This window comes from Vibrio sp. nBUS_14, assembly GCF_051201655.1.
Taxonomy (GTDB): Bacteria; Pseudomonadota; Gammaproteobacteria; order Enterobacterales; family Vibrionaceae; genus Vibrio.
Genome location: NZ_CP179207.1, coordinates 576,715 through 634,385 on the forward strand (window position 1 = coordinate 576,715; position 57,671 = coordinate 634,385).

At 44.4% G+C, this 57,671-nt stretch carries 50 protein-coding genes and 1 pseudogene (1 of these 51 running past the window's edge); 28 read left to right on the plus strand and 23 right to left on the minus strand.

Annotated elements, in window-relative coordinates; translation table 11 throughout:
* On the plus strand, window positions 1–355 hold the 3' end of the coding sequence (locus ACMAZD_RS20170; protein WP_435250331.1) for an MFS transporter. Its footprint begins 839 nt before the window's first position; only the last 355 of its 1,194 coding nucleotides appear in the window; its start codon lies beyond the left edge, outside the window; the stop codon is at window positions 353–355.
* A 125-nt stretch (window positions 356–480) separates the two neighbouring features.
* Here ACMAZD_RS20170 and luxN read toward each other — a convergent pair whose 3' ends face one another.
* Window positions 481–3,123, minus strand: a complete 2,643-nt coding sequence (luxN, locus tag ACMAZD_RS20175; protein ID WP_435250566.1) for a quorum-sensing autoinducer 1 sensor kinase/phosphatase LuxN — start codon at window positions 3,121–3,123, stop codon at window positions 481–483.
* Between the two features lie 12 nt (window positions 3,124–3,135).
* Window positions 3,136–4,314 carry an acyl-homoserine-lactone synthase gene (locus ACMAZD_RS20180; protein ID WP_435250332.1) on the minus strand — a complete coding sequence of 393 codons (1,179 nt, stop codon included), beginning with the start codon at window positions 4,312–4,314 and terminating at the stop codon, window positions 3,136–3,138.
* A 678-nt stretch (window positions 4,315–4,992) separates the two neighbouring features.
* Between ACMAZD_RS20180 and ACMAZD_RS20185 the strand changes: the two genes are divergently transcribed.
* Window positions 4,993–5,394, plus strand: a complete 402-nt coding sequence (locus tag ACMAZD_RS20185) for a cystatin family protein (protein ID WP_435250333.1) — start codon at window positions 4,993–4,995, stop codon at window positions 5,392–5,394.
* Window positions 5,395–5,494: 100 nt separating this feature from the next.
* Here the strand turns inward: ACMAZD_RS20185 and ACMAZD_RS20190 are convergent, their stop codons facing one another.
* Window positions 5,495–6,073, minus strand: coding sequence for a hypothetical protein (locus ACMAZD_RS20190; protein WP_435250334.1), 579 nt, complete (start codon window positions 6,071–6,073; stop codon window positions 5,495–5,497).
* Window positions 6,074–6,294: 221 nt separating this feature from the next.
* The gene (locus ACMAZD_RS20195) at window positions 6,295–7,893 is read right to left on the minus strand and encodes an isocitrate lyase (protein WP_435250335.1); all 1,599 of its coding nucleotides are present in this window, start codon (window positions 7,891–7,893) and stop codon (window positions 6,295–6,297) included.
* Between the two features lie 141 nt (window positions 7,894–8,034).
* Between ACMAZD_RS20195 and ACMAZD_RS20200 the strand changes: the two genes are divergently transcribed.
* The gene (locus ACMAZD_RS20200) at window positions 8,035–8,988 is read left to right on the plus strand and encodes a LysR family transcriptional regulator (RefSeq protein WP_435250336.1); all 954 of its coding nucleotides are present in this window, start codon (window positions 8,035–8,037) and stop codon (window positions 8,986–8,988) included.
* 155 nt (window positions 8,989–9,143) lie between these two features.
* Window positions 9,144–11,330: a malate synthase G gene (locus ACMAZD_RS20205; RefSeq protein WP_435250337.1), complete on the plus strand. Its 2,187-nt coding sequence runs from the start codon at window positions 9,144–9,146 to the stop codon at window positions 11,328–11,330.
* Window positions 11,331–11,524: 194 nt separating this feature from the next.
* Here the strand turns inward: ACMAZD_RS20205 and ACMAZD_RS20210 are convergent, their stop codons facing one another.
* Window positions 11,525–12,952 (minus strand): NAD-dependent succinate-semialdehyde dehydrogenase, encoded by a 1,428-nt coding sequence (locus ACMAZD_RS20210; protein WP_435250338.1) that lies wholly within the window; start codon window positions 12,950–12,952, stop codon window positions 11,525–11,527.
* Window positions 12,953–13,099: 147 nt separating this feature from the next.
* Window positions 13,100–13,882, minus strand: coding sequence for an IclR family transcriptional regulator (locus ACMAZD_RS20215; RefSeq protein ID WP_435250339.1), 783 nt, complete (start codon window positions 13,880–13,882; stop codon window positions 13,100–13,102).
* A gap of 153 nt (window positions 13,883–14,035) precedes the next feature.
* Here ACMAZD_RS20215 and pta point away from each other — a divergent pair, with 153 nt between their 5' ends.
* Both pta and ACMAZD_RS20225 read left to right on the plus strand, forming a co-directional pair.
* A complete protein-coding gene (gene pta / locus ACMAZD_RS20220) occupies window positions 14,036–15,109 on the plus strand; it encodes a phosphate acetyltransferase (protein ID WP_435250340.1) in 1,074 nt (357 codons plus the stop codon).
* An 84-nt stretch (window positions 15,110–15,193) separates the two neighbouring features.
* Window positions 15,194–15,961 carry a TSUP family transporter gene (locus ACMAZD_RS20225; protein WP_435250341.1) on the plus strand — a complete coding sequence of 256 codons (768 nt, stop codon included), beginning with the start codon at window positions 15,194–15,196 and terminating at the stop codon, window positions 15,959–15,961.
* A 100-nt stretch (window positions 15,962–16,061) separates the two neighbouring features.
* Here ACMAZD_RS20225 and ACMAZD_RS20230 read toward each other — a convergent pair whose 3' ends face one another.
* Window positions 16,062–17,780, minus strand: coding sequence for a cobaltochelatase CobT-related protein (locus ACMAZD_RS20230; RefSeq protein WP_435250342.1), 1,719 nt, complete (start codon window positions 17,778–17,780; stop codon window positions 16,062–16,064).
* 3 nt (window positions 17,781–17,783) lie between these two features.
* Window positions 17,784–18,767 (minus strand): AAA family ATPase, encoded by a 984-nt coding sequence (locus ACMAZD_RS20235; protein ID WP_435250343.1) that lies wholly within the window; start codon window positions 18,765–18,767, stop codon window positions 17,784–17,786.
* A 262-nt stretch (window positions 18,768–19,029) separates the two neighbouring features.
* Here ACMAZD_RS20235 and xsc point away from each other — a divergent pair, with 262 nt between their 5' ends.
* The 10 genes from xsc (at window position 19,030) to ACMAZD_RS20285 (ending at window position 31,328) form a co-directional block, all read left to right on the plus strand.
* Window positions 19,030–20,841 carry a sulfoacetaldehyde acetyltransferase gene (gene xsc / locus ACMAZD_RS20240; protein ID WP_004731917.1) on the plus strand — a complete coding sequence of 604 codons (1,812 nt, stop codon included), beginning with the start codon at window positions 19,030–19,032 and terminating at the stop codon, window positions 20,839–20,841.
* 382 nt (window positions 20,842–21,223) lie between these two features.
* A complete protein-coding gene (locus ACMAZD_RS20245) occupies window positions 21,224–22,039 on the plus strand; it encodes an FRG domain-containing protein (RefSeq protein WP_435250344.1) in 816 nt (271 codons plus the stop codon).
* Window positions 22,040–22,304: 265 nt separating this feature from the next.
* Complete coding sequence (locus ACMAZD_RS20250; RefSeq protein WP_102313822.1) at window positions 22,305–22,742, plus strand: nuclear transport factor 2 family protein; 438 nt, start codon at window positions 22,305–22,307, stop codon at window positions 22,740–22,742.
* A gap of 47 nt (window positions 22,743–22,789) precedes the next feature.
* Window positions 22,790–24,256 (plus strand): NAD(P)/FAD-dependent oxidoreductase, encoded by a 1,467-nt coding sequence (locus ACMAZD_RS20255; RefSeq protein WP_435250345.1) that lies wholly within the window; start codon window positions 22,790–22,792, stop codon window positions 24,254–24,256.
* Window positions 24,257–24,373: 117 nt separating this feature from the next.
* Window positions 24,374–25,375 carry a TRAP transporter substrate-binding protein gene (locus tag ACMAZD_RS20260; protein ID WP_286299249.1) on the plus strand — a complete coding sequence of 334 codons (1,002 nt, stop codon included), beginning with the start codon at window positions 24,374–24,376 and terminating at the stop codon, window positions 25,373–25,375.
* Between the two features lie 164 nt (window positions 25,376–25,539).
* Complete coding sequence (locus ACMAZD_RS20265; protein WP_102414182.1) at window positions 25,540–26,082, plus strand: TRAP transporter small permease; 543 nt, start codon at window positions 25,540–25,542, stop codon at window positions 26,080–26,082.
* 37 nt (window positions 26,083–26,119) lie between these two features.
* Window positions 26,120–27,460 (plus strand): TRAP transporter large permease, encoded by a 1,341-nt coding sequence (locus ACMAZD_RS20270; protein ID WP_435250346.1) that lies wholly within the window; start codon window positions 26,120–26,122, stop codon window positions 27,458–27,460.
* 11 nt (window positions 27,461–27,471) lie between these two features.
* Complete coding sequence (locus tag ACMAZD_RS20275; protein WP_435250347.1) at window positions 27,472–28,392, plus strand: cache domain-containing protein; 921 nt, start codon at window positions 27,472–27,474, stop codon at window positions 28,390–28,392.
* 235 nt (window positions 28,393–28,627) lie between these two features.
* Entirely contained in the window at window positions 28,628–29,200 is a 573-nt protein-coding gene (locus ACMAZD_RS20280; protein ID WP_435250348.1) for a hypothetical protein, read from the plus strand.
* 520 nt (window positions 29,201–29,720) lie between these two features.
* Window positions 29,721–31,328, plus strand: coding sequence for a BCCT family transporter (locus ACMAZD_RS20285; RefSeq protein ID WP_435250349.1), 1,608 nt, complete (start codon window positions 29,721–29,723; stop codon window positions 31,326–31,328).
* Window positions 31,329–31,526: 198 nt separating this feature from the next.
* Here ACMAZD_RS20285 and ACMAZD_RS20290 read toward each other — a convergent pair whose 3' ends face one another.
* Window positions 31,527–32,453, minus strand: a complete 927-nt coding sequence (locus tag ACMAZD_RS20290) for a M14 family metallopeptidase (RefSeq protein WP_435250350.1) — start codon at window positions 32,451–32,453, stop codon at window positions 31,527–31,529.
* Between the two features lie 175 nt (window positions 32,454–32,628).
* On the opposite strand from ACMAZD_RS20290, the gene ACMAZD_RS20295 reads away from it, so the two are divergent.
* Window positions 32,629–33,534 (plus strand): DUF808 domain-containing protein, encoded by a 906-nt coding sequence (locus ACMAZD_RS20295; RefSeq protein ID WP_435250351.1) that lies wholly within the window; start codon window positions 32,629–32,631, stop codon window positions 33,532–33,534.
* A 152-nt stretch (window positions 33,535–33,686) separates the two neighbouring features.
* On the opposite strand, the gene pyrC is transcribed toward ACMAZD_RS20295, so the two are convergent.
* Both pyrC and ACMAZD_RS20305 read right to left on the minus strand, forming a co-directional pair.
* A complete protein-coding gene (pyrC, locus tag ACMAZD_RS20300; RefSeq protein ID WP_435250352.1) occupies window positions 33,687–34,715 on the minus strand; it encodes a dihydroorotase in 1,029 nt (342 codons plus the stop codon).
* A 189-nt stretch (window positions 34,716–34,904) separates the two neighbouring features.
* Window positions 34,905–35,063, minus strand: a complete 159-nt coding sequence (locus ACMAZD_RS20305; protein ID WP_017059962.1) for a YqaE/Pmp3 family membrane protein — start codon at window positions 35,061–35,063, stop codon at window positions 34,905–34,907.
* A gap of 218 nt (window positions 35,064–35,281) precedes the next feature.
* Between ACMAZD_RS20305 and ACMAZD_RS20310 the strand changes: the two genes are divergently transcribed.
* Entirely contained in the window at window positions 35,282–37,153 is a 1,872-nt protein-coding gene (locus ACMAZD_RS20310) for an MOSC N-terminal beta barrel domain-containing protein (protein WP_435250353.1), read from the plus strand.
* Between the two features lie 101 nt (window positions 37,154–37,254).
* Here the strand turns inward: ACMAZD_RS20310 and nadE are convergent, their stop codons facing one another.
* Window positions 37,255–38,085, minus strand: coding sequence for an ammonia-dependent NAD(+) synthetase (nadE, locus tag ACMAZD_RS20315; protein ID WP_054545766.1), 831 nt, complete (start codon window positions 38,083–38,085; stop codon window positions 37,255–37,257).
* Window positions 38,086–38,194: 109 nt separating this feature from the next.
* On the opposite strand from nadE, the gene ACMAZD_RS20320 reads away from it, so the two are divergent.
* Both ACMAZD_RS20320 and ACMAZD_RS20325 read left to right on the plus strand, forming a co-directional pair.
* Window positions 38,195–38,716: a nicotinate-nicotinamide nucleotide adenylyltransferase gene (locus ACMAZD_RS20320; RefSeq protein ID WP_435250354.1), complete on the plus strand. Its 522-nt coding sequence runs from the start codon at window positions 38,195–38,197 to the stop codon at window positions 38,714–38,716.
* Between the two features lie 21 nt (window positions 38,717–38,737).
* On the plus strand, window positions 38,738–39,241 hold the full coding sequence (locus ACMAZD_RS20325) for a hypothetical protein (RefSeq protein ID WP_435250355.1): 504 nt from the start codon (window positions 38,738–38,740) through the stop codon (window positions 39,239–39,241).
* 234 nt (window positions 39,242–39,475) lie between these two features.
* Here the strand turns inward: ACMAZD_RS20325 and ACMAZD_RS20330 are convergent, their stop codons facing one another.
* A complete protein-coding gene (locus ACMAZD_RS20330) occupies window positions 39,476–40,102 on the minus strand; it encodes an AraC family transcriptional regulator (protein WP_435250356.1) in 627 nt (208 codons plus the stop codon).
* A 175-nt stretch (window positions 40,103–40,277) separates the two neighbouring features.
* Between ACMAZD_RS20330 and ACMAZD_RS20335 the strand changes: the two genes are divergently transcribed.
* Window positions 40,278–41,384: a 1-acyl-sn-glycerol-3-phosphate acyltransferase gene (locus ACMAZD_RS20335; protein ID WP_435250357.1), complete on the plus strand. Its 1,107-nt coding sequence runs from the start codon at window positions 40,278–40,280 to the stop codon at window positions 41,382–41,384.
* 141 nt (window positions 41,385–41,525) lie between these two features.
* Here ACMAZD_RS20335 and ACMAZD_RS20340 read toward each other — a convergent pair whose 3' ends face one another.
* A complete protein-coding gene (locus tag ACMAZD_RS20340) occupies window positions 41,526–42,125 on the minus strand; it encodes a hypothetical protein (protein WP_435250358.1) in 600 nt (199 codons plus the stop codon).
* A gap of 100 nt (window positions 42,126–42,225) precedes the next feature.
* Between ACMAZD_RS20340 and ACMAZD_RS20345 the strand changes: the two genes are divergently transcribed.
* Window positions 42,226–42,528, plus strand: a complete 303-nt coding sequence (locus tag ACMAZD_RS20345; protein ID WP_435250359.1) for a YnjH family protein — start codon at window positions 42,226–42,228, stop codon at window positions 42,526–42,528.
* Between the two features lie 36 nt (window positions 42,529–42,564).
* On the opposite strand, the gene ACMAZD_RS20350 is transcribed toward ACMAZD_RS20345, so the two are convergent.
* On the minus strand, window positions 42,565–42,864 hold the full coding sequence (locus ACMAZD_RS20350; RefSeq protein WP_435250360.1) for a YfcZ/YiiS family protein: 300 nt from the start codon (window positions 42,862–42,864) through the stop codon (window positions 42,565–42,567).
* A 531-nt stretch (window positions 42,865–43,395) separates the two neighbouring features.
* Here ACMAZD_RS20350 and ACMAZD_RS20355 point away from each other — a divergent pair.
* A complete protein-coding gene (locus ACMAZD_RS20355; RefSeq protein WP_435250361.1) occupies window positions 43,396–43,857 on the plus strand; it encodes a TetR/AcrR family transcriptional regulator in 462 nt (153 codons plus the stop codon).
* 395 nt (window positions 43,858–44,252) lie between these two features.
* Here the strand turns inward: ACMAZD_RS20355 and ACMAZD_RS20360 are convergent, their stop codons facing one another.
* The 6 genes from ACMAZD_RS20360 to ACMAZD_RS20385 all read right to left on the minus strand — a co-directional run bounded on the left by ACMAZD_RS20360 (window position 44,253) and on the right by ACMAZD_RS20385 (window position 49,165).
* Window positions 44,253–45,035, minus strand: coding sequence for a heme ABC transporter ATP-binding protein (locus ACMAZD_RS20360; protein ID WP_435250362.1), 783 nt, complete (start codon window positions 45,033–45,035; stop codon window positions 44,253–44,255).
* Entirely contained in the window at window positions 45,035–46,072 is a 1,038-nt protein-coding gene (locus ACMAZD_RS20365) for a FecCD family ABC transporter permease (protein WP_435250363.1), read from the minus strand. Before ACMAZD_RS20365 ends, ACMAZD_RS20360 begins: the two co-directional genes overlap by 1 nt.
* 106 nt (window positions 46,073–46,178) lie before the next feature.
* On the minus strand, window positions 46,179–47,069 hold the full coding sequence (locus tag ACMAZD_RS20370) for a heme/hemin ABC transporter substrate-binding protein (protein WP_435250364.1): 891 nt from the start codon (window positions 47,067–47,069) through the stop codon (window positions 46,179–46,181).
* A 166-nt stretch (window positions 47,070–47,235) separates the two neighbouring features.
* Window positions 47,236–47,649: an ExbD/TolR family protein gene (locus ACMAZD_RS20375; RefSeq protein ID WP_435250365.1), complete on the minus strand. Its 414-nt coding sequence runs from the start codon at window positions 47,647–47,649 to the stop codon at window positions 47,236–47,238.
* The gene (locus ACMAZD_RS20380; RefSeq protein WP_435250366.1) at window positions 47,646–48,347 is read right to left on the minus strand and encodes a MotA/TolQ/ExbB proton channel family protein; all 702 of its coding nucleotides are present in this window, start codon (window positions 48,345–48,347) and stop codon (window positions 47,646–47,648) included. The genes ACMAZD_RS20375 and ACMAZD_RS20380 overlap by 4 nt, the downstream gene beginning before the upstream one ends.
* A gap of 2 nt (window positions 48,348–48,349) precedes the next feature.
* Window positions 48,350–49,165, minus strand: a complete 816-nt coding sequence (locus ACMAZD_RS20385; protein WP_435250367.1) for a TonB family protein — start codon at window positions 49,163–49,165, stop codon at window positions 48,350–48,352.
* Window positions 49,166–49,326: 161 nt separating this feature from the next.
* Here ACMAZD_RS20385 and hutW point away from each other — a divergent pair.
* The 3 genes and pseudogenes from hutW to hutZ all read left to right on the plus strand — a co-directional run bounded on the left by hutW (window position 49,327) and on the right by hutZ (window position 51,965).
* Window positions 49,327–50,735, plus strand: a pseudogene (gene hutW / locus ACMAZD_RS20390) (heme anaerobic degradation radical SAM methyltransferase ChuW/HutW).
* A gap of 58 nt (window positions 50,736–50,793) precedes the next feature.
* On the plus strand, window positions 50,794–51,315 hold the full coding sequence (hutX, locus tag ACMAZD_RS20395) for a heme utilization cystosolic carrier protein HutX (protein WP_435250368.1): 522 nt from the start codon (window positions 50,794–50,796) through the stop codon (window positions 51,313–51,315).
* 119 nt (window positions 51,316–51,434) lie between these two features.
* Complete coding sequence (gene hutZ / locus ACMAZD_RS20400) at window positions 51,435–51,965, plus strand: heme utilization protein HutZ (protein ID WP_435250369.1); 531 nt, start codon at window positions 51,435–51,437, stop codon at window positions 51,963–51,965.
* Window positions 51,966–52,236: 271 nt separating this feature from the next.
* On the opposite strand, the gene ACMAZD_RS20405 is transcribed toward hutZ, so the two are convergent.
* The gene (locus tag ACMAZD_RS20405; protein ID WP_435250370.1) at window positions 52,237–53,151 is read right to left on the minus strand and encodes a chemotaxis protein; all 915 of its coding nucleotides are present in this window, start codon (window positions 53,149–53,151) and stop codon (window positions 52,237–52,239) included.
* 169 nt (window positions 53,152–53,320) lie between these two features.
* On the opposite strand from ACMAZD_RS20405, the gene ppiC reads away from it, so the two are divergent.
* Together ppiC and ACMAZD_RS20415 are read left to right on the plus strand one after the other, a co-directional pair.
* Complete coding sequence (ppiC, locus tag ACMAZD_RS20410) at window positions 53,321–53,641, plus strand: peptidylprolyl isomerase PpiC (protein ID WP_435250371.1); 321 nt, start codon at window positions 53,321–53,323, stop codon at window positions 53,639–53,641.
* Between the two features lie 283 nt (window positions 53,642–53,924).
* Window positions 53,925–55,331, plus strand: a complete 1,407-nt coding sequence (locus tag ACMAZD_RS20415; RefSeq protein ID WP_435250372.1) for an alpha-amylase family protein — start codon at window positions 53,925–53,927, stop codon at window positions 55,329–55,331.
* A 112-nt stretch (window positions 55,332–55,443) separates the two neighbouring features.
* On the opposite strand, the gene ACMAZD_RS20420 is transcribed toward ACMAZD_RS20415, so the two are convergent.
* Window positions 55,444–57,315 (minus strand): methyl-accepting chemotaxis protein, encoded by a 1,872-nt coding sequence (locus ACMAZD_RS20420; RefSeq protein WP_435250373.1) that lies wholly within the window; start codon window positions 57,313–57,315, stop codon window positions 55,444–55,446.
* Window positions 57,316–57,671 lie beyond the last annotated feature (356 nt).

The following is a 57,671-nucleotide window of genomic DNA, read 5'->3' on the forward strand; positions in this document are numbered from 1 at the left end:
TGGGAGCCTTATTCAAATTGTAGGTTGTGTTGTTATCACTTTAAGCCTTGTTGTTCATAGCTATTTATTAATGTTAATTGGGTTTTCTGTCATGGCGTTTGGCTCAGCATTTTTATTAGCAGTCGCGGGCGTATCAGCATTGTATTTGTTTCCTAATCACAAAGGGCAGGTTGGTGCTATCTACGGTGCTCTGCAGATGATTGGAGCATTTGGTTTTACGTTTTGTTTATCGTTGGTTCCGGCCACTCAGGAGGTGATGGTTCTGAGCAGCTGGATATTGTCACTGGTGAGCAGTGCCGCAATTATTATCATGTACATGTGCCAGCGAAAAACGTTGGAAATGCCTGTCGCTTAATCAAGTTTGATTCGGAAAAGTCATCGAATTGATAATTTATGCTGCTAATTGTGCTAACAAAAAAATCCCCTCAAGAACCTTTCTTGAGGGGATTTTAATCAGTCGTTGATTAACTTGTTAGCCGTTTACTCTTCACCTTCGGCTTCCTTAGATGCATTAGACGTTGTGCCTTTTTTCAACCAATTGTCAAGTACGTGTTGCAGCGCATCTAATGAGGTTGGTTTTTCCAAGCGACCATCCATCAGCTTGCTGATCATGTCTAGCTCACGTTGTCCTGATTCACCAGACAGAGCAATGATCGGCGTATTAGGTGAACGTGCTTTGATGATCTGGCTTGCGTCAAAGCCGTTCATGACTGGCATTTGCACATCCATCAAGATCAAATCGACTTGGTGTGTTCTAAACAGCTCAACCGCATTCTCACCGTTCTTTGCTTGCAGGCTGTTAACGCCGAGTCGGTTCAAGTACATCTGAACCAGTGTGCGTTGTACCTCTTTGTCATCAACGATCAGCACGGTGGGTACGAGATGATTTGATGCTGGTGGATTTGCTGCTTGCGTCTTTTCTGTCTCAGTTTCAGGGGCTGGCTCAAGATCGTTATCAGCACTTGGCGTTTGTTTCTCTGGCTGTACTTCAGCTTCGGCTTTATCTTCTGTTGATTGATTGTGTTTCCAATCGTTGAAATAAGGCGTACGCAGAGCATCTGCTTTCGGTGCATTTGGCACAACAGGGAAGTACAAATGGAATTCAGTAAACTCACCAAGCTTAGATTTGCATTCAACTCGACCACCAAATGAACGCATTACACGTTGGCAATAACCTAAACCTAAACCACTACCGCCGCTCTTTTGGTAAGAGAAAAAGTCATCGAAGATCTTGTGAACAATGGCTTCATCAATGCCTGGTCCGGTATCTCGGAAAATGAGCACATTCTCGTAAGAACCGGCTTTTGTACTGATCTCGATTTGGCTATCTGGATAGGAATCAAAGTAGTAGATCGCATTACGTATCAGGTTGAAAATAACGAAGTTGAATAAGGTCTCATTCAGTTTTGCCACAAAATCAGCGTGTTGTGGTAAACGAATTCGCTCAATGATTTTCTCGTTCTCAAAGCCATAGTGGCTGACGGCTTGATCCACGGCCTTGTGGATGGAGGTCATGGTGATTGGCCCATGCTCGGGTGAGCTGTCACTGACTTCTCGCAAGATGATATCAATCAGCTGTCGACCGCGTTGAATCGCAGCTTGGCCGTTCTCAATATCAAGTAGGATCTGTTTTGCTGGTGCTTGATTATCAATATGCTGCTTCAAAATTTCAAAATGCAATTGTACTTGAGCAAGCGGGTTACGCATTTCATGGGCAATTGAGTTAGCCAATGCACGGCTTTGACGTATGCGTCTATCTGCTTCAATCGTACTTTGTACACGAGTTAACAAGGTTTGCAGCGCAGAGATCTCTTCGTTAGAGAACATTTGGTCGTTGCTCTTGTGCGATGACACCAGCAAGTGCGTAACGGACTTGCCTTGACCAAACAAAGGCATCACTAAGGCGGTGTTGTTCGAACTCATCTTTTCATACAGCGCCTTGATCGAGCTTTTCGCAGGCGCGGTGTAATCTAACTCTTCAGACAGTTCGTCGAACACCAAAACAGACTTGTTCGTCGACAGGTAATCTTCGTAGAAGGTCTCGTTGTAGTTGCTGTTCACGAGGCGAAGTTTGTCTTCTGGGATTTGCAGTAGGCTACCTAAACGACGCATTGCATCATCAATTGATAGCTTGAAATCTTCTTCCAACGCAAGGATTTGTTGGACGGGTGTTTTCTTGTTTCCGTAGACAAAGAAAGAGGCGTAGCGGCTCACTCGTTTGTAGAGTACGTACCAAGTAACACCAATAAGTGCACAGATGGGGATTGCGATTAACCATTGGCTATCGTCAGTCAGCGGGATAAAAATTGCGCCGAAAGGTATCACTAAAATGGCACACACTAACAGTGTATTGAGGCTCATATACGCAAGGTATTTCACGCTGTAGAAACGAGAAGTCAGCAGGGCATAGCCTACGAATAACATCTCACTAATAGACAAGGCGGGTGGTAGCCAAGTGAGAGAGAAATCGCGGATGAAATAGGCAACACCAATATGGATCGTTGCCGTTGAGAGCATAAACACCAAGATGCCTGTAATCATGTAGTTTGTTTTGGCTAATGTTAGCTTGCTGCTATTGGCGCGCATGGCCACTAGATTAACCAGTGTTAGGAGAATTAAGCTTATTACCCCGGTAAAAAAGTACGGTGTTTGTGGACCAAATTCGATTACGAATTGGCTTGGGCCTGTGATGGTGACATGTTCAACGGTTAAATCCGGACTTAAATTAATAAAGAAGGAATAAACTGTCAGAGTGACGACAATCGCTTGTTGCCATAGGTAGACTTTACCATTACGGTTTTGCGCCGCAAGTTGGCATGAGAAGTAATACGCAAAGGCAAATGCAAGAAAAGAGGTTAGGTTGGCCAACTTTGCAACGTATACGGCCGCCGATGCTCCAAGTTCCGGCAATAAGTCGGTATGGAAGTAAGTGTTGCTGCTGATCCACGCAACAATACAGGCAGAGTATGCGATATAAGGGGCATGGTGTGTACCCGCGATAACTTCATTTTTTTGTTTAAGGCGATAGCAATAATAGAGTAGCCACATAATCACTACTGCTACGGTCGCAAGCAGTGTTATTGCTTTTCCATAGACGATTGCCTCTAGGCCGAAATCAAACATGTTCATTATTATTTACCATGCTGTGTTTTTATTTTCACGAAGACAGCGTCTATAGTCATAAAAATTGACGTGGCTGAATGCTTTAAGCATCAGTTCTATACACCATAGCCCGCGGTAAGTCTGTAAGTTAGTTTCGTTTAAGTCACAAAACCCTAGTAGTAAATATGCTTTTGGCCCGATAGATTTGTAGAAATCGAATATTAAAGGTTGGTCTATAATGGTGAAGCCAACTTTATAGCCTGTTTGATAAAGTAAACTAAGTATCTCTTTTTGAGCAAGATAGAGGAAATAGAGCTTTTGTCGAGTATTACCACTTACGGTCAGACGCAACACTTCACAGATGGCTTGTGTATCGGACAATTGTAACTGGAATTGATTATCGAATTCTGGGAGAGAGTAACATTTTGACAGTGTCGATGGAGTGAAAAGCTGCAACCCAGCGAGCTCGTCGTAACCATGCTCGGGCAAACAGTATTGCCATTGCTCATTACTGAACGGTGGCGCATAGCTTAACCACGTTTCATTCTTTGACCAATCTTGAATCAGCGCCGAAGATACCAGAGTAGGAAAGGCTTCATCAGTTGGGTGTTTGAGTAGAATAAAGTGCTTACCAGTTTGTGAAAGGTACAGTAGAGGCAGCATTTCAAACCATTTCTCACCCTTGATGAACACTTCAAGGTTACTTAAAGCGATGGCATCACTAATTGGCATTCCTTGAGGATGACAGGGCGTTTGCACCATAAGCGGATCATCTTCAATCTGTTCAATGATTGCACCATAGTAAGCACTATCTTTGATAGGGAGTTCAGTGTGAGAGGGCGCACTTACGCCCAGCGGTGATTTTGCTTTGATGGCTGCAATTTCACATTCACACCAAAAGTCTAACCAATGCATGTAACACTGGCCTGCGGCTGCCTCTAACAGTGCCATCTCTGTCGATAAGGTACTTGGATAGCGTTGAATAAGATCGCGATAGTCCATCAATTCAAATAAAACGGAGAGGCTTTTGTGTTGATGTTCTGGGAAGAACGATGCCAACAGTCGTCTACGATAGTCTGTGACGGTTTGGAAAAGAATGGTACGTTCTTGTGGCTGATAAGAGCTGATCATGAGCTCGATCAGCGCTTGTTGTTTCTTTTCGATAGACAGACTGCTAGCCAACAGTGAGTCTAAAGACGACGTTAATTTCATGGTGTGAACTTAGCCTATTTATATAATTATTTTATTTGCACCAGTCAACTCGACACGGATTTATAGTAAGTACTTGATATAAGTTACTTTGGTGAACAATCGTAACTCTAATTGTGTCTATTGTTTTTAAAAACAAGTTGCATAAGTTGAGTGCAAGTTTACTACTTGTGCTTACCCTTAACAATATGGGTTAGTCATGTACGAGTTAATTAATGAACTCCTAAATTAGAGCCCTCTCAATCACTTATGTGTCTTGCTTATGAATGGGGCTCTGTTTATTCATTCCATGAATAATCTTTTAAGTTTATAAATTAACCGTAAATATGTACTTTCTGAACCAAGCGAATAAATTACACACAATCTCATTCACGCTGCTAATTGCAAGGAGTCAGATGGCGAGCCAAATATATAATGAACTAATGAGTGTTGTGTGTCTCTAAATAGTACTAACGAAAACGTCACCCAATCTAAATGATCTAAATGTCAATTAAATGGGCGGGTAAAAAGCCGGGCAGCAGTGTCCTGATTTGTTTTCTGACAGTGCTCTGTATTTATAGAGTAGTTACACCATAATCTCTGATGAAGTAATGACATTGAAGGTCTAAGCTTGCCTGCATATAAAACATTATTACGAGTAATCTCTCGTAAATGACTGAATGAACGATTTAGAGAGGATTCATGAAAAAAGTACGATTAACATCATTACTTGGATTAGCAACCGTGTTTAGTGTCGCTGCGTTAGCTGGATGCAGTCAGGAATCTGATGTTCCTGCTCAACCGCAAGAGAAAGCGAATCCGATCTGTAGTACTAAAAACCTGACAGGTGGTTGGTCACAAAGTGATATTACGCCAGAAGCAAAGCAAGCTTTAGATGTGGTTCTGGGAGAAATGAATACCGCTGCGAAGCTTGAGAAAATCTTGAGTGTTCGAACTCAGGTTGTGAGTGGTTTGAACTATGCTATCGATTTTGAGATGGATAATGGCGAAGTTTGGAACACCATTGTATATCGTTCGTTGCAAGGTGAGATGACAATGACGCAAGCTGCGCAACAAGGTCGCTTGTGCCCCTTGATCAACTAGTCCATTGATTAACAAGCATGTAAATTACGTCACACTTAAAAAGGGCTCCTAGATTAGGAGCCCTTTTTTATTCTGAATAGTACTTACGTAATGAACCTGATTAACTGGTCAGTTCCGGCTCTGACAGCTCTTGCACACAAGCACGGCTGATGTCTTCATCAATGTAGGCCATTCCAAGCTTATTGAGATAGTCCATACGATCCGCAGTGCGCAGTTCGATGTCTGGGCCTGCGATGTTGTTCTCTTGATAGATCCCAGTTAAGTGAGCCATGAATTGTTCGCCAACACTCATCATTAATAGGCTCATTGCGCCAACGTCCGGTCTTACTTTGGCACGTTGTTTGTCCGTTAAATTTACCGCTAATACGATAGGGCGCTCTTCACCCTCAAAACGAGTGCTGCGCTCGCGAATAGTTTGCTGAGCCCAGTAGTAGGCAAGTTCTTTGCTCTGAGTTAAGAAGATTGGCTCAACGGATTCTGTGTAGTTATTGCCAATCGTTGCCATGGTTTTTGACGCGGCTTCATTGAGTGCTTTGTCTCCTGAGCGTTTCAGCCCTTGGCCTTGGATTGAAGCGAGCAAGGCTGAAGATGTGCCGTGATACCAAGTATCACCAGTAGCGAAACCATTTTCTGACAGCAGTGTTTTAGCATCTTGTAGGTGTGTCGGTATTGAAGTCATAGGCACTCTCAATAAATAGGCATATCAATAAATAGGAAAATCAACAAACAGGAATGTGATCAGTTTAAACGGAATTTTTCAGGGTCACAGTGGTGTGGAGCACAAATCTGAGGCTTTGAGATGAAGCCGGCAGTACAAGCTTCATCCCAAAACCTCCTCCCTCCCTGCACCTAACAGGGAAAAGGGAAGGGGAGATTTTAGAGGGGAAACGCTGTTAACGATTAATCAAACTGATTAGACGTATTCGCTTCACCCGCTGCTTTTAGTGCATTTTCACCCGCAAAGTACTCTTTGTGGTCATCACCCATGTCTGAACCAGACATGTTTTGGTGTTTAACACATGCGATACCTTGGCGAATCTCTTTACGTTGAACGTTAGCAACGTAGCCTAGCATGCCTTGGTCACCGAAGTACTCTTTTGCAAGGTTGTCGGTAGACAATGCTGCTGTGTGGTAAGTCGGTAGAGTAATCAAGTGGTGGAAGATACCCGCTTCGCGAGATGCGTCTGCTTGGAATGTACGAATCTTCTCGTCAGCGCTTGCAGACAGTTCAGTTTCATCGTATTCCGCGCTCATTAGGCTTGCACGGTCGTATGCTGATACATCTTTACCTTCTGCTACCAACGCATCGTATGCTTGTTGACGGAAGTTTAGCGTCCAGTTGAATGATGGAGAGTTGTTGTATACCAGCTTAGCGTTAGGGTGAACTTCACGTACGCCATCCATCATCTCTTTGATTTGACCTATGTGTGGTTTTTCAGTCTCAATCCAAAGTAGGTCAGCACCCGCGTTGATTGCTTCAATACAGTCGAATACACAGCGGTCTTCACCTGTACCTTCGCGGAATTGGTATAAGCCTGAAGGCAGACGTTTAGGACGAACTAGCTTGCCGTCGCGGTTGAAGCAAACATCACCTTCAGCCATATCTGCAACATCGATTTCTTCAACATCTAGGTATGAGTTGTAGATATCACCTTGGTCGCCAGGTTCTTTCACTACTGCGATTTCTTTTGTTAGACCAGCACCTTGTGAATCGGTACGAGCAACAATAACGCCGTTGTCGATGCCTAGTTCAAGGAAAGCGTAACGAAGTGCGCGAAGTTTTGCGTGGAAGTCAGCGTGAGGAACCGTTACTTTACCGTCTTGGTGACCACATTGCTTCTCATCGGCTACTTGGTTTTCGATTTGTAGACAACATGCACCTGCTTCAATCATCTGCTTAGCCATTAAGTAAGTCGCTTCTGCGTTACCGAAACCTGCATCGATATCTGCAATGATCGGAACTACGTGTGTTACGTGGTTGTCGATTTTATCTTGGATAAGGTCTTGTTGATTAACATCACCCGCTTCACGTGCCGCATCTAGTTGACGGAATAAGCCACCTAGCTCACGAGCATCTGCTTGGCGTAGGAAGGTGTATAGCTCTTCTACTAGGCCAGCAACTGACGTTTTCTCATGCATAGATTGGTCTGGAAGTGGACCGAAGTCAGAGCGAAGTGCTGCAACCATCCAGCCTGAAAGGTATAGGTAACGACGGTCTGTCTTGCCATCAAAGTGCTTCTTAATTGAAATCAGCTTTTGTTGGCCGATGAAACCATGCCAGCAACCCAGTGACTGAGTGTATTGAGAGCTATCTTCGTCGTAAGCCGCCATGTCTGCACGCATAATATCTGCCGTGTATTGCGCAATATCCAGACCTGTTTTGAATTTGTTTTGAGCTCGCATACGAGCTGCAGATTCAGGGTTGATTGCATCCCATGGAGCACCAGCAGCGCTTTTTGCAACTTCAATCTTTTCGATATCTTGTGTAATTTGCGACATAACTATTCCTTAGTTTCACGTGGACATGTTGGCCAATTTGGCGAGGTCATTCGATTTGGATTAAATCTAACCATGGACAAAGAATAATCATGTATGTGATAATTTTGTTAATTTATAGTTATTATATTCGGTATTTTTCTTATGAATATTGCTCGTATAGACCTTAATTTACTTGTGTATTTAGACATGTTGCTACGTGAAAGAAACGTAACTCGAGCTGCAAATCAATTAGGAATAACTCAGCCAGCCATGAGTAATGGCCTGCGTCGATTGCGCGATCTGTTTGAAGATCCTCTATTGGTGAGAACAAGTGAAGGGATGATACCGACCGAGCGAGCACATAAACTGCAGCCCCTGATTCGAAACATTTTGGCGAATGTAGAAAAGACATTACAGCCAACCACGGAGTTTAATGCAGAAGACAGTGAGCGTGTGTTTCGTATCATGGCGAGTGACTATGCTGAGTCGACCATTATTCAGCCGCTATTGAAAAAGTTGAGCGGGATAGCACCGAAAATACGATTGGATATCATGACGCCAAGTGACGTGAGTTATCAGGATGTGGAGCAAGGCACTGTTGATATTATCATCAACCGTTTTGATGACATTCCACAGTCGTTCCACCAGATGAGCCTTTGGCACGACGGGTTCTCTTGCTTATTTAGTTGTGATAACCCGATAGCCGACAACTTCGATATTTTGTCTTATCTAAAGGCGCAACATATCTGGGTAAGTAAGACGGGCATGGGAACGGGGGTAGGGATCAACCCAAGCGAAGCACAAAAGCTCGGATGGATTGATGAAGCATTAATGCGTATTGGTAAAACACGTAATATCACGGTGTTCACACGACACTATTTGTCGGCGATTCTCTTCGCTCAACAGAAGAATCTGATCCTGACCATTCCAACCAAAGCCGCGCAATTGCAGCGTAATAACACTAGGTTGTTAATCAAACCTGCACCATTCGCGATTGAACCCTTTGAGGTGAAAATGGCGTGGAGTCCATTGTTACAAACCAATCCTGACCATCAGTGGATGCGTCGATTGATTAAAAGTGTCGCCAATGAAATAGAGAGTGGCGTGACGGAATAACACAGTTCGTATGGTATTTTCTATATGAATACCCAGTATAACTGGCATAAATTAGCTAAATTTACGCTCGTTAAGTAAGTTTAAACTAGTTATTTAAATTTAAGTCAGTTAAGTAAATATATTGAGTAGTCATCAGTTAGCTTGAGAGAGATTTTATGAGCAGTCGTATTCAACAGGGAAGCTTGAACATTGATAGCACCCTCTACCAATTAATTAATGATCAGGTCATTCCTGGAACAGGCATTGTCGCTGAAGACTTTTGGCAATCTTTTGCAACCATCCTTGAAGATTTGGCTCCAAAGAATCGCACATTGCTTATTAAACGTGACGATCTTCAACATCAAATTGACGTTTGGCACCAAGAGCGTGCTGGACAAACGCTAGATGCGGCAGAGTACAAACAATTCTTACAGCAGATTGGCTACTTAGTCCCTGAGGGCGAAGACTTTCAAGTAACCACCGCAAGTGTTGAGCCTGAAATTGCAACACAAGCGGGCCCGCAGCTCGTTGTGCCTATTATGAATGCACGTTTTGCACTTAACGCGGCTAATGCGCGTTGGGGCAGTTTATACGATGCGCTCTACGGGACTGATGTCATCAGCGAAAATGATGGTGCAGAAAAAGGGGGCAGCTTTAACCCTGTACGTGGTGCTAAAGTAGTGAGTTACGCTCGAGGTTTCCTTGATGACGCAGCGCCTCTCAACGGTGTCTCCCATAAAGACGTAACCAAATACAGCATCAGTAACGTCAGCATTGGCAATACATTGACAGCGACCTTAGATAACGGCGAAGAAGTCACTCTCATTGATCGCAACCAGTTCATTGGTTACCAAGGTGATGCAAGTGCACCTTCAAGCATTCTGCTTAAGCACAACAACCTACATATTGAAATTCAAATTGACCCGAGCGCGCCAATTGGCAGCGTTGATGTAGCTGGTATTAAAGATGTGCTGGTGGAATCGGCACTAACTACGATTATGGATTGCGAAGACTCAGTAGCTGCGGTTGATGGTGAAGACAAAGCATTGGCTTACCGTAACTGGTTAGGTTTGATGAAAGGTGACTTACAAGAGTCGCTAGAGAAAAACGGCAAAACCATCGTTCGTAACCTCAACCCAGATCGCCAATACACCAGCGTGACGGGAGGCGAGATCTCGCTGAAAGGCCGCAGCATGTTGTTTATTCGCAACGTGGGCCATCTAATGACCAACCCCGCCATTATTGATGCTCAAGGCAATGAAGTGCCTGAAGGCATTATGGATGGCATGATCACTTCACTAATTGCGATGCATGATTTAAAAGGTAATAGCGCGTACCAAAACTCGACCGCGAACAGCATCAATATTGTTAAACCTAAGATGCATGGCCCTGAAGAAGTCGCCTTTACCAATGAACTGTTTGGTCGCATTGAAGATGCATTAGGCTTAGACCGATTCACGATCAAAGTCGGCATCATGGACGAAGAGCGTCGTACTTCAGTCAACCTTAAAGAATGTATCCGCGCGGCTAAAGACCGTGTCGTGTTTATCAATACAGGCTTCTTAGATCGAACTGGTGATGAGATTCACACCAGCATGGAAGCAGGGCCGTTTGCGCCTAAAACACAGCTGAAAACCATGACTTGGATTGGCGCATACGAAGATCAAAATGTTGATCTTGGCTTGGCTTGTGGCCTGCAAGGTAAAGCCCAGATTGGTAAAGGTATGTGGCCAGAGCCGGACAATATGGCGAAGATGATGGATGCGAAAATCGGACACCCACAAGCGGGCGCGAATACCGCTTGGGTTCCTTCTCCAACTGCCGCGACTTTGCATGCTTTGCACTATCACAAGGTGAGTGTTCCTAGCCGTCAGAAAGAGCTTCGCGAGCGTGTGAGAGCGAACGTTGACGATATTCTGACTATCCCGCTACTCGGCAATCAAAAGCTGACTGCGAAGGATATCCAAAATGAATTGGACAACAATACTCAAGGTATTCTTGGCTACGTAGTTCGTTGGATTGACCAAGGAGTCGGTTGTTCGAAAGTGCCAGATATTAACGATGTAGGCCTAATGGAAGACCGCGCGACATTACGTATTTCTAGCCAACACATTGCTAACTGGTTACGCCACGGCATTTGCGATGAAGCCCAAGTAATGAAAACCATGAAACGTATGGCGGCAGTGGTTGATGGACAGAATGCAGGCGATTCTAGCTACCGCAATATGGCACCAGATTTTGAAAACAGCATTGCATTCTCAGCGGCTTGCCAACTGGTATTCGAAGGCTGCGCTCAACCTAGTGGTTACACCGAGCCTGTGTTGCATGCGATGCGACTGAAGCTGAAAGGAACCGCACAATAAATAATAAAAAAAGAAATACCCCTATTTGAACCGAGCCCAAGGTGCCGCGCTAACTTAGCGCGGCTTTTTTTGCTTTTATTGGGGGGGGAGGGTGAAGCTCAGAAGAGAGACGTTAGTCGGACTATTCGATGTTTAAGCTTGCTGATGTTTTAGAGTTAGGCTTAGTTGCGACCAAGCCTAACTACTTCCGAGACCTAGTTACTACCAAAGCACAGATACTTAATATCCATGTACTCATCGATGCCTTCTTTAGCGCCTTCACGGCCAATACCTGACTGCTTAACCCCACCGAAAGGTGCAACCTCAGTTGAGATCATGCCGTCATTAATGCCAACCATGCCGTATTCAAGTGCTTCTGCGACCTGCCATACACGGTGGATATTCTGGCTGTAGAAGTAAGACGCCAAACCGTAAATGGTATCATTGGCCATCTCGATAAGTTCTTTATCGGTCTCGAATTTCATCACAGGCGCGACTGGGCCAAAGATCTCTTGTTGAACGATGTCCATGCTGTGTTTTACATCTTTAAGAACCACAGGCTGAATGAACAAGCCATTAAGCGCTTGAGTTGGGGTTACAGGCTGGGCGCCTTGTTCAATGGCGCGGTTAATCAAACCTTGAATGTTTTGTTTCGCTCTTTCACTGATCACGGGGCCAATAGTGACACCTTCATCTAAGCCGTTGCCAATTTTGAGCTGCTGAACGGCTTGGTCGAATTTTGCTACAAACTCGTCATGCACCTTGCTATGAACGTAGAAACGGTTCGCACAAACACAGGTTTGGCCTGCATTACGGAATTTTGAAGCCATTGCGCCTTGAACGGCCGCGTCGATATCCGCATCGTCAAACACGATAAACGGTGCATTGCCGCCCAGTTCCATTGAGGTGCGCTTAATGTCTTTCGCAGCTTGAGCCATCAAGATACTGCCGACTCGGGTAGAACCAGTAAAAGAGATTTTTTTGATCAGAGGGTGTGATGTGAAAAGCTCGCCGCTCTGTTCTGGGCTATCACCTAGCACCACTTGAAGTAGATCTTTAGGAATGCCTGCTTGATAAGCCAGTTCAACCACAGCAAATGCAGAAAGGGGCGTCTCGTCTGAGGGCTTCACAATAAAACTACAGCCAGCAGCAAGGGCAGGAGCGGCCTTACGAGTGATCATCGCAATCGGAAAGTTCCATGGCGTAATCGCGCATGCGACTCCGATAGGTTGCTTGATGGTCACCAAGCGTTTACCTGCGGCTGTACTAGGAATGGAATCACCGTAAGTACGCTTCGCTTCTTCTGCAAACCATTCAATAAAGCTCGCGCCATACACCACTTCGCCCGTTGCTTCTGCTAACGGCTTACCTTGCTCAATCGTTATTAGGCGAGCAAGATCTTTTGTGTTTTCAAGGATCAGTTGATGCCAACCACTTAGCAATGCAGCACGGGATTTAGCGGGAATTTTTGCCCACTCTTTCTGCGCAACATGAGCGCGTTCAATAGCGCTCTCTAACTCTGCCTCAGATGAGATTGGCGCATACCCAACAAGCTCACCCGTTGCTGGGTTTGTGACTGCAACTGCGTTGTTCGTTTCTGTCACCATAAAAGAGAGTAAGTGCTGGTTTTTAATGTTTAGCATCGTGATTCCTTTGTTGTGATTACTTTAGACGTGTTGCTTATGTGCGGGTTGGTGAGTGTTCAAATGACTTCGACCAAATGTTGATTGGTCGAAGGGCATGGATGTTGATTCGCTAATCTTGGTCATTCTCTGAGATAAATTCTCTCATTAGCCCCAGTTATCAGACTCTATCTTCGCGAGTGCTTTGGCTGCTTTTTGAAGAGCTGGCAGAAACTTGATCGCTTCGTCTGGTTTTACTCGAATCACAGGAGCTTGTATTGCTAAGCCAAGGTTGGATTGGCCAGTAGAAGACGGTATCAATACGGCGATACAGACTAGCCCTGGTAAGAACTCTTCATCATCAATCGCAAAACCTTGGATCTTCGCTTCTTCGATGTCTTTCTCTAACGTCGAATAGTCGGTAATGGTTTTGACTGTGTATTGAGTGAGTGGCACACTTTCGATCAGTCTTCTGCGTTGTGATTTCGACATGTGCGCCAAAAACAGTTTGCCTGTGGCTGAGCAATGCACGGGTACGCGAGAGCCTGGCTGTAGATGGAATCGCAGCGGGGCTTCGGTTTCTGCGCGATCCAGATAGATGATCTCACCGCTCGACAGTGCCGTTAGGTTGCAGCTCTCGCCGACTTCTGCTCGAAGGTTTTCAAGAACAGTGCGTCGTGCGCTGTGCATGGTGCTATTGAACAGCAGATTTTCAGCAAGCTTTCTGAGTCGAATACCAGAGCTGTAATGCTTTTCGTCACCGTCTCTTTGAATGATGCCCGCGGCTTCCAATTGTTGCAGCATGCGGTGCAGAGTAGGTTTCGGTAGTCCGGTTTCTTCGACGAGCCCTTGAAGAGAAATAAACTCATCTTTTTGCGCTATCACCTCTAATAGTGCAAAAAGTCGGAGCGTGGGCGTATCTCCTTGAACTTGTGGTGTTTCTGTTTGCATACGGTGATTCATCCTTGCGATATGTCTATGTATAAGAGTGTACATACCAAATTAAAAATCTTCAATTATCTGAATAAAATTTGACCTTTTTTATTATTTGAATAATATAAATATAAATTATGGAACAATTTATATCAATAAATGGAATTTAAGATGAAGGCGATTGAACGGATTATTGATAAGGCTCACTTAGATCGTAAGCGAGTGATTTTAAGCGAAGCAGAAGACCCTCGTGTACTTAAAGCGGCGCGATTGGCGATAGATAAACAGCTCGCTTACATCACTCTAGTCGGTGATGAAAAGGCGATTATCGAAGCGGCGCAGTTGCACCAGATTGATCTCGCCGGCATTCACATTGTTTCACCTGAGGTATCCTCACTCAAAGCTGTGTTGGCTGAACGGCTATATGAGCTAAGAAAAGCCAAAGGTATGACTTATGAAGGTGCATTGGAGAAGGTCAAAGACCCACTGATTTTTGCCAACTTGATGGTACGAGAAGGGCTGGTTGACGGCACAGTCAATGGCGCGGTTTACACCACGTCTGATGTAGTACGAGCCGCGCTGCAGATTATCGGTCCCGCGCCAGACAGTGAATTGGTGTCTAGTTTCTTTCTGATGATGTTGTGTGAACCTTTCCATAACCTTAAAGGTGGCATGATTTTCAGTGATTGTGGTTTGGTGATTAACCCCAATGAAACCGAGTTGGCCTCCATTGCAGTGGCGGCATCAAACAGTGCTCAAACGCTGCTGATGGAAGAACCTAAAGTCGCAATGTTGTCGTTCTCTACCAACGGCAGCGCTAAACACGAATCGGTCGATAAGGTTCGCAATGCCGCTCAGTTAGTGAAGCAACGCTGTCCCGGAATCGCCGTCGATCAGGACGTTCAACTCGATGCCGCGATTGTGACTGAAATTGCCGCAAAAAAGCTACCCGATTCAGAAGTGAAAGGCCAGTCGAATGTGTTGATATTCCCTAATTTAGAAGCGGGGAACATAGGCTATAAACTTGCAGAAAGATTAGGTGGCGCGGTCGCGATTGGCCCGTTATTGCAAGGATTAAATCAGCCAGCCAATGACTTATCCAGAGGGTGTAGCGCAGAGGATATCTTTAATGTAATTGCGGTGACCGCAGTACAAGCGCAGAAAGGGAAAGTGTCTAGCTCTAAGGCTGATACTGAAGCTAATGTTGAAGAAAAAGAAGAGTCGGCATTTGAGTTCCGGTATTAACATCTCACTTTAGTATCTAGTACTCAAATTCGCACTCACACTCACATTCAAATCAAACCACAAACAACCTAATTAGGATAGCTAATGGAGTTACCTGTTTTACTCGCCATTCTTGCCACCATCGCGGTAGGTACTTATTTCCAAACCGTCACGGGTTTTGGGCTTGGTATCATCGTGATTGGTTTGACGGTTAGCCTTAATCTGGTTTCTTTACCCGTCATAGCCGCTGTGGTCAGTATTGTGACCTTGTTCAATTGCTTGGTTGCGTTGATGGGTAAGCCACTGCTTGGGGAACTCAAGATACTGGTGGTGTTGGTGATCGGTATTATCCCCGGTGTGTCGTTGGGGGTGTTCTTGCTGGACGAGTTGAGCGATTCGGCAACGCATATTCTCCGAGGACTATTGGGTGCGATGGTGCTATTCGCAGGTGTGAGTTTTATGTTCAAACCTAAAACCAGAAAGGATCGCTCGGTAACGGTATCTTTCCTTGTCTCAGGCTTTAGCTCTGGGTTAGCGGGTGGGTTGTTTGGGATGGCAGGTCCACCGATTGTTTATCATCTCTATCGACAACCTTTTACGCTCGATCTGGTGCGAAGCACACTGCTGATGGTTTTCGCTTGTACGTCGATGTCCCGTACTGTCAATATCTACGCTGCAGGCGACATGGAACCGAGCATATTGTGGTTATCCGCTATTGCTGTCCCTTTGGTGGCGCTTGTCACTATGTTTGCTCGGCGCTTCCCACCGCCGTTGTCCAATGATCAACTCAGAAAGTTGGTGTTTATTGTGTTGATGTTGATTGGCGGGTATTTAATGGCGGTCTCTGCATGGTCGTTGCTTGCTGTCTCTTAGCTACTTGTTATATATCAGTTTCCTGCTACCTATTAAGAACATTCCGATAAAAGGCTAGCGGCCTGCTAGCCGATACTTCACTGCTCACGACCTATATCTCCTAACGCTTTAGCATCTCGAAGATGTTCCTAGATAACCCAAACAAACAGCTTTCCTGCACATCTAAAGTGATGTTACTGCGGTAATACGGGCTTAAATCGACACCCATCCCCACACCGTGAATTTCGATATCGTTTTTGGTCGACTCACGTTCAATGACTTGTTTAAGATGGTTATCCAAATAGAACTGATCGTTGGCGGTGCTGGTGGCAGTATCCATCGGGCAGCCGTCTGAGAACACGATTAAAACCTTTCGCTGAGCACTGTGCTGTTGCAACCGTTGACTAGCGAACTGCACTGCTTCGCCATCAATCCCTTCTTTAAAGATGTCTGCTTTCCGAAGGCTGGCAATGCCAAGGCGAGAGCGTCTCCAATGTGCATCAAAATCTTTAAACACAATATGTCGAACTTCGTTTAAGCGACCTGGGTGTTTCGGTTGACCCTGCTTAAGCCACTGCCGATAGACCTTGCCACCGTTCCAGTTATTGGTGGTGAAGCCAATAATCTCAAAAGGAATGTTGGCCAGTCCAACGGATTTGAGAATCGTATCCATCAACAAACTTAGTTTATGACTGTGTTTCTGCATTGAACCTGAGCAGTCCATCAAAAACGTGATGGCACATTGATGAGACGCGCCGATGTCTGGTTGATAAAAGACAGTGCGATCCAATGGCGAAGTGATGAGCTTGGTGATGGTATTGGCGTTGACAATGCCTTCTTCTAAATGGTCCTGACGTCGGTTCCTTTGTGGCGTGGCAACAAAGCTGGTGAGCATAGCGGCTAAACGGCGAGTGTTGACTTGTCTCGCCATGATGTCATCGGTGAGCTTTTGTCTCAGTTCGAGTAATAGGGCGCGCCTGACGAGTTTATCTGCCGCGATCACTTGATCAAATTCTGAATTAAAGACCTGATAATTCGCGCCCGAAAGCTCGAATACTTTACTACTGCCTGTGATATCGGTATCGACTTCTTGATCTTGAATGTCACCATCCACAATCAAGGCAAGCTGCGCAAGGATCTTAATGTCTTCTTCGACCGTTGGCGTGGGCGAGTTATCACTTTCTTGTTCTTGGATGATTAACTCTTGTGCAAGGGCTGCAAGCTCATTGGCGCTTTGTGCAAATGACTCTTGGTCGGCTCTATGTTGCTTTAAGCGCTTCAGGCTGTGCCCAAAGGTAGGCACGATGCCGGCACGAGTCGACTCAATGGTCTCTGCGATTGGTTCCGAAAGAGGGAGACTGGTTAAGCGGGTGTGGATGACTTGCATCAGAGTAAACAGCAACATGCCGATTCGTGATTCGGTGAAGCCATTCTGATGATATTGGTCGCTCCAATACGCAAAGTTGAACTGAATACTGGTGGTTACACCTTTTAGATAAGATGGAACTTGCGATTCAATTCGTACCTGTTCGCAGAAATCATATAACAGACGTTCGACCTGGTTTTTCGGTCGCAATGAGTAATGAAGAGCAGCATCTGAAAGCAAGAGTCGCAGTGCCGATGAATCGATCTTACCTTGCATCGAAAGCTTGCTGTTTTTTAACTCATGGCGAGAAACAAAGGTGAGATCGTTAGTATGTGCAGACTGGTAATAACAGGGGTTATTGCCTTTATAGAGTCGCTCTCCCCGATAATTCAGACTCAACTCACCGCTGATCGCTCTGGCGACAGACACGCCAAGATCGAGGATCTTTTTCTGCTGAGAAGAAACATTGGCCATGGTTTACGACTCCGAGTGTGAATAGTTTTGAGTAGGTGTTTCTAAATCTTCACCAAAGCAACGGAAATAGTATTCGCTAACCAGCTCTTTCTCTTCGTCTTCACAGCGATTCAAGAATGACAGCCTAAATGCGGTCGCTACATCGTCGAATATTTGGATGTTTTCGGCCCAAGTGAGCACCGTTCGCGGAGACATCACCGTTGAAAGGTCACCAGCCCGAAACCCGTTACGCGTTAATCCTGCTGTGGCGATCATCTTCTCGACCAGTTGTTGGCCACTTTCATTATTCAGCTCTGGAAGCTTGGATAACACGATCTTAGTTTCATGTTGTGGATCTAAATAGTTGAGCGTGGCGATGATGTTCCATCTATCTAATTGACTGTGGTTAAGCACTTGAGTACCCGAATACAAACCGGAGAAGTTACCTAAGCCAAGCGTGTTGCAGGTAGCAAACAGGCGGAAAGAAGGGTGAGGCGTGATCACTCGGTTTTGTTCTAAAGAGGTGTATTTACCGTCTTGCTCTAACAGTTGTTGAATCACAAACATCACATCTGGTCGTCCTGCATCGTACTCATCTAAGACCAGTGCGATGGGTTGTTGAATGCTTTGCGGAAGAATGCCTTCTTTAAACTCTGTTATCTGCATTCCGTCTTTAATGACGATGCTGTCTTTACCTATGAAATCCAAGCGACTCAGGTGCCCGTCTAGGTTGATCCTCAAGCATGGCCAGTTCAATCTCGCGGCGATTTGTTCAATGTGAGAAGACTTGCCCGTCCCATGTGTGCCTTGAATCAGTGTGCGACGATTGGAGGTGAACCCTGCCAATATAGCCAGCGTCACTTCAGGATCAAAACAGTAGTTAGGGTCGACTTTAGGCACGTATTCGCCCGCATGTTCAAATGCCATTACGGTTAGGTTGCTGTCGATCCCAAAGCGTTCTCTCACACTTACCGGTTGCGTTGGTATCAATTCCGCCTCTTTCATCATATTTCCCTCTATATAGCTCATCACTTGTCGCTGCTATCGCGATATGTCATCGATTATTAACAGCTCCTCTTAAGTTAATGGCACTTTTTGTACGAAAAACTACCAATAATGTGATCCAGTTTTATTAATTAGAATGAATTGTTCCAATTTAATATAAAAAGTTGACGAGAAAAAATTCTACTACTAAGGTGAAATTGAATTCGAAAAAGAGACAATTCATTCCGAAAAATGAAATTTTGGTTAACTCAAGGAGAATGGAAGAATGAGCGAGCAAGAAAAACGTACGGTTGTTTCCGGCACAGTAACAATGACACCATCAGAAGCGTTCGTTGAAACTATGGTTGCTAATGATGTTACCGACATGTTCGGCATCATGGGGTCAGCATTTATGGACGCAATGGATATCTTTGCTCCTGCTGGCATTCGATTGGTCCCAGTGGTACACGAGCAAGGTGCTGCTCACATGGCAGATGGTTACTCTCGTGTATCTGGTCGCCATGGTGTGGTTATCGGGCAGAATGGCCCAGGTATTAGTAACTGTGTGACTGCGATTGCTGCGGCGTTCTGGGCACACAGCCCTGTCGTCATTGTGACGCCAGAGACAGGTACAAAAACAATGGGCTTAGGTGGTTTCCAAGAGTGTAACCAGCTTCCAATGTTCCAAGAGTTTACTAAGTATCAAGGACACGTAACGCACCCAGACCGTATGGCGGAATACACAGGCCGATGCTTCGACCGCGCGATGAGCGAAATGGGTCCAACTCAACTGAATATTCCACGTGACTACTTCTACGGTGAGACTCAAACCGAGATCCCTAAACCAGCGCGTTTAGACCGTGGTCCAGGTGGCGAGAAGTCTCTGAATGAAGCAGCAGACCTTATTGCTGAAGCAAAATTTCCAGTCATCATTTCTGGTGGCGGTGTGGTAATGGCAGATGCAGTTCAAGAGTGTGCAGCATTAGCAGAAAGACTAGGTGCACCTGTAGTGAACAGCTACCTGCACAATGACTCTTTCCCTGCGAGTCACCCATTATGGTGTGGCCCTCTAGGCTACCAAGGTTCGAAAGCAGCAATGAAATTGATGGCTCAAGCGGATGTGGTTATCGCTTTAGGTACACGTCTCGGTCCATTTGGTACTTTGCCTCAACATGGCATGGACTACTGGCCAAAGAACGCGAAAATCATTCAGATTGATGCAGACAACAAGATGCTTGGCCTAGTTAAGAAGATTTCAGTTGGTATCTGTGGTGATGCGAAAGCCGCTGCGGTTGCTCTATCTGAAAGATTAGAAGGTCGTGCACTGTTGTGTGATGACAACAAAGGCGCTCGTCAAGACACAGTCGCAACAGAGAAAGCACTTTGGGAAAAAGAGCTTGATGAGTGGACACACGAACGTGACTCTTTCAGCTTAGATATGATTGAGGAAAACTCACACGAGACTCCGTTCTCTGGCGGTGAATACCTACACCCACGCCAAGTATTGCGTGAGCTAGAAAAAGCGATGCCTGAAGACGTAATGGTCTCGACGGATATCGGTAACATCAACTCAGTGGCAAACAGCTACTTACGCTTTGAAAAACCACGTAGCTTCTTTGCTGCAATGAGTTTCGGTAACTGTGGTTACGCGTTCCCGACCATCATTGGTGCGAAAGCGGCAGCACCTCATCGCCCAGCTATCTCTTATGCAGGTGACGGTGCGTGGGGCATGAGCTTGATGGAAACCATGACATGTGTTCGCCATAACATTCCAGTGACAGCCGTGGTATTCCACAACCGTCAATGGGGTGCTGAGAAGAAGAACCAAGTCGACTTCTACAACCGACGCTTTGTTGCTGGTGAACTTGAAAACCAAAGCTTTGCAGAGATCGCACGAGCAATGGGCGCAGAAGGTATCACGGTTGATAAGCTAGAAGATGTAGGCCCAACTCTGCAAAAAGCCATCGACATGCAAATGAACGAAGGAAAAACAACCATCATTGAAATCATGTGTACTCAGGAATTGGGCGACCCGTTCCGCCGAGATGCACTATCAACACCGGTTCGTTTCCTAGATAAATACAAAGATTACGTATAAGTCGTAGGAAGTTTGTCCGGCCAGCGCATCATCGAGAATGTTGTCGAGTGCGTGGTCGGGCAATATTAACGGGTATTGGCAAAGTGCTTAAGTGAAGAACGTAAACGCTTAGTTCAATAATCTCTAGTTAAACATTAGAACACTAATTAAATGACTCATAAGTATATAAGTGGTTTTAGATATATACACTTTTTCACTCGTTATTATTAATCGATCCTTAACTAATGGATCCACAAATAGTTATTTTGACGAAGATATATACATATTATCATTTTGGGAAGTTATAGCTAACGATGTTAATTACCTATTACCTATTACCTATTACCTAGCCGTAAATGTTGATGCTTGGATTGTACCGAATTTAAATTAAGTGACCTATTACATGCATGTTGTGAAAAATAAACGTTATATAAGTTCAATAGAAGAACTGTATGAAATAATCGATTCGCTAATTGCTGAGTGTAGTGGGCATCGTGGTTTAATTTATAACGTGTGTGATTACGAAAATAATAACCTGATGCCAAGCTTAGGTCGATCAAATCGGAAGAACATTCGCCGTGTCGAACAAGAGCTTCTATCGACCGTGAGAGTTTATGGCGGGCATTCGTTGAGTGCACACGAGATAAACGATTGGTTATTGATGTGTTTAGCCAAGAAACAGGGGTTTCCAACCCGTTTACTTGAATGGACAGATAACCTGATTAATGCGCTGTGGTCTGTATGTTACAGCCAAAGTAAAGACTGTATCAATATTATCAAAGCTATTGATTATCATAAGGTTAGTTTTTTTAACTCACCATGTGACCTCAATAGAACTCAGATATTCAATGTGGCTGATTGTGATCAGCAAGAGCAACGAAAAGACAAGTGGTATTCCATTCACCCATTTAAGGAAGGTGGCAATGATGCCATTCAACCTTTGTACGATGAGAAAGAATATTCAAACGGTCTAGTCTCCGTTCATATTCTTCCATCAGCGAAAGTAAACCTGATAAAGGAATTAATCTCCATGAATGTTTTAAATGAACCGACAGAATATATTGAAGAGAAACTGGCTGATTTGAAAAATGAAGCCCATGTAGATAGCAATCAAGCAATTAATAAAGGTGAGGGTAATATCGAATTACAAGTTAATACTCATGATCGCCAGCTTGAGCAGTATGGCCGAAAGTATCATCAAGATTTTGATTTCGACTAAAGTCTAATATTTCTACTGATTTTATTTAGAGCTCATATAAATCTAGTGAGTTACAGGATAAATAAAATTAGAACACCAATTAATTTATAAAAAGATGAAATCTGTGAGCTTAAAGATTGTTTATAAAGTAACTCGAAGTTAGAGTGGCGAATCTTGTTATCAAGTTGTTAAATTTTCACAGATCTAGTTTAAACACTCTAATAAAAAAGTGGCGCAAAGCTACTGAAATTTAAACCAATAACGAAAACATAAAGGATTCTGGAATATGAATATGCAAACCAATGCAGCGACGTTCGTGCTGGAAAACCAAGTCGACACCGCCTTTTTACAATCTTTTAGTGATGCATGGAATAACCATGATATTGAAGCGCTAATGTCGTTTATGACCGAAGACTGTGTCTTCCACACCGTGGCAGGAGAAGGCGAACTTGGAAACACTATCGAAGGGTACGAAGCCGTTCGCAATAGCTTTGAATTGGTTTGGCAGAACTTTCCAGATGCAGCCTGGAGCGACCCTGTCCACTTTGTGTGTGGTGACCGCGCGGTGAGTGAATCAACGTTCTCTGCGACTAACCCTGATGGCACTGTCATCGAAGCTCGTATGGTTGATGTGTTTACCCTGAAAGATGGAAAAATCAGCGTAAAAAATGCCTTCCGTAAAACACGACCTCTTTTGACTCCCAGCAATACTCCCAAGAGCTAGACACGAAACCAAAATCAGTCACGTGTTATGACTAGGAGAGTCGAATTATGAGTTTAGTAATGGAACAACCGGCAGCCGATGTGCCGCCAAAGGTGAAAAGCACCCAAGCACAAGAAAGTACCCAAGCAAAAGAAAGATACGATCCAAAATACGATCCACTTAAAGACAAGAGCCCAGGTCACGGTAAGGAATACGCCCCGACTTATTGGGTAGATACCGCAGGCGCGCCACCTGAAGATGATGGTCCAATTACATCGGATATGGATGTCGATGTAGCGATAATCGGTTCAGGCTACACTGGCCTAAGCACCGCGATACACCTTGCTGAAATGTACGGCATTAAAGCGACTGTGATTGAAGCTAACCGCATGAGTTGGGGCTGCAGTACCCGAAATGGTGGTCAGGCTCAGTGTGCGTCAGGACGTTTGAAGCGTTCTCAGTGGATTGAACGCTGGGGACTCGAAACCGCGCTAAAAATGCACCGCGAATGCATCGATGGCATGAACACCTTTAAGTCTCTGATCAAAGACATTGATTGTGACCCGCAGCCGGGTGGCCACTTATACGTTGCTCACCGTCCAAAAGTGATGGCAACACTCGAGAAAGAAGCCAAGTTGCTGCGTGACACGTTCGATTACGATGCGCAGATCTTAGATGCGGAAACCGTAAAGCGTGATTACGTTGGTGACCAAGAAGCGGCAGGCGCAATGCATGAGCCAGAAGGTATTGGCATCCATGCAGGGAAACTGGCGTTTGGCTATCTAAGAAAGGCGCGAGCACTCGGCGTAAAAGTTCACCCAGCAAGCCCTGTGATGGGTTGGGAAACACGCAACGGTGTGCACTACCTAAAAACACCAGGTGGTGTGGTTAAGGCTCGTTCTGTCGGTGTTTGTACCGGTGGGTATACCAGCCAAGGTTTGCATTCAGAGCTTAAGAATCGCCTATTACCTGTACTTTCTAACTCGATGGTGACACGTCCGTTAAGTCAAGAAGAAATTGCCGCGTGTAACTTCAAAACCAATCAGGTGATTACGGATACCAGAATCCTGCGTCATTACTACCGTTTGTTACCCGATAACCGAGTGCAGATCGGTACACGCAGTGCCATCAGTGGCAAGAATGCACCTGAAAAGAAATACGAGGATATGTTGAGAGCGGACTTAACCCGAAAATTCCCTTCTCTCGATCAGATCAAAATCGATTATTCATGGTGGGGTTGGGTGGATGTTAGCCACGACATGATGCCAAGAATCTATCAGCCGAATCCAAAGCAATCCATATTCTACGCACTAGGGTATGGCGGCAATGGTGTGATGTACTCCGCTCAAGCAGGCAAGCGCCTTGCCCAGTGGATCGCAGGTGAAGGTCATAAGCTTGACTTGCCAATATTTGAATCAAAACTTCCGTTCCCCAACGTGAGGGAAGTGGTGGAATCTGAGATGTTTGCACCATTTCGAAGAGTAGGGCAACAGTTCCTTTATCAGTGGTATTCGTTAAAGGATGAAGTGCTTTAACTACTCGAACATTGTTTCCAAAATAGGGAAATAGAACTACGACCAGGAAAGTTGTACCAGGTCACCTTGTGAGCAAAGTACAGGCAGGACGTCTGTATGATATGAAAGGTTAAGACTATGAAATTTATTAAAAATAAAATTATTGCTGGCGTCACAATTGTAGCAACAGCGATGCTATCTCATGCCGCGGCAGCAGCAAATTTTAAAATGGCTATCGGCGATGCTGCTGGTGGTACTCAATGGGAATTAGCGACATCATTTTCTGAATTGATGGAGCAAAAAACAGACGGCAAAGTCAAAATCGACCTGTTCCCGAATGGTCAATTGGGCAATGAGCAAGATACCGTCAACGACGCGGCAATCGGCTTACTCGACTTCTCTGTATTGGCGATCAATAACGTAACACCTTTCTCTCCAACTGTTGGTCTATTGACCATGCCTTACGTCATTCAAAGTGCAGAAGAAGCGGTGCTATTAACTCAAGGCCAAGTGGGCCAAGATCTTGTCGATAACACCATTCGTGATGCAGGCGTTCGTATCGTTGGTTGGGCTTATTCTGGCTTTAGGGTTCTGACTAACTCTAAAAAATCAGTCGCTTCACCAGCGGATCTGAAAGGACTAGTGATTCGTGTTCCGCGTAACGAAATCATGATTGCTTCGTACCAAGCATGGGGTGTAAACCCAACACCAATGGCATGGTCTGAGACCTTTACTGGCCTACAACAAGGCGTAGTTGATGGTCAAGATAACCCATACATCACTGTTCATGCGATGAAGTTCAATGAAGTACAAAAGTACGTAACAAATCTGCGTTACATCTTCTCACTTGAACCGCTAATCGTCAGTGAAACTGTCTTCCAACAACAGACGCCTGAAATGCAAAAGATCATTCTTGAAGCAGGTCAGGAAGCGACAGAGCACAGCTTCACTTACTTAGAAAATACTGAAAACAAGATCCGTGAAGAACTGCAAGCAAAAGGCATGGTATTCACAGACCCAGCAGACAATGAGCAAGAGTGGATCAGCAAGGTAACGAAATCAGTTTGGCCTAAGTTCTATTCAAGCATTGGAGGCAAAGACAAGCTAGACGATGTTCTTGAGTTACTAGGTAGAAAGTAACGATTAGATACGCCCTATCTGCTGTTATCTGCTACTTAATCACCTAGCGATAGAACAGTGAGATAGGGCATTTACATGGCTTTACTCGTTGATCTGTTCTGTACCTGATCTTTTTAGGACCGTGAGCGACTGGTTGTCATGTGGAAATCAACATTGGAGGTTATATGTCAGTCGCTAAAACTATAAAAAAGCATCTTAACAACATTGAGGAATATACCTGTTGTCTGCTGCTCGCAAGCTTTGTCCTATTACTGTTCACACAAATTCTTACTCGTCAGCTCTTTGATTACTCCATCCCTTGGGGTGATGAAGTGGCGACTTACATGTTCGTTTGGTTTGCCTATCTAGGCGCTGTTGTGGCGGCCAAAATGTCAGCCCACAACCGAGTGAGCTTCCATTTCAAATTCTTCCCACCCATCGTGCAAACCGTGAGTGAAACCATCGCCGACTTCTTATGGTTATGTTTCAACGGTTACTTTGTTTACCTCAGCTACGATTTCGTGTTCAACAAAATGAACCTGTTTTGGAAGTCTCAGACGACAGGCATCCCAATGAAGTACTTCTATATGATTTTGCCTATCGCGTTTTCCTTGATGATGATTCGAATTATCTGGAACAACTACGAGCGTTTATTCAAGGGCGCGACAAACGAAGATCCGGAAGTGAAAGAACTGCGCAAAATGACGGCACAAAAATCGACGCAGTAGTCGTCACAGAGAATAGTCGTAATAGAGAGATGTAATAATGGAATCCTATTTAACTCTAATTTTATTTGGTGGCTTTTTAACCCTGTTAATCCTAGGTGCACCAATCACAGTTTCACTGGCCGGCGCTTCGATGGCGGCCTATATGTTGCTCGACAAAAATCCCATCGCTTTAGTACAAATCGCGTTTACCTCGGTGGGTAACTTCCCATTAATGGCACTACCAGCCTTTGTTCTTGCTGGTGCATTAATGGAGGCGGCGGGTATCTCCAAACGTCTGGTGGATATCGCAGAGAGTTTAGCCGGACCCGTGACGGGTGGCCTTGGCGCTGCAACCGTTATGGCGTGTTTATTCTTTGGTGCTATCTCAGGTTCAGGCCCTGCAACCACAGCCGCGGTAGGTATGTTAATGGTGCCTGCGATGGTTAAACGTGAATATGACAAGAGTTACGCATCGGCAGTAACGGCTGCATCGGGTGGCTTGGGTATTATCATCCCGCCTTCCATTCCCTTAGTTATTTTTGGCATTTCCGCCATGGGCTTGATGGCACCACCTGAAGCCATTGCTCAACACGGAGAATTCGCCTCTTTATCTATTCCAAAACTGTTTGTCGCAGGGGTTGTTCCTGGATTTATCATGGCGTCGACGCTAGTGATTACCAATTACGTGATTGCCAAGCGAGAGGGCTATAAAGGACTGACTGAAACATGGTCATTTGGCGAAGTAAGGCACTCTTTACGCCGTGGTTTATGGTCGATATTGGCTCCGTTTCTGATTCTTGGTGGTATCTACAGCGGTATGTTTACGCCGACAGAATCAGCGGTCGTCGCTATCTTCTATTCGTTGTTTGTTGGTGTGTTTATTCACCGAGAGCTGTCGTTCAAAAGTACGCTTAAGTCTCTGTCGACAACAACCTGGATCACGGGACGTGTGTTGTTGATTCTATTCGCCGCAACGGTTTTTGGACGCTTGCTAATAGAACAAAAAATCCCAGTTGTAGTGGCTGAGTCACTGCTCGGTTTTACCGACAATATGTACATGGTGTGGGCGCTGACGATCACCTTACTGTTGTTCATTGGCATGTTCATGGAAACCTTGGCTGCAATCATGATCATCGTGCCCGTGTTACTGCCAATTATGTACATGCTTGGCGCCGATCCAACGCACGTTGGGATCGTGGTGGTGTGTACGCTATCAATAGGTTTTGCTACACCTCCGCTTGGTGAAAATATCTTTGTCGCCTCGGGGATAGGCGGGGCCACGGTCGAGCAGATCACCGCGAAGATCCATCCCTTTGTTCTTGCATCCGTAGTCGGCGTATTCGTTATCGCTTTCTTCCCAAAAATTACGCTTTGGCTACCGTCCTTAGTGGGCTATTAGGAGAGGTCACTATGAATATATCAAGAATTATCCTTATTGGTTGTGCCGTATTTGCAGTGATCAGTGGCATTGGATTACGTGCCGAACATTCAGAAACAGCGAAAGAAAATGAGCCAGTCAATGTGCTCGAAATTTCAGAGCCACATGTGATCAGTGACGCTGAAAGAAGAGCCAAAACGCTGCTTGCGAAAGCGGTTATACATGTGCAAAAGGATGGCGATGAGAGCGTGAGTGACTTCATGAGCGACTCTGAATATATAGACGGTGAGCTTTATGTGTTTGCTTTAGGCATTGATGGCCAATTCCTCGCCAGTGGTGGCTCTTCAATGGTGCTGGTGGGTGACAGTGTTTTGGACACTCAAGATGTTTACGGCAATCCTTTTTTCAGAGAAATGATCACTAAAGCGGTACACAACGGTTTTGGTGAAGTTCAGTACCATTGGACGAATCCTACCGACCGCATGGGCGAGCCTAAAACCACCTTCTTCGAGCGCGTGGGCGATGTGATTGTGGCAGTGGGTTACTACCCTGAACGTTCGAGTGCCACAGAGGCTAAGCGATTATTGGCAAGAGCCATGACGGCGATAGTTGAATCTGAACAAGACAGCATTACCGAATTCAACAATAGCGAAGGCAGTTTTGTTGAAGGGGACTTGTATGTGTTTGTTATGGACATGAGCTCTGGAAAGTTGCTCGCACACGGTGTTTCTCCTGAACTTGTCGGGCGATCACACAGCGAAATCCTAAGTCCAGACGATAAACCGATTCTTACTGAGATGTTGAATCTCGCCAAAGAAAATGGGCGTGGAGTTTACACCTACCGATGGCTGAATCCGCTGTCGAGTAAAGTCGAAACCAAGCATACCTACTACCGAGTGATCGACAATAAGTTGGTTGGGGTCGGTTATTACACAAAATCAAACAACACGTAAAAGTGTTTCTAGTGAGCCCTCAGCCCAGTTAAATAAAGGGCTAGGGCTCAAAATACGGGGGTGTGTAAAAAATCAATTTAGTAAAATTAACAGTGTGAAATTTTTGTTGTGAAATTGTTTCAGAAATACAGGTAGTATGAAATACATGGAAGCAACACAGTAAAGAACAATTTTGAAAAGGGTCAATCAGGATTTTTGACCGACATGAAATTCAAAGCCGTAAGAGGGAAAGATTATGAATATGCTGACACTAGACAAAACAGAACTTCACAGAAACCATTCAACATTTATTGCTGAAGCTGTCTTTGCCGTCGAAATGGTGAAAGCAGACAAGCAACTCGAAAAACAGAAAATGGCGAAACAGTTGCTTGATACTCTATTTCCTCTTGAGGCGGGTTCACACGAAAACGCGGTGAGCTACGAGATTGATTATCGACATGTTCAGGTTTACTTCAAAAACGGTGAACACACCGGCCTAAAACGCGCTAAACACTTTGTGGCTTACACTGGTGATAAATCAAAGCCTTCAGCAATATTATTCCGTGACGAAAGCGGTACACACGTTGAAGTGACAATCGGTGCTCGTAAAGGTACCGGCCACTTGGAGTTGGTTGATATTCAAGATATTCAACTTGAGACATGCACTACGTTTGGCCAAACAGAGGCTAGTCGCTCTTCAGGAATCCGTCACTGGGTGAGCTTAGTGAAAGGCGATGAAAGCGGTCGACCGAATGCATCGAGCGAAGATAAAGAGTTCACAGCGAAGAATGGCGAAGACTACAACCTAGGGTTTTGCTACGCGATTTAATGTTACCTCTCGATTTTATATAGCGCCACGAACTAACAGTACTTCGCGATTGAACGCTAACTAACTGCCGCGCCACTTTAAGAAGTAGCGCCGCAATCGAGATACCGATTTCTCTTTTACCTTTGGTAACTTTCCCCGCCCCTATAGCGGGGCTTTTTTGTTAGAGCTATAAGTAAATTTGGTGGTTATTAAAATTATCTGTAGAAACTTTGAATGATATTTCACAGTGCGTTATTTTTATTTAATACGCTGTATTTAAAGGTTTTTATTTGTTTTTTTTATTGCCTCAACTATCATGATTGACGGTGGTTTGGGTGACTATTGAGCGAAAACTCAGTCAAAATGCTTCGTGCTGTGCTATTGTAAGCGTCCTGGGATTGAGCTAGTAAGTCCATTTATCACCTTGCTCGGTGGTTTTTATCACGTTTTATTTTTGTGAAATGGCGAGCCAATCAAGTAGTAGTTGGATATGGAGAGCGTCCTTATATTCGTTGATTCGGATATGCGAACATCATAATTTATGAGTTTTAAATCAAAAAAATACAGTATCGATTCTACTGACTATCAAGTTGGTCAAGATAACGTCAGTAAATGGGGCATGGATGTCCATAACACCGTCTTCGTAGCCTCAGTAGGCTTATCTCTTCTCTTTATCATCACTCTTCTTGCTCTTCCTCCTGCAGATGCTAAAGCTGCAATTGATTCTATTAAGGGTGCTGTTCTATCAAAGTTTGACTTCCTGTTTATGTTGGGAGCTAACATCATGCTAGCGTTTGCTGTTGTTCTGGCTTTTTCACCGTTGGGTAAAATCCGTTTAGGTGGCGAAGACGCGACGGCGGACTATTCAATGTCATCGTGGATTGCGATGTTGTTCGCAGCAGGTATGGGTATTGGACTTATCTTCTGGGGTGTTGCAGAACCAACTGCGTTCTTCACGAACTGGTTCGGAACACCATTAGACGCAGAACCTTTCACAGCCGCTGGTCGTGAACTAGCGCTAGGCGCAACCGTATTCCACTGGGGTTTTCATGCATGGGCTATCTATGGTATGACGGCGCTTTGTCTAGCGTACTTTGTTTATAACAAAGGCTTACCGCTATCAATGCGTTCTGTGTTTTACCCAATTCTGGGTGAGCGTGTGTGGGGCAAAACCGGTGATGTAATCGATGTACTAACCGTACTGGTTACTCTGTTTGGTCTTGCGACTTCATTGGGCTTAGGTGGTACACAAGCAGCAAGTGGTATCAGTCACGTGTTCGGCTTGGAAAACAACATCTTCCTTCAGCAATCTATCATCGTGCTGATCATGGGCTTGGCGATCATCTCTGTTCTACGTGGCATGGACGGTGGTGTTAAGTTCCTAAGTAACCTGAACATGGTTATTGCGTTTGTATTCCTTGGTTTGATTGCTGTTCTTAACTTCACTACAGTGCTTGATTCTGTGGCGACGGCTGCGACTGGCTACGTTAAAAACATCGTAGCATTGAGCCAAAGCTCAGGCCGTGAAGACACAACATGGCTGCATGGCTGGACTGTGTTCTACTGGGCATGGTGGGTTGCGTATGCACCATTCTTCGGTATGTTTGTAGCGCGTATTTCTAAAGGCCGTACGGTTCGTGAATTCCTACTTTGCGTACTGATTATCCCTACATTGGTCACTTCAGCTTGGATGTCTATTTTCGGTGGTGTGGCTATTGAGCAAGTGATTAATCATGTAGGGCAACTTGGGTTCGACCAAGGTATCACTGATGTATCTCTAAGCTTGTTCTACATGCTAGATGCATACTCGTTTGGTAGCATTCTGTCAGTTCTCGCAGTCGCACTGATCATTGTGTTCTTCGTTACAACGCTAGACTCAGGCTCTATCGTTATCGATGGCATGACAGCGGGTGGTAAACTAGAAGTGCCAGTGAAACAGAAAGTGGTTTGGGCGGTTATCTCAGGTGTTATCGCGATGGTGATGCTGTGGATTGGTGGCACTCAATCTATCCAAGCACTTCAATCGATCACGATCATTGCTGCACTGCCGTTTACGATCATTCTTCTGATCGGTTGTGTGAGCTTGTTGAAAGGCCTACTGACAGAGGTCGGTAAAGGGCAAGAAACCGTTACTCAAACTACAAAATAAATCGTGAATTAAGTAAGTCGCGAGATAGGGATTTACTTTACTCAGCATAATTCAAAGCTCTCTTGTACTCGGTGCAAGGGAGCTTTTTTATGCCCAAGAAGAAATCAGAGGCAAGATAAAAAAGAGCCACAAGTGAATCATCACTTATGGCTCTTTTTTGTAGCTGTAAGGGTTAGCTATTAGATGCTAGCTATTCGCTTATGTGTTCAGTTCGTGTTGAATTACGTAATCTAAAGCACCGACTACAGCAGCAACTTGAGCATCGTTACACTCTTCGTCTGTTACTTTGTCGCTGTCTGGGTAAACCTCAGTGGTTGTACCGTACTTACAGTCAGTCACGCCGCCACATAAGCCAAGCTTCTTCATTGGGTAGTTGATCACGCCGTGTTGAGTGACGTCTGAACCAATGATCTTGCCTTCGTCATCCGCAGGGGCAATGTGAGTTACTTTTTCAACTGAAGCGATGACCGCTGCTTGGAATTCTGGTTGAGGATTTTCAGTATCGCCAACAGTGTAGAAACCGTCTGGGATCATACCTTCGATGTACTCAATGCCGTCACGAGCTGCGAGTGCAGGTCTGAATTCGGTTTCATCAGAATCGGTTGTCTCATGCAGGTCAACGTGAACCAACATTTCTGGCAGAGACGCAACTAAAGCTCGTAGGTTTGCTGATTCTTCTGCTGGTGTACCTTCGTAGAAAGAGCGGTTTGGATCAACAGCATTTGGGTTCCAACGGTTGATCACTTCGTAGCCCCAAGGGCTTACACAAGGTGCTACTACAATGTTGAAGTGCGTAGCGTATTTTTCTGCTTGGGTCGCTGCAAATTTGATAGCGCCATGTACACCACTGGTTTCGTAACCGTGAACACCACCAGTGACCAGAATCGTCGGCTTTGACTCATCCCAGTTTTTGCTCTTGATTGCAAAGAGCGGGAAGCGAGCTTCTTCGTAGCTCAATGCGCCGTATTGTTCGATGTCAAAGCGGTCTGCAAGTGTTTTAATCTTTGATACAACTTCTTGCTGGTATTCACGCTTAACCGTTCGTTGAGCTAACCATACTTCACGTTCTGCTTGTTGCCATTTTTGCCCAGGCTTACCAATCGGGTAGGTAGATTCACTTTTCATCTATACTTTTTCTTTTATGTTCGTGAAAGATTAAGACAGATTATTCCTGTCGAACAAAGACAGCAATAGAAAACACAACTTGTGACTTTATTTTTTACAGACTCATAACTTTGATGAGTGAATTGATGGTGTTACATTTTATCGATGGTTAAATCCTTTATAAAGAGACAATAAAATGGCTGGAGCAAGTTTATTAACACTGCTAGATGACATTGTAACCGTGTTGGATGATGTCGCATTGATGTCTAAGGTGGCAGCTAAAAAAACTGCAGGCGTATTGGGTGACGATTTAGCCCTTAACGCTCAGCAGGTGTCAGGTGTTTCTGCTGAAAGAGAAATCCCAGTGGTATGGGCGGTCGCAAAAGGCTCATTTAAAAATAAGCTGATTTTGGTTCCGGCGGCATTGTTGATTAGTGCATTCATTCCTTGGTTGATCATGCCACTACTGGTGATTGGTGGTCTGTTTCTTTGTTTTGAAGGGGCAGAGAAAATCTTAGAAAAGCTTTTTCCTCATGCTCATCACCACGAACAGAAAGATGAGGGAAGCAGCTCGGGCGAATCTGTTGAAGAGTATGAGAAGAGAAAGGTATCAGGTGCGATTCGGACTGACTTTATATTATCTGCGGAAATTATTGTAATTGCGCTGGGTACCGTAACGGGTACAAGTATCGTAACTCAGATTCTTGTGGTGAGCTTGATAGCGGTTGTGATGACGATTGGGGTTTATGGCTTAGTGGCAGGGATAGTGAAGCTAGACGATTTAGGCTTCTATCTTCAACGCACATCAAATGGGAGTGCCATTAAAACCAGTTTGGGTAATGGGCTCGTCGCATTTGCGCCAAAGCTAATGAAGATGCTTGCGGTTGTCGGCACGGCTGCGATGTTCTTGGTTGGCGGCGGTATTGTGGTACACAATGTTCCTGCAATTCATCACTTAATTGAACCGATTATTATGGACTTCAGTGGATATACTCTTGCGACAGCAGTGGTACCAACGCTGTTGAATGGTGTGATTGGGTTTTTAGCTGGATTGATTGTCGTTGCTATTTGGACTGCTATTGGAAAAATTCGTGGTAAGTAATCGTTAAATTACTTTTTTGAATAAGACAGTCTTTCATCGAAAAAAAGGCCACTATAATTATTATGGTGGCCCTTTTCGTTAAATGGAGGGTGTTTATTTAACAACCTAAGCCCTTATTTACCGACTAGGGGTTTATTTTACCGTCCAAATGCTTATTTTACAGACCAAGCAATAGTCTCGCCGCCACGGATTGGCACAACAATGTCTGAACCGAAAGGCATCGTTTCAGCAACATTCCACTCTTCTTTAACGAGCGTGATTGTGTCTGAGTTACGTGGCATACCGTAGAAGTCTGGACCATTGTGGCTCGCGAACGCTTCTAGGTTCTCAATCTTGCCTTCTAAATCGAATACTTCAGCGTACAGTTCAACTGCAGCGTGCGCTGTGTAAGAACCTGCACAACCACATGCTGATTCTTTTGCACCTTTCGCGTGTGGCGCAGAGTCTGTACCCAAGAAGAACTTCTTGCTACCGCTTGTCGCTGCTTGGATAAGTGCCAATTGGTGCGTGTTGCGCTTAAGGATAGGTAGGCAATAGAAATGTGGCTTAATGCCGCCAGCCAACATGTGGTTGCGGTTATAAAGTAAATGGTGAGCAGTAATGGTTGCCGCTACGTTCTCGTTAGCGTTCTTAACGAAAGTTGCAGCATCTGCAGTCGTGATGTGCTCTAGAACGATCTTCAGGTTAGGGAAGTCGTTAACAATCGGCGCTAGAACCGTGTCTAGAAACTCTTTTTCACGGTCAAATATATCAATATCGTGAGCCGTTACCTCACCGTGTACCAGCAGCAACATACCCACTTCTTGCATCGCTTCGAGTACGTGGTAGATCTTTTGAGCTGAAGTTACGCCTGAATCCGAGTTTGTCGTCGCGCCAGCAGGGTATAGCTTCGCCGCTACAACAGCGCCAGATTCTTTCGCTTTACGAATTTCGTCAGGTGTTGTGTTGTCTGTCAGGTAAAGTGCCATTAGAGGCTGAAATTGTTCACTTGGCTGCTCTGCCATGATGCGTTCACGGTAAGCAAGAGCCATTTCGGTATCGGTTACCGGTGGGATGGTATTTGGCATGATTAACGCTCGACCATTGTAACGGCTGATATCGCGAACTGTATCTTTTAATACTTCGCCATCGCGTAGATGAACGTGCCAGTCGTCAGGACGAGTAATCGTAAGTTGTGTCATTGAAGGCTCCCACCATTTGAAGTGTTATGTAGTTGGAGCCTAAACTCGGCGATATTTGTGAAAGCAATCGCTTACGTTTAGGCGACAGGATGATAGTGGAAAAGCACTTTCATTTCATCCTATTTTTAACTCTTCAGGGCTAGGAGCTTGTTTTTATGGGTATTTTATTCGGTATTTATTTAATAAGGGTTAGCGGGTGGCTACCCACAGACCATGGATCATTCCTGGAACCCAGAAGAAGAAGGTAAGAATGATATTAATCACTAGATCTTTCCCGGCGCCACGAGCGAAGAACACGCCAACAGGCGGAAGCAGTACACATAAAATGATAATGACGAGTTTGTTCATGATAAATCCTTTTTATTCAATGAAGGTTCAATGCGATAACCGTGTTCAAATTATAGAACGTATGGAGAAAGTTAATGCATTGGTGTCTTTATGTATAGAAGACAGTCGTTTAAACATCTTAAGATATTAGCTTAGTATCAAGTGTTTAATGCCTGCCAGTTTATCTATTTATAACCATTTGTTAGCATTGGGACAAACAACAAAACATTGGAATCGTTATGTCGCAGCTACCTTCAAATGGAAAGGCTTTGGAGCAAGATCCTTCAGGTCAACAGCCCTCCTTATCTCAAATTAATGTGTTTCCGGTAAAATCAGTAGGCGGGATCTCTCTCTCTTCTGCCTGGGTTGAAAAACAAGGCCTTACCTTCGACCGACGCTTTATGTTGGCACTGGCTGACGGTTCGATGATCACGGCGCGTAAGTATCCGAAAATGGTTAAGGTATCTTCGAGCTTGCAACCAGACGGTTTGATTTTTACTTATGAAGGTAAAGAACCGTTGCGTTTAAAATACGCGAATTTCAAGTTGCAAGAAGCGCCAGCAACGGTTTGGAAAGACAGTTTCACTGCTTACACTACCAATGATGAAGCCGATGATTGGTTCAGCGATATGTTAGGTGTCCGTGTTGAGCTACTGTTCTCTGGTGAGCAATCGAATCGAGTGCGTGAAAAGCTTGGCCAGAATGTCAGTTTCGCTGATGGTTATCCAATCTTAGTGATCAGCCAAGCATCGCTTGATGAGCTTAATCGCCGCAGCCCTGAAGTGCATTCAATGGACCAGTTCCGCACTAACTTCGTGGTTTCTAATACCGAAGCCTTTGCTGAAGACAGCTGGAAGCGTATCCGTATCGGTGAGGTAGAATTCGAAGCGGTGAAACCTTGTGAGCGCTGTATTCTAACGACGGTGGACGTTGAACGCGGCGAATTTAGACCAACTAAAGAGCCGCTTAATACTTTCTCTACATTCCGAGCTAATGAACGCGGTGGTGTTTTCTTTGGTCAGAATCTTTTGGCTAAAAATGAAGGCTTAGTCAAATTCGGTGATGTGGTTGAAGTGCTCGAAACTAAAGAGAAAGAGCACTATGATGACACTTGGGTTGAGTCGTTGCACTTTACTTGTGTTGAGCGCGAAGAGATCGCTCGTGACTTCACTACATTTTGGTTAGAGCCTGCTAAAGAGAACCACTCCCTACCAAGTTACCAGCCTGGACAACATCTACCGATTGAGATGATGATTAATGGCGAGAAGGTCTCTCGTCGTTACACGTTATCGTCTAGCCCATCACGAGCGGGTCGCTTAGCGATTTCAGTGAAGCGAGTGGACGATGGCCAGATCTCTAACTGGTTGAATGACCATTTCCAAGTGGGCGACTCGCTGGTTGCTCAAAATCCAGATGGCGAGTTCTACTTAGAAGCGAATCCAACTCACCCGTTACTGCTTTTGTCTGCAGGCAGCGGTATCACGCCAATGCTGTCGATGCTTCGTTACTTGGCAGACCATGGTCAAATTGATGATGTGGTTTTCTATCATCAATGCAGCAGCGAAGAAGATATTCCTTATCAAGCTGAGATTGATAAAATTGCCAGTGAGCATGCGGGTCTTCGCGTTATTTATTCGTTAAGCCAACCAACCAAAGAATGGGCTGGTTTATCTGGGCGTCTAAGCGTGTCGCATGTTGCTAAAATTGCAGAACTACACAAACGCCAAGCGTTCGTGTGCGGCCCTGATGGCTTTATGGATAATGCAAAGAAACTGCTGATTCAAATGGGGCTCAATCCTCAGCATTATCATCAGGAAGCGTTTGGAGTGGCTCAATCGACCGAGGAAGCTGTGAAGCAACTGCAATTGAGTGTGAATGGTTACTTGTTCGAAGGTAATAATCAGTCAACCTTACTAGAGCAGGCAGAGTCAGCGGGTGTGTCTATTGCTTCAAGTTGTCGTGCGGGTTTCTGCGGCGCTTGTAAAGTGACCCTTGAGTCAGGGCAAGTTCACCAACCTGATGTACCAGCGTTACAAGATCATGAACGTAATATGGGGCAAATACTGGCGTGTTGCAGTGTTCCGCAAACTGATATCGAAGTTGTGGATTAACGACTCGTTAGATCATAAAGAAAAGTGCATCAAATAGAAAAGGCCGGAAGTTCACTGAAATGAACGTCCGGCCTTTTTGATTCTGAGACTAATTCAAAAAATTAATCGTAGATCGTTGGGATTGGTTGACGCTTGTGCTGTGTTGCTTTGTAGATGCCAACTAAACGATCTGATACATCTTGAGGGACTTCTTTGCCTTCAAGGAAATCATCAATCTGATCGTAAGAAAGGTTCAACGCTGCTTCATCGGCTTTCTGTGGATCAAGCTCTTCTAGATCAGCGGTAGGTACTTTCTTAACAAGTTGCTCTGGAGCGCCCAGCGTTGCTGCAAGCTCACGAACTTGGCGTTTGTTCAAACCAAACAATGGTGCTAAATCACATGCGCCGTCACCATGCTTAGTGTAGAAGCCAGTGATGTTTTCTGCTGAATGGTCAGTACCAATCACAAGGCCGCCAACGTAACCCGCAATTTCGTATTGTGCGATCATGCGAGCACGAGCTTTCACATTACCTTTCACAAAGTCTATTTTCGCAGAATCTGTTGGTAGTAAGCCTGTGCCTTCTAAAGCTACGTGAGAGGCTGCGTGAAGCCCATCAACACCCGCTTTAATGTTTACAGAAACGGATTGAGAAGGTTGGATGAAAGAAAGAGCAAGTTGCGCTTCGTCTTCATCTTTTTGCTCACCATAAGGCAGGCGAACAGCAATGAATTGGTAGTCGTTGTTGCCAGAGTTTTCATTGAGGCTGTTGATCGCCATTTGTGCTAAACGGCCACAGGTCGTTGAGTCTACACCGCCACTGATACCGAGTATCAGTGATTTGCAGCCTGACTGCTGAAGTTTCGTTTTAATAAAGTCCACACGACGAGTCACTTCAAAGTGAGGATCAATTGAAGGTAGTACGCGCATTTCGTCACGAATTAACTGTTCCATTCGTATTCCTTTTCTGCAAGCAAATTAAAAATCTAGTGTTATCATACCTAAATCATCCGATTTAAAAACCTCTTTGCACAAGCTTAGAAAGAGAAGGCAGCAATAAACCATGGAAAAAATAGCCATTTTCGGTAGTGCGTTTAATCCACCGAGCTTGGGGCATAAAAGTGTGATTGATTCGTTGGCTCACTTTGACAAAATCCTACTCGTTCCAAGTATTGCCCATGCTTGGGGAAAAGAGATGCTAGACTTTGATACGAGGTGTCAGTTAGTTAAGGTGTTTATTAGTGATCTTTCATTGGATCAAGTTGAGCTTTCTTTGATCGAAAAGAGCCTGTTTACACCAGGTGAAAGCGTGACGACCTACGCGGTACTCAGTGAACTTCAAAAACAACATCCAGATGCGGAACTGACGTTCGTTATTGGGCCTGACAACTTCTTTAAGTTCTCATCTTTCTATAAATCTGATGAGATAACTGAGCGTTGGTCAGTTATGGCTTGCCCTGAAAAAGTCAAAATCCGCAGTACAGATATTCGCAATGCTTTGCAAAATGGGAGCAATGTGGCAAAACTGAGTACAACGTCAGTTACAAAGATATTGCAAAACAGTGGTCTGTATACAACAATGTAGATTCACTATTTCAGAGGTCTGATGACTATGCTAAAGCGCGTGATACCAGCGACGTTGATTATTGCAGCATGCAATATGTCTGCTCATGCTCATGCTCATGCTGATTGTGATTTCTTTAGCCTAGGTTCGATCATGCTGACTTCTGATGATGAAAACAGTTGTTTAGACTTCTCTTCGAGTATTGAATCTTTTGGTCAACGTATGCTTGAAATCAGCGGGTTGAGTGATGAAGAGCCAGAAAGTACCGCAGACTATTGGTCTGATTGGGTTATTCAAAATAAAGATACGCCATTGTTAACGCAAAGCCTTGAATCCAACTATGTTGGTTTAGGGATGTGGTTTCCAGAAGATCTCGAAGATGAACAGTACGATATGTCGACTGAAGAGTGGTTGATGAATCACGGCCTTCAACTGAGTATCGGTTTTGGCGAGAAAGTTGACGGGCAACCTCGTATGCGCTTTGACTACCGTTGGCATGATTCAAGAGACGCAGACCTTATGATGCAGGTTGAGCTACCTTTCTAGACAAAAGTATCCTTTCGGGCAGTGCCTTTTTAAGTAGTGCTAAGCTAAGAAACGACAATAATAGAGAAAAAGCCGCAAAAACTGAGTTTTTGCGGCTTTTTAGTATCTGGTTTTTTGTCGTTTAATTTAGATGTTTGCTTTACAAACTGACTGAAGAGGGGCTTTAACTCTCTCAGTAACTCAGCGAGTGAAGAGCAGTCTAGTGAGCAGAGAATGGGTGTCCGATACTCTTGCTTATAGGTCTTCACCAAACACGAGCATGCACAGTTGTTCGAACTCTTCTTCTTTTCCAGAGAACAAATCATCAATAACAAGCGTGCGCTTTTGACCTGATTGCATGCGTTTCTTCGCTTCGCGCATTACCATCACCAAGGTGTGCTCTTGTGGCAGATTCGAATCATCAATGTTCCACTGATTGAATCGCTGAGATAGGGCACTTTCACAAAGCAAAGGTTTAAACGCCAGTACTTCTTGTTTGAGTACAGACAACATCTCTTTGAACGCTTGCTCGGTATTGTTGGCATTGGTCGCGCGAGCTTTGGTGAATTCTAGTTTCTCTAATAGCGCCAATGACAGGTTAGTCTGCGTGATGTAACCCGCTTGTCGTGGGAACGAGTCGGTCAGACGAACGGAGAAGTCTACGCTATTCACCTGTGTGTTTGGAAAGTAGGTCAGTGAGGTTAAGCAGTCATAAGGAACCCAAATGCTCTGTCCCGGTTCAACGGCGTATTCTTGTTTACCAAGCTTTATCAAAACCAAACCACTCTGAACCGATACAAGGCTATGTTTTAGTACTTTCTTGCGAGGTGTGATCACCAAGTGTGAAAAGTAAGCCGATGTATATTCAATAGCGAAGTTCATAGATAGTACCTTAGTTTTGGGACGTCAAGATTACCCCTAATCTTAAAGAATGCCAACAATAACAGGGGATTTTCAATCTTTCTGGTCTGACCTTATCAAAAGTATGGGCTCTGTAGCTGCGGGAAGTCAAAACAACGCGTAGAATAAGTCAGCTATTTATTATATGAATTAAAAAATGACCTCTCCGATCGATCCATATGTTGATATTCGTCCTTACGGCGATGATGAAATTCCAGCGGCACTAAACCGTCTTATTAATGATGAAGAATTTATCAATGCGATTCTGCACTATCGTTTTTCAAACCATGCGTCTTGGTTTAAAGCATTAATGAGTCCTATCTTGCGCGTTTACTTGAAAATGAAATGGAGTAAGCTCACCAGCGTTGAGTCCATTCAGATTGAAGTTAAGAAATACTTGCGAGATACGTTAGCGAAAACCACCAACGGTGTGACATACACAGGTGTGGAATCTCTGGACGCTAACCAAGCTTATCTGTTTATTTCAAATCACCGCGATATTGCTATGGATCCGGCGTTAGTTAACTACGCATTACATCGCAACAATCATCAAACTTGCCGCATTGCAATCGGTGACAACTTGTTGAAGAAACCGTGTGCGACTGAACTGATGCGCCTTAATAAGAGCTTCATTGTAAAGCGTTCTTTGAAAGGACCGCGTGAAATGATGAAAGCGCTTGGCCAGCTCTCTTCGTACATCAAGCATTCTTTGGAAATGGGGCATTCAATCTGGATTGCTCAAAAAGAAGGTCGTGCAAAAGACGGTAATGATTTTACTGAGCCAGCAATCTTGAAGATGTTCCATGTTGAAGGACGTAAGCAAAAAATCGCATTCCCTGAATACGTGAAATCATTGAAGATCGTTCCTGTGTCTATTTCATATGAAAACGACCCATGTGACATTGCTAAAGCGATCGAGCTTTTTGAAAAAGACGTAAACGGCAGTTACGAAAAAGGTGAGTTTGAAGATATCGAAAGTATCATTCAAGGTATCATCGGTAATAAAGGGCGCGTTCATGTTGGTTTTGGTCAGGTTATCGATCAAGATTTCGAAACTCCAGAAGCACTTGCTCAAGAGATCGACCGCCAGATCCATGAAAACTACAAACTGTTTCCAGTAAACTTATTGGCTGCTGAGAAGGAAGACGAGTCTATTACAGACGTCGTTAAAAAAGAGTTTGAAGAAAAGCTATCAGGCCTACCTCAAGGTGCTCGTCAGTACTTAATTGATAGTTATGCAAACCCAGTGAAGAACATTGTCTAGTTCGTTATTGGCTAGCTCGCTGTTGCCTAATAAACAAAATGGCTAGTAAGCATAACGTCTAGTGAGCTTATTGGTTGGTGGGCATAGTCACTAACCAACAAGAGATTGATACAAAAAAGGAGCCGAAGCTCCTTTTTTGTATCAGCGAGCCACCGCGCCACCAAGATCTAAGTTGGTTGGCCATGTGGTAATCGTGTTACCACCGAGGAAGATGTTTCCTTTCACTGTCATCGTATCGGGAAATGCAGTAATCGCAGAACCGCCTATATATAAGTCTCCATCAATGACTATCCCATTTGGGAGTTCTGTTAAAGGAGTGCGGATCACACTGAGGTCGCCTTTCACTCGAAAACTGTTAGGCAATCTTTGAAGCGGCGTATCGGTTAGGTTAATAAACCCTCCAACTCTGACACCTCGAGGCCAGCTGGTGATTTGGCTGCCAATCAAGTCGACATAGCCTTTTATCTTTACTCCCGAAGGAACTTGGGCGAGTTGGCTGTTACCGCCTTTAAGGCTGCCATTTACTTCTAACCCTTTGGGTAGACGTGTTATCGCGGTATTTTCTATATTGAGGTTGCCATCGACCACTAACCCCGTCGGAAGCGACGTGTAAGGTTTATTTCGTAAATATAAGTTTCCGTAATTATCGAGATGGTTCAATATTTGATATTGATCGAGTGGTTCTGCGGTCACATTTGTTATGGTTAAAGAACCAATAATAAGTGTAATTATTCGGAGCATAACAAGCTTCTTATTACGATAGACGTTAACACTATAATGAAAAAATTATTCTCGCATAGTGTTTTACTCATTTGTGGTAGGTAAAAAGGAATAGAACACAATGAAAGGTGGATCTGTGATTGAAATAAAGTGTCAAATTCTAAAAGGTTTTGTGATTTTAACTTCTGTGTTTTATTCAGTATCAGTGAATGCTAATAAAACAATATCTATGCCCGCTAAGGCTGCAGTTGTCGTCACTCAGAGTGGTTCACAGCAACGAGTTTGTTATTATGATGATAAGGCATATAGCCTAGGTGCTGTCGTTGACGTTTCAGGCGTGTTGATTCGATGTGCTGCCGAAAATGACTTTGAGACCAATGGTGCACTGGGATGGGTTGAAATTATAAAAAAAGACGAGCAATAAACTCGTCTTTTAGTTATATAAACATTTGTGCTTAATTTAACGCGCTAGAGAGCGAGTCTTAAGTTCGAAAATAATCTTCTCAGCACTGACTTCAAATTTAAAGCGAGCATGCAATTCTGTGCTATCTTCTGTCATCTCTGACGCTTCAAACTCAACATTGCCAGACACTTGCTTCGCTAGCTCAACGTACTTAGCAAATTCAGTTTCAATAAGGGCTTTAGAATTACCGTAAACCGTTACCTCAGCAACCTCATCGCCTTCTTTGATGATGAAGCCGATTTCACCTGCGCAACCGCAAGCTTCACATACATCATTGTTACTAACATCTTGGCTCATAAATGATCCTCTTACAAAGTCTGAGGTTATTCTAACGAGCAATTTGATCTGTATCTACAAAAATTAAAATCTTTGAACTAATTTGCACTGGTATGCTATGTTGTTTGCGTGGAGACAAAATTAATATGAACATTCGCGTCGCGAAATATCTATGTGATCTCGATCATGTTTTTCTGAAGATTAATGTTATTAATTTGTCAGAATATCATTCACTTAGTTGCGTCAGGAATGATTTTATAAGACTATCTGTCGATTGATAGGTATTTATACAATGAATTTTTCGTTGGGTATTTCATATTCTAAGTAGTTATTTAAAATTACCGACTTAGGATCGTAAGGTGGTTATTCGAAGAGTAATTAGACGAAGCGTCCAAAGAGGCGTCACTGTAGAATTATTCGTACATAGTATTTGTGTGAATGTAGTTATAAATACTTGCGATAAAACACCTTGCTCACATAATGCTAATAACGATTTGCATTCTGACTTCATTTGACTGAGTTAGATGGATTTACAAAGAGAAGAGCCTGAATATGCCAAAGCGTAGTAAAGAAGATACAGAAATCACTATCCAGAAAATCATGGATGCCGTTGTAGACCAGCTATTAAGATTGGGTTACGACAAGATGTCATACACGACGTTGAGTCAGCAAACGGGCGTTTCTCGTACAGGTATAAGCCACCATTTTCCCAAAAAAACAGACTTTACAGCAGCTCTAGACGGTCGAATCTTCAAGATGTTCATGGAACACATTGATTTCGAAAACGGTCTTGATGCATTCTCTGCTAACTGGGTTACAGCACTTGAAGACGCCGAATTCCTAGCAATCTTACGTTTACTTTTCCATCATATCGTTACTGCTGAAAGCGCACATGAGTTCGCGGCAAACGGTATCGATCGTCTATACAAACTGACTGAAACTCAGTTTGGTGATACTAGCGGTAAAGAACTAGAGTGGTTGATTGGTAAATCATTGATTCGTATGAGCCAATAATCAATACACAATGAAAGAAGCTCCTAAGGGGGCTTTTTTTGTGCCTGTCGTTCCCTTCTCCTGCTCTTTTTGTCTCGTTCTCATATCGCTGTCGCCATCTTGTTTTCGCGCTGAAGGTATTAATTTCCTTTCTTTTTATATGCTTACGCTCACGTCTCACATTTACATTCCATTGCTAAAAGTTAAGTAACACTAACTGATAATGTCCATTTCTAGAGCCTCAAACGCTCAGAGTGAGGCGTTTTGGGGCTCATTGTTATGGTCGGTGGTAAAATCGAGTTTAAGGCGAGAGAGAGACCATGAGCCAATAAAAAGCCTCGAATAGATCGAGGCTTAGAATGACGTCATTGTCATTAAGAACGAATACTCAAAATGAGTAGCTCCCTTAATCGGACTTATTGTGCGGGATGAACTTGAGGGAAGCTCATGGTTGGGTGTTTTTCTACGATGCTTCTGTAGCCATAAACATCTTCAATCATCGAAGACTTAAGTGCTTCCCAAGGGCTGCCATCGCAAACCAAGTTACCGTCCTTCAAGACGACCAATCGATCTGAGTACTGAGCGGCTAGATTTAAGTCATGCAACACCACGATAACGGCGGCGTTATGTTTGTCGGCTAATTCTCTCGCGATCTTTAAGGTGTTGTGTTGGTGGGCGAGATCCAGTGCTGACGTTGGTTCATCGAGCATTAAAATGCATTGGTCACCAGAATAATGAAGCTGAGTTAGCACTCGAGCCAAGTGAACACGTTGTTTTTCACCGCCGGATAGGGAAGGGTAGAGCCTTTCACTTAAGTGAGTCACATCAGCAACATCCATTTTTTGACTCGCGATGCTGGTGAGGTTTTTGTTAGATTCTTGTAGAGGGATACCACCAAGCTCGACAACTTCATGAGCCAAGAACGGGAAGGTCAACGTGCTGTGCTGAGGAAGCATAGCCAAGTGCTTTGCCAGTTTTTGAGAAGACCACTTATCTTTGGTGTGTCCAAAATACTGGATATCACCCTTGCTCGAAATCTCTTGGCATAACGCTTTAAGCAGCGTGCTTTTCCCGGCGCCATTTGGCCCAAGCAGTGTCGTTACTTTTCCTGCTTCAATCTCAATAGAAACACCATCTAATATCACTTTACTACCGAACTTCACTTCGATGTCGGTCGCTTTTAATGCTGAAGGAAACATTAAAGGATTCTCCCTTTCTGTTGAAATAGAAGGTACAAGAAGAATGGAGCACCGATAATCGCAGTGACAATGCCTACAGGCAGTTCTGCTGGTGCAAGTACCACGCGTGAGAACATGTCTGCAGCGGTTAATAGTAATGCGCCTAGTACCGCTGATAGTGGCAACAGAATTCGGTGATCTGGGCCAGCCAACATGCGACCTAAATGAGGGATAACAAGACCGATGAAGCCGATCATGCCAGATAGGCTAACCGTGACGCCAACGCCAGCGGCAGTCAGTAGAATCAATCTTCGCTTGAGCTTTTGTACTGGGATACCAAGATGCTGCGCTTCTGATTCACCCAGTAACAGAGCGTTCAGTGACATTGCTTGACGGTAGAAAATGATAAATAGTGCCCCCAAAGTGACTGCCGCAAGCAAAATACCTGACCATTTCGCGCCCGCTAATGAACCCATTGACCACAATGAAAGATCACGCAACATTTGGTCATCAGCAATGAAGTTCAAGAAGCCAATACCTGCGGCTGATAGTGCGCTGATCGCCACACCTGCTAATAACATGATGGTAACTGAAGTGCCGAATTTGCCCGTTCCCAGCTTATAAACAAGCAGCGTGGTCAAGGCTCCGCCTAAAAAGGCAAATATCGGCACAGCCGTAAAGTTCAGAAAAGCGGGGTATTGCAGTGAAAGTTCAGAGAAAAGTACGATGGCTAATGCTGCACCCAATGAAGCTCCAGCAGACACGCCGATGATTCCTGGCTCGGCAAGTGGGTTTCGAAACAAGCCTTGCATGACTGCGCCACACAGAGCGAGAATCGCGCCGATTAGCATGCACAATATCGTTCGAGGTAAGCGAATTTCTTGAATGACCAAATTGATGTGAGGTGCTAAGTCATTGTTTGGTTGGAGTAGGCTGGCTGCGCTGTCAGCCAAGCTAATATTCATAGGCCCAACAGTGATCGAGTACAGCGCGACAAAGAATAGGGTAGCACCTAAGCCTAACATCGATGTTTTCAGTGGGACGGATCGTAGCAACATAAATAGCCTCAATGTCTATCACCCGCTTCAAACCTCATCACCACCTCTGCGAAAAGGAAGGCGGTGATGAGAATTGAGCAAGCAACAGTAAAAATAGGTAGTGGAGTTATAGCGGGTAGATAAGTGCGTTTAATCGCTTCGCTTCTGAAAGGCTTTCAAGACCAAGCCCTCCAACTAAAGCGCTGCCGTTCACGGTGATGATTTGTTTGTTCATGCCTGCTGGCGTCGCTGCCAACATAGGTAACGATTTAAGAATGGCATCAGCGCCCCCCATTTTCTGGTAGCTACGGCCGCTCACTAAGATGACATCAGGCTGCATTTCAACGAGTGATTCCATTGACAGTGGTTTGTAAGACGTCAGGCTTTGAGCTGCAGGGTTTACGCCTCCAGCTAGTTCAATGATGGCGTTTGGTGATGTTTCGCCGCCAGCAACGTTTGCAGGACGACCTTCATGCAACAATAGGAACAAAACTTTCTTCGCTTTGTCATTGGGTACTTGGTTTGCTTTTAGTGCCTTAATCTTCTGATTTACTTCGGCTTTAACTTGTTCTGCGTGATCTTCGGTATGGGTAATCTTTGCGATTTGGTCGATACGCTTTAACAACCCTTCAACGTTCGCTTCGGTGTTAACGATCTCTACATCGATACCCACAGATTTCAATTGAGAAATGGCGTTGTCTGGCCCCATCTCATCTGAGCCGATGATCGTGGTCGGTTCTAAGGCAATCAAGCCTTCAGCAGACAAGTTTCTGTGGTAACCGATCTTCGGCAGGCTCTCTGATTGAGGGAAGTGACTGGTCACATCAATTGCGACTAACTGCTCTTCAGCGCCTAATGCCAAGACCAATTCAGTAACGGCACTGCCTGCACTGATGATTCGAGGTTGTTCAGTGTCGTTGGCCATTACCGTTGGCGCGGTCAGAGCCAAGCTCATCGCAGCGATTGAGAGTAAATGTTTGTTGGTCTTTAATTTATTGAGCACGTTTAAGTTGTTCATAATAAGTTCTTTATATTTTCTTTTTGTATCGCGAAGATACTCGGTGAGCAGTCCGTTCGCATGTTGAGTTCGATTCGATAGAGGTCTAGCTCTAGTTATTGGGTCTTCTCATTAAAGTTCCCAATCTCATAAAAGGTGCTATGCCTCATGAGAATCAAGTATCGTTTTAGCCATCTTCCGTGAGCAGTTGGGTTGCAGGTATTCCATTTTCTTGGAGGAACGACAGCAACTTCACTAGGTTCTCAACATTGGCTGCTTTATCTGCGCCAATGATGATCGGTTTTTTATCCGCTGAACCTGTTTCTTCGAGTAATGCAATTTTGAAGTTTTCCCAGTCGATGTACTCTCTGCCGTTAATCGCCCAGTAAGGTTCGCGGTTTAAGATATTGACGTTGATCGAATCTTTATGAACTTCAGAAACGTTTTTAACATCAGAGCTTGGAAGCTCTACTTCTAAAGATTCCAACTTCACCGAAGCGGTAAGCAGTAGGAAAACCATCACGATAAAAATGATGTCGAGCAGCGGCGTTAAATCTGGCGCTAAACTTTGTGTTTGAGATGAGTGAGGCGTTTTAATCATGCTTGACTCACATCACCAACAGCGACTTTGTTGACCGATGAACCTTTAGTCTCGTCAGAGTGATTGGTTTGAATCGACATGCCTTCTAGCCACACATTCACATAGTTCAGAGTATGTTCTAACTGAGCCAGTACTCGGTCGGCCCATAACCCAAGCAGTTGAGACCCTGAGATCGCAGGCAGTGCAATCATCAAACCTGCGGCAGTGGTTCTCATTGCTAAGCCTAATCCGTCGGCTAGATCGTTCGGTGTAATACTGCCAGTCGTAGCTGCAACCCCTTTGAACATCTCGATGAGTCCAAGTACCGTACCTAGCAGCCCGATCAGTGGACTGATTACGCCGATTAAACCAAGCAGTCTCAATCCAGCATGAAGCTGGTGGCGTTTTTCTTGTAGCCAGATGCCTGCTGCATCTTCACGCAGTCCTTTCGAAAAAGAGTGGTGGGCCAGCAACATCGAGACGCCCTTGTACAGCAGCGGTCGTTTATCAGAAATAGATTGTGCTAACGCTTCGATCTCGTTGCTGTTGGTAGGTGAGATCTGATTGAGCTCGCGACGAATGGCGCGTTTGCCAACACCAATGCTTAACATCACTTGGAAGACACGTTCAGCGATGATCATTGCTGTTAATGCTGAACAGATAAGAAGAGGCCAAGTCATTAAGCCAAGTTGATCTTGTAAGTAACTGATTTGTTGCATGATTATTCCAACCTAAAACGAACAGGTAGTTGTACTCGGTGAGCAATCGCTCGACCATTGACAGTGTGGGGTGAGAACTTCCATTTCTTTATAGCGTCTAAAGCGGCGTTGTCGAGTATTAGTACGCCTGATGAATTTACTAATGCTTGCTTAATTTGTTTACCTTCCGCGTCTAACCAGACCTCATAAATTGCGACCCCTTCAATACCACGACGACTTGCCTGTCGAGGATAAGTCGGGGGAGTCGGAGGAGCTGAAAACGAAGGCTTAGTCACTAATACGGGTTCTTGGTTTGATACGCCTTGGTTTACTTCCTGAGGTTGGTTGGCAGACTCGGCCAAGTTTCTATCGACTTTCTTGTCGGCCAGTTTTTCTGGTTGAGGCGTTGGTTTGGACTTTGGTTCTGGGCGTTCTTTCTTAACGACCTTTTTCTCTGTCACTGGTTTCTTTTGAATCGGCTTCTTCTCGACTCTCTTTTCAACAACCTTTTTCTCTACTTTCTTGGGTTGAGGCTTATTGGTGATCGCTTTTTTTTTTGGCGTCGTTTTGGCTTGCTTTGGCTCAACGGCCTTGGGCTCGACAGGTTTAGGTTCAGCTTGTGAGACCGTTTCTTTGATTGGTTCTGGTTTAACTGGTTCTGTAATGGTTTTTTGTTGAGCTTGAGAAGGCGTGCTCTTTGGAGTGAAGTTGATCGATACCGTGTTCGATTGGCTACCTGCAGGCATCGCAAATACTTTGGATTCTTGAGCGACAAATAATAGCGCCGCATGAATCACTAACGATGCACCGCCTGCAATAACATATCTAGGAACGTTCACACTCAATCCTTTACCAAATTAAAAATCTGTTTCGGATTATTGCTTAGAATCTAAATAAGATCAATTATCAATTGCATTATCATTTGGCTCTATTTATGATTCTCTCAGTTTTTAGCGAATAGCCTTCCAGACTTTGCTATGTAAGTGTTTAGAGAGATTATATGAGTCTTGATATTTATAAATTTGACGAATCAATCTTGGGTGTTTCTAGCCCTGATCCGCTTCGTTTTGCGTTTGCGAAAAAGCATTCTGCACATGCCGGAGGAAGTTCAATTCCGGTCGACCAGAGCAAGAAGTTGGAGCTCTTTGATGGACTGATGTTAAACGAAGGGAAGAAACAGGATAAGCGTTGCTTGTATATCCACATTCCTTTCTGTCGGTGCGCTGCACGTTCTGCAACTTCTTCCAAAATGCCGCAAGCCGCAAATTAGTGGATGAGTACTTTGATGCTCTGATGGTTGAGTTGAAGCAAAAAGCCAAAACTCCTTGGGCTCAGTCTGGATTATTTCATGCCGTCTACATTGGTGGTGGAACACCTACTAGTCTGTCTCCTCAACAAGTAGAGCAGTTAGGCAAGGCTATTCGACAATATTTCCCACTGGCAAACGATGTGGAAATGACCTTAGAAGGGCGCATCAATCGTTTTGGCGACCAAATGTTTGATAGCGCGCTTGAGGGTGGCTTCAACCGTTTCTCATTTGGTATTCAAAGCTTCAACACTCAAGTTCGACGCAGCGCCAAGCGATTAGATGAACGAGAAGTTGTGTTGGAACGTATCAGTGCTTTGAGCCGTACCGAGCAAGCTCCTATCGTTCTGGATTTGCTATACGGATTGCCGTACCAGTCTGTTAAAGTGTTCCAACAAGATTTAGAAGACTACATGTCTACTGGTGCACACGGTATTGACCTCTACCAACTGATTGTTGGGGGGAATGCACCTATGCTCAATCTCGTTGAGAAAGGAAAAATCCCACCACCGGCTAATACGTCTGATAAAGCGAGCATGTACTTTGCGGGTGTTGAGTTCATGGCAAAAAATAAAGTTAAGCAACTGAGCGTGAATCATTGGACTCGTGATAGCCGAGAACGCTGCATTTACAACAGCTTAGCGAAAACCTATGCCGAGGTTCTTCCAATTGGTTGTGGTGCTGGTGGCAATATTGGCGGCCATGGTGTGATGCAACATCGAACTTTAGACAGTTACATGGAGTCTATAAAGCAAGGTCAGTTGCCGATTGCCATGATGACGAAGCAAAGCCTATTAGAGCCAATCTTCTCGACATTAAAGGCAGGCTTTGATTCTGGTGTTGTTAGAAGAGGTACGTTGCCGACCTTTATGGAACAAGACACGTTTGATTACTTGAAGCCTCTGTTCTTACATTGGGAAATGAATGGCTTGGTTGAGTTTTCAGAGGATTACTTGAGCCTAACTATTGCTGGCAGCTTCTGGTCAGTAAGCCTCGCTCAGAGTGTGATCCAAGTGCTTAACGCTGAATATCAAGCGATGCACCCAGTGCCGAAATCGTCAGGTTCGGGCGTTCACCCGAATGCAAGTTTGAAGCACGCTTAATATCGAATTTTTAGTTTATAACTTACGTAAATTACTCGTTTATACGGAAATATATTCAATGACAGATACAACATTAGAAATGACAGAAACTCTAGAGCAACGTGTCGTACGCATTCTAGAAGAAGAACCAAAACTGCTTCCTACTGCGATTGCTGAGAAGCTAGGCGTTTCAGAAGTTGAAGTAGTCGCTGCTTTTCCAAACGACATGGCGGTGATTTTAGATGGCAGCCGTGCCCAGGAGATTCTAGAAGGATTAGTTGGTTGGGGCCCTGTGACCACAATTATGCATTCATTTGGCTCAATCTTCGAAGTAAAAGCCCCGTTCCCTAAAGGTAAAGTCGCACGTGGTTACTACAACCTAATGGGCAAAGAGGGCGAACTTCATGGCCATCTGAAACTCGACAATGTCAAACACGTTGGTTTGGTGAGCAAAGCGTTCATGGGTCGTGAAAGTCATTACTTCGGTTTCTTCAGTGAAACGGGCGAGAACATTTTCAAGATCTACTTAGGCCGCAATGAAAAGCGTGAGCTTATTGCCGACCAAGTAGAACGCTTCAAAGCGCTAAAAGAACAAGCTTAAACAGAATCAGCAGTAATGGTTAACAAGACATCAATGCTCGAGGATCGTTTAGTTCGCTAATGATCGCTCAACCTCGGGCATAAATAATAAATCAGAGAAAATGAATAAAGGAATTACCCATGGAACAGCAAGTAAAACAAGAACGTCTACAAGGTCGCCTAGGTCCAGAAATTAAAGAGTTTCGCCAAGAGCGTCGTACCCTTCAACTTGCAACGGTTGATGAAGAAGGTTGTCCAAACGTAAGTTACGCCCCTTTCGTTCAGAACCAAGAAGGTTACTTTGTTCTAATTTCTGATATTGCTCGTCATGCTCGTAACTTGAAAGCGAACCCACAAGTATCTTTGATGATGATTGAAGATGAACAGAGCTCAAAGCAGCTTTACGCTCGTAAGCGTTTAACGTTTGATGCGCAAGCGAGTGTTGTAGAGCGTGAAACAGAGCTTTGGACTCAAGTGATTGGTCAGATGCAAGAGCGTTTTGGCGAAATCATTGATGGTTTGAGCCAGCTTCAAGATTTCTCTCTATTCAACCTTAAAGCAGAAAACGGTCTGTTTGTGAAGGGCTTTGGTCAAGCATACCAAGTGTCTGGTGATGATCTGGTGGATTTCGTTCACCTACAAGAAGGTCACAAAAAAGTATCTAACGAGTAATCTCGTTTAACCTATTTCTTAAAGAGCCCTCTACAGCGTGAGGGCTTTTTTATGTCTAAAAACCGTTGATAACACACTCTATGCATTGGCGTCTTTAACCAATCATTTTAATGAGGTAGAGGAAGTGGAATTTGTGAGTAAGAGCTATTCTATGCCAAAGAAATCTGAAGGCAGAGCTCTGCACTGATTCATCTCTAATACTTAAGAAAATTTAAGAAGCTAAGAAGCTAAACCGTGAGCATGACGCTGGGTTTAGCTTCGAAAGTAGCGTCTAAGCAGCGGTAGAGGCCTCGTTTAAGACTTTTGCTCCGCGTAGCATGGCTTCGATTAACTCGCCCGCATTGAACTTCTCGAGCGCTTCATGAGCACCGACCTGATTAGCACGGTCAACGCAGATCTCACTCGATAGTGAGGTATGTAAAATACAGTAAGCATGACTCAGTGCACTGTCATTTTGTACTTCAAACGCAAGCTCATAACCATCCAGTCCCGGCATCTCAATATCACTCACGAGGAGATCAATCGCATTACCTAAGCTAGCTTGGCGTCGCATCAGGTCAATCGCATCTGAGCCGTTATTACAAATGCTGTAAGGGATGTTGATGCTGTCTAAGGCATCAGATAGTTGCTTACGCGCAATCAAAGAATCATCAACCAATAAGATGTTCAGCGCTTTGAGGCGTTCCCTTTCGACATCAGTCAGCATTGGAATATGCGCGTTCTCATAAGCAGGGTAGATCTTAGAAAGCAATAACTCCACGTCGAGCATTTGCACAATGCGATCTTCAAAACGAGTAATACCAGTCACAAATACATTGCGGCCCACGCTCGCGGGTGGCGATTCAATGCTCTTCCAGTCACATTCAATGATCTTATCAATCGAACGAACCAAGAATGCGACAACGGTTCTTAAACAATCGGTCACGATGAGCACGCAATCTTGGTATTCCGCGGGTGTGATTGGACGAAAGCCAATCGCTGCAGACATATCAATCACAGGAACGGTGAGATCACGGATGGTGACTGTGCCAATGACGTGGTGATGAGAGTAGGGGATTTGGGTCATCGGCTGGAAAGGTACGATTTCTCTGACCTTAAGCGTGCCAATCGCAAAACTTTGAGTTAGGGATAACTTGAACATCAACATTCCCTGAGACTGACTCGCTTTACTTATCGGTTTGGCCATAAGTGGCTCCTGATTTATTGCACGCTAATTTATAAAGATCAATTTAAAGGGAAACGAGAGTGGCGGCAAGTAACTATGCGGTTTTTAGGGTCTTTAAGGCAGTTGTTTTCGGTTATAGAGTGAAGAATGACGGTTCTTAGGTTAAAATCACGCTAAATACTCGCTCTCGATGATAAGTCGACAAGCAGACAGCAACAAACTGAGAACTATCATGGCAAGAACAGCAGCAGCGCTTCATATTCTGGTGAAGCATAAAGAACTAGCAGAAGACATCATGACGCAGCTTAAAAAAGGCGCTAAATTTCAAACGTTAGCGAAGAAATACTCAACCTGTCCATCTGGTAAAAAGGGCGGTGACCTAGGCGAGTTCAAGAAAGGCCAAATGGTGCCTCAGTTTGATAAGATTTGTTTCTCAGGCGAGACGCTTGTACCACATCTTGTAAAAACAAAATTCGGTTGGCACGTGGTGAAGGTTCTTTACAGAACTTAGTCATAAATATGTGTTAAATTGAATAAGAGGAGCGTATATACGCTCCTTTTTTGTGACTTTTTGGCGCATTTAAAAGCACTATGGCTGAGTGTTCATCCCAGACGTTATGCGATAATTGGTGCTACGCCCTCAACCATCCGCCGTGACTAATTGCTAGGAGGAGGAGGGTTTTTAATGAGCTACTCATATAATAAATATCATTCTTAAGGAAATTTATGCAGCTTTGCCTTTTAGCCTCTGTCTTGATCTAGAAAGCTGTACACGAGTTTGGTAGGAGAACAACATGGAGAGTTCAGCTATGTTAAGCAACCCAGCGACAGATGTCATATTGCATGCTTTTGACTGGTGCTACGCTGACGTAATGAAGAACGCCCCACTGATCCAAGAGTTGGGTTATAAATCGGTTTTAGTTTCACCAGCGATGAAATCGCTACGCGGCCCTAAAGGTTGCGACCGAGATTCTGGCACCCAATGGTGGCAACGTTATCAGCCCCAAGATTACCGTGTGATCGACAATCAGCTTGGTGACACGCAAGATTTCGCTGCGATGGTGAACACGTTAAAGCAGCATGGACTTCATACTTATGTAGACGTCGTGTTCAACCATATGGCTAACGAATCGGGTATCCGTGACGATTTAACGTATCCCAATCAACAAGATATGGCGTCTTACCAACAAGATTCTGAGTATTACCAATCCATACGCTTATTTGGTGACCTTTCTAAACCGTTATTTGATGAAAACGACTTTGTGGAAGCGTTTGGTATCAAAAACTGGAAAGACACTTGGGAAGTGCAGAATGGACGTATTACTGGCGGAGCCAACGATCCTGGCTTGCCAACGCTGTTAGACAACGACAATGTGGTTGCTCAGCAGCGAGCGTACCTGAAAGCCTTGAAAGCGATTGGTGTGAAAGGTTTCCGTATTGATGCTGCAAAGCACATGATACTGTCACACCTACGCAAGGTGTGGACTGATGATATCTGTGAAGAAATGCACATCTTTGGCGAGATCATTACCGATGGCGGTGCGACTGAAGAAGAGTATGAGCTGTTCCTTGAGCCTTACCTGAAGCACACGCGTTTAGGTGCGTACGATTTCCCTCTGTTCAATACTATCTTTAAAGCCTTTGAAGAGCAGGGCGGCTTTAAGTCTCTGATCAACCCTTACTGTTTTGGTCAGGCTCTATCGAACATGAGAGCTATCACTTTTGCTGTGACCCATGACATTCCAAACAACGAGGTGTTTTTGGAGCATGTGATGGACGAAGTTGACGAGCGATTGGCTCATGCCTTCATTCTTGGTCGAGATGGCGGTGTACCACTGGTTTACAGTGAATTAAGTACTAGCGGTATTTTGGATCAGAATGGTCAGCCTCGTTGGCTTAATGACTGGCAAGCGCCTTACATGAAAAGCATGATTCAATTCCATAATCATGTTCATGGCGAAGCGATGCGTGTGGTTGAAGCTAATGACGATTTACTGGTATTTGTTCGCGGTGACAAAGGCATTGTGGTGATCAACAAGTCGAAACGCAGCAAAACCGCCTCATTAAATTGGACTGGTGCTGTAACTGATTTGCTGTCGGGTGATGTGTTTGAATATGTTGGTAAGGATTTAACCATTAGGGTGGAATCGAACCAGTGCATGATGTTGACGACGAATGAGTTGGTGTCTGTTACGAGTTAACTCGGGTGGGTTAGAAAGATAAGCCCCGCTTACTGGCAATCAGTAAGCGGGGCTTTTTGTTTTAAGCTATTGCTCGGTAACTAAATGAAACGGCGACTAAACCAAACCGTGGCTAGACCGTAAACTTATTCAATAGCTCATCTTGTTGGCGAACATTATCAGTTTGTTGCTGCATTGCCGTATTCGCTTCTTGAGCCGCTGTTGATACTTGTGTTGAAAGGTCTTTGATCTTAACTGTGTTGTTGTTGATCTCTTCCGCTACTAAGCTCTGCTCTTCTGCTGCTGAAGCAATCTGAATGTTCATATCAGAGATACGCTGAATCGCGTCACGGATACGGTCAAGTGAAGAGTTCGCTTGCTGAGCACGTTCAACGGCGTCAGTTGCGGTGTCTTTACTTTGGTTCATCGCATTCGATACTGAGCTTGCACCAGCTTGGAGCTGCTCAATCATGTTACGAATTTCAGTGGTCGACTCCTGAGTACGTTGCGCCAGAGTACGAACTTCATCGGCTACGACTGCGAAACCACGACCCGATTCACCAGCACGCGCCGCTTCAATCGCTGCGTTCAGTGCTAGAAGGTTAGTTTGGTCAGCAATGTCGTTGATTACCTTAAGAATCGTTTCGATGTTTGCTGTCGCTGATTCAAGTACTTGTACTTCTGCAACGGCTTGGTCGATACGCTCAGATAAGTTATCAATTGCTTGAGTGGTTTCACTCACTACAGAGGTGCCGTCTAGCGTTGCTTCGTCTGCTTCACGAGCCGCAGCCGCAGCACCTTGAGCATTGTTTGCTACTTCTGTTGCGGTAACCGCCATCTCGTTCATTGCGGTTGCTAGCTGCTCAAGCTCTTGCAGTTGCGTGTTCATCGCATTTGCAGATTCGCCAGCACCTTTCACTGTGAATTCCGTACCACGCTTAATCTCTACACCAATTGCTTTCGATCGAATGATTTGATTTTGCAGGTTTTCAGTAAAGGTGTTGAAGCCTTTCGCTAGGTCAGAGAACTCTTTGTCTGTGTTGGTATCCAGACGCTTAGTTAAGTCACCTTGTCCGCTCGCTACATCTTGAATCGCTTGGTTAAGTGCATCCAGTGGACGCATCAACATGCGGATCAGAACCGTTAGTGCAACGACACTAAGAATTACAGCAAGCAAAGAGTAGATCACTGAGCTGTTTTTCAAGTCTTCAACGGTTTGGTAAGCGATCTCTTCATCTAGGATTGCGCCGATGTACCAATCTTCACTTGGGATGTGTGTGAAGTTAACAAGGAACATTTTGCCGTCGACTTCGATTTCTTGAGAGCCTTCACGAATAGTCGCTTGAGGCATGTAGCTTGAAAGCGTTTCACCGTTGTTTTTAGCATTCGGGTGAGCAATCGTTGTGCCGTCGGCTGTCACTAGGAATAGGTAGCCCGCATCGAACAAGTTCACTTGGTTGACTAAGGTGGCAAGGTTGGTCAGCTCTAGGTCGTAGAACATACCTGCAGTAAAGCGGCCGTTGTCTTTAACCGGCGTACCCACTGAGATAATGACTTTCTTACTTGATGCATCCACATAAGGCGCGGTAACCACTAAACTGTTTTTGGATTTAGCATCAATGTACCAAGGGCGAATTCGTGGGTCGTAATCTGGACCGGCTTCCCAGCCGTCATCATTTTCAATGACGAAACCGTTTGCTTCATAACCAAAACCAACCGCAAGGAAGCTGTTTTTAAGCTTTGGCTTTTCTAAAATTTCTTTTACGTAAGTACGCTCTTGAGGATTGATCTCGATGACTTCAGTAGTCGATTGAGCCAACGCTTTTTTGGCGTTCATTTCTGATACGACTGTATTTTTTACGCCAGAAACCATCTCTTTTAGGCTTGCATTGACGTGGTTTTCTACAGCACTTCTTACGGTGTAAAGTTGTTGTATTGAAAGCAATGATACTGTCACTAGCAGCAAGGCTGATGATGCAGCAACCACCTTATGGCTAAATTTCATTGAGTGTTCCCCTTCTCACAGGCTTTGCGAAGTCTAAAGTTAATCGTGTTTTTCTAATTATATATATCGACGAGATTGAAATTTACTTGAATGTAATTTCACAAAATAGACTACAAAAATACAACAAGCTAAACAATACAAAATTCACTAAATCACATATTTGTTACTTTTAGTCTTTGGTTCAACGAGTTGAAGATACACGTAAGCCTAGAGCCTACGGATGTTGATAATTTATTAATTAGACGTTTATGTGTGTGGTTTTCTATTAAAAATCGATGGATAGGATAAGTAGATATGAAATCAAATGAACTGCCTATTTTATATATTGATTGAGTTTTGAGTGGGATGGCGAATAT

Coding starts and splice junctions, on each gene's coding strand:
- luxN (WP_435250566.1), bottom strand. CDS start 3,123: ATGTTTGATTTCGGCCTAGAGGCAATCGTCTATGGAAAAGCAATAACA.
- ACMAZD_RS20180 (WP_435250332.1), bottom strand. CDS start 4,314: ATGAAATTAACGTCGTCTTTAGACTCACTGTTGGCTAGCAGTCTGTCT.
- ACMAZD_RS20185 (WP_435250333.1), top strand. CDS start 4,993: ATGAAAAAAGTACGATTAACATCATTACTTGGATTAGCAACCGTGTTT.
- ACMAZD_RS20190 (WP_435250334.1), bottom strand. CDS start 6,073: ATGACTTCAATACCGACACACCTACAAGATGCTAAAACACTGCTGTCA.
- ACMAZD_RS20195 (WP_435250335.1), bottom strand. CDS start 7,893: ATGTCGCAAATTACACAAGATATCGAAAAGATTGAAGTTGCAAAAAGC.
- ACMAZD_RS20200 (WP_435250336.1), top strand. CDS start 8,035: ATGAATATTGCTCGTATAGACCTTAATTTACTTGTGTATTTAGACATG.
- ACMAZD_RS20205 (WP_435250337.1), top strand. CDS start 9,144: ATGAGCAGTCGTATTCAACAGGGAAGCTTGAACATTGATAGCACCCTC.
- ACMAZD_RS20210 (WP_435250338.1), bottom strand. CDS start 12,952: ATGCTAAACATTAAAAACCAGCACTTACTCTCTTTTATGGTGACAGAA.
- ACMAZD_RS20215 (WP_435250339.1), bottom strand. CDS start 13,882: ATGCAAACAGAAACACCACAAGTTCAAGGAGATACGCCCACGCTCCGA.
- pta (WP_435250340.1), top strand. CDS start 14,036: ATGAAGGCGATTGAACGGATTATTGATAAGGCTCACTTAGATCGTAAG.
- ACMAZD_RS20225 (WP_435250341.1), top strand. CDS start 15,194: ATGGAGTTACCTGTTTTACTCGCCATTCTTGCCACCATCGCGGTAGGT.
- ACMAZD_RS20230 (WP_435250342.1), bottom strand. CDS start 17,780: ATGGCCAATGTTTCTTCTCAGCAGAAAAAGATCCTCGATCTTGGCGTG.
- ACMAZD_RS20235 (WP_435250343.1), bottom strand. CDS start 18,767: ATGATGAAAGAGGCGGAATTGATACCAACGCAACCGGTAAGTGTGAGA.
- xsc (WP_004731917.1), top strand. CDS start 19,030: ATGAGCGAGCAAGAAAAACGTACGGTTGTTTCCGGCACAGTAACAATG.
- ACMAZD_RS20245 (WP_435250344.1), top strand. CDS start 21,224: ATGCATGTTGTGAAAAATAAACGTTATATAAGTTCAATAGAAGAACTG.
- ACMAZD_RS20250 (WP_102313822.1), top strand. CDS start 22,305: ATGAATATGCAAACCAATGCAGCGACGTTCGTGCTGGAAAACCAAGTC.
- ACMAZD_RS20255 (WP_435250345.1), top strand. CDS start 22,790: ATGAGTTTAGTAATGGAACAACCGGCAGCCGATGTGCCGCCAAAGGTG.
- ACMAZD_RS20260 (WP_286299249.1), top strand. CDS start 24,374: ATGAAATTTATTAAAAATAAAATTATTGCTGGCGTCACAATTGTAGCA.
- ACMAZD_RS20265 (WP_102414182.1), top strand. CDS start 25,540: ATGTCAGTCGCTAAAACTATAAAAAAGCATCTTAACAACATTGAGGAA.
- ACMAZD_RS20270 (WP_435250346.1), top strand. CDS start 26,120: ATGGAATCCTATTTAACTCTAATTTTATTTGGTGGCTTTTTAACCCTG.
- ACMAZD_RS20275 (WP_435250347.1), top strand. CDS start 27,472: ATGAATATATCAAGAATTATCCTTATTGGTTGTGCCGTATTTGCAGTG.
- ACMAZD_RS20280 (WP_435250348.1), top strand. CDS start 28,628: ATGAATATGCTGACACTAGACAAAACAGAACTTCACAGAAACCATTCA.
- ACMAZD_RS20285 (WP_435250349.1), top strand. CDS start 29,721: ATGAGTTTTAAATCAAAAAAATACAGTATCGATTCTACTGACTATCAA.
- ACMAZD_RS20290 (WP_435250350.1), bottom strand. CDS start 32,453: ATGAAAAGTGAATCTACCTACCCGATTGGTAAGCCTGGGCAAAAATGG.
- ACMAZD_RS20295 (WP_435250351.1), top strand. CDS start 32,629: ATGGCTGGAGCAAGTTTATTAACACTGCTAGATGACATTGTAACCGTG.
- pyrC (WP_435250352.1), bottom strand. CDS start 34,715: ATGACACAACTTACGATTACTCGTCCTGACGACTGGCACGTTCATCTA.
- ACMAZD_RS20305 (WP_017059962.1), bottom strand. CDS start 35,063: ATGAACAAACTCGTCATTATCATTTTATGTGTACTGCTTCCGCCTGTT.
- ACMAZD_RS20310 (WP_435250353.1), top strand. CDS start 35,282: ATGTCGCAGCTACCTTCAAATGGAAAGGCTTTGGAGCAAGATCCTTCA.
- nadE (WP_054545766.1), bottom strand. CDS start 38,085: ATGGAACAGTTAATTCGTGACGAAATGCGCGTACTACCTTCAATTGAT.
- ACMAZD_RS20320 (WP_435250354.1), top strand. CDS start 38,195: ATGGAAAAAATAGCCATTTTCGGTAGTGCGTTTAATCCACCGAGCTTG.
- ACMAZD_RS20325 (WP_435250355.1), top strand. CDS start 38,738: ATGACTATGCTAAAGCGCGTGATACCAGCGACGTTGATTATTGCAGCA.
- ACMAZD_RS20330 (WP_435250356.1), bottom strand. CDS start 40,102: ATGAACTTCGCTATTGAATATACATCGGCTTACTTTTCACACTTGGTG.
- ACMAZD_RS20335 (WP_435250357.1), top strand. CDS start 40,278: ATGACCTCTCCGATCGATCCATATGTTGATATTCGTCCTTACGGCGAT.
- ACMAZD_RS20340 (WP_435250358.1), bottom strand. CDS start 42,125: ATGCTCCGAATAATTACACTTATTATTGGTTCTTTAACCATAACAAAT.
- ACMAZD_RS20345 (WP_435250359.1), top strand. CDS start 42,226: ATGAAAGGTGGATCTGTGATTGAAATAAAGTGTCAAATTCTAAAAGGT.
- ACMAZD_RS20350 (WP_435250360.1), bottom strand. CDS start 42,864: ATGAGCCAAGATGTTAGTAACAATGATGTATGTGAAGCTTGCGGTTGC.
- ACMAZD_RS20355 (WP_435250361.1), top strand. CDS start 43,396: ATGCCAAAGCGTAGTAAAGAAGATACAGAAATCACTATCCAGAAAATC.
- ACMAZD_RS20360 (WP_435250362.1), bottom strand. CDS start 45,035: ATGTTTCCTTCAGCATTAAAAGCGACCGACATCGAAGTGAAGTTCGGT.
- ACMAZD_RS20365 (WP_435250363.1), bottom strand. CDS start 46,072: ATGTTGCTACGATCCGTCCCACTGAAAACATCGATGTTAGGCTTAGGT.
- ACMAZD_RS20370 (WP_435250364.1), bottom strand. CDS start 47,069: ATGAACAACTTAAACGTGCTCAATAAATTAAAGACCAACAAACATTTA.
- ACMAZD_RS20375 (WP_435250365.1), bottom strand. CDS start 47,649: ATGATTAAAACGCCTCACTCATCTCAAACACAAAGTTTAGCGCCAGAT.
- ACMAZD_RS20380 (WP_435250366.1), bottom strand. CDS start 48,347: ATGCAACAAATCAGTTACTTACAAGATCAACTTGGCTTAATGACTTGG.
- hutX (WP_435250368.1), top strand. CDS start 50,794: ATGACAGATACAACATTAGAAATGACAGAAACTCTAGAGCAACGTGTC.
- hutZ (WP_435250369.1), top strand. CDS start 51,435: ATGGAACAGCAAGTAAAACAAGAACGTCTACAAGGTCGCCTAGGTCCA.
- ACMAZD_RS20405 (WP_435250370.1), bottom strand. CDS start 53,151: ATGGCCAAACCGATAAGTAAAGCGAGTCAGTCTCAGGGAATGTTGATG.
- ppiC (WP_435250371.1), top strand. CDS start 53,321: ATGATAAGTCGACAAGCAGACAGCAACAAACTGAGAACTATCATGGCA.
- ACMAZD_RS20415 (WP_435250372.1), top strand. CDS start 53,925: ATGGAGAGTTCAGCTATGTTAAGCAACCCAGCGACAGATGTCATATTG.
- ACMAZD_RS20420 (WP_435250373.1), bottom strand. CDS start 57,315: ATGAAATTTAGCCATAAGGTGGTTGCTGCATCATCAGCCTTGCTGCTA.